Below are 54,045 nucleotides of genomic sequence, written 5' to 3' on the forward strand. Positions count from 1 at the left end.
ATCACCTCGCGGGACTTCATCGACATACCGGTCAGCTACAAGGATGGCGGGCGCGCGGTGCTGTCGCTGGCCAAGGGCGAGTCCGGCAAGGCGATATTCGAGGAAGCCTTCGCGACGTGGGGCGCGCAGTAGGCCGACCGGTCACTGCGGACAACGAATTTTCCTGGCGGCGGCTTGCCTTGGCCGCGACTCTGCGCCATGTTCCGTGCTGTTCCGAGGGGTGCTCCGCAAGGAGCTGAGATGGTCTCTCCGCCTGCAAGGGTGGTCCGGCCGAACCCTTCGAACCTGATCCGGGTCATACCGGCGAAGGGACTGGAACCTGCTTCCCCTGAGCCCGAATTCCCCGGATCTCCCTGTGTCGCACGAGAGGAGATCCATGATGCGTAAGACCTTTCACCACCCGCCCCCGGCGCCGCCGGGCTGATCCGATGACGCGCCTCCTGCGGGCGGTTGTCGTTGCCGCGCTGATCCTGGGGATCTGGCAGGCATTGGTGACGGCATTCGCCGTGCCCGGCTACATCCTGCCGCCGCCGACCCGGATCGCGGCACAGCTCATGGCCCAGCCCGAGTTTCTCGCTCGCAACGCGGCGGTGACGGCGATCGAAATCGTGATCGGCCTCATCGTCGGCGCCGGGCTGGGCGTCGCCACCGCCCTTGCCGCCAGCCTTTTTCCGGCTGCCGGACGAGTGCTGCTGCCGGTCATGGTGGCGAGCCAGGCCCTGCCCGTCTTCGCCATCGCGCCGCTGCTCGTCATCTGGCTCGGCTTCGGCCTCGCCTCGAAGATCGTCATGGCGACGCTGATCATCTTCTTTCCCGTCGCCTCGGCCTTCCTCGACGGCTTGCGCCGCACCGATCCGGGCCTGCTCGATCTCGCCGCCATCAGCGGCGCCAGCCGTTTCGACACGCTGCGGCTGATCCGCCTACCCTCCGCCCTGCCCGGTCTCGCCTCCGGCCTGCGCGTCGCCGCCGCCGTCGCCCCGATCGGCGCCGTGGTCGGCGAGTGGGTCGGCGCCTCCGCCGGCCTGGGATTCGTCATGCTGCAGGCCAATGCCCGCATGCAGACCGACATGCTGTTCGCCGCTCTCTTCCTCCTCGGCCTGATGGCGCTCCTCATGCGCGCCCTCGTCGATGCGCTCGCCAGGCGCATGGTGCCGTGGATCGCGGAAACCGAAACCTGATCACACCAACGGAGCCAACAAGACAATGCGTTCCCTGCTTTTTGCCCTCACCCTGCTCGCCGGCCTCGCGCCGCTCGGCGCCTCCGCGGCCGACAAGCTCACCGTGCTGCTCGACTGGTTCGTCAACCCCGACCACGCCCCGCTGATCGTCGCCGCGGAGAAGGGCTACTTCGCCGACCAGGGCCTCGACGTCGAGTTGGTGCCGCCGGCCGACCCCAGCGCGCCGCCGCGCCTCGTCGCCAGCGGCCAGGCCGATATCGCCGTGTCCTATCAGCCCAACCTGCACATGCAGGTGAAGGAGGGCCTGCCGCTCACCCGCATCGGCACGCTGGTCGAGACGCCGCTCAATTCGCTGGTCGTGCTCGAAGACGGACCGATCGCCGATATCGCCGCCCTGAAGGGCAAGACCATCGGCTTCTCGGTCGGCGGCTTCGAGGATGCCCTGCTCGGCGCGATGCTGGAGACGGCGGGACTGACGCTCGACGACGTCAAGCTCGTCAACGTCAACTTCTCGCTGTCGCCGTCCCTGTTCGCCGGCCAGGTCGACGCCGTCATCGGGGCCTTCCGCAATTTCGAGCTGAACCAGATGGACATCGAGGAGCGTCCCGGGCGTGCCTTCTATCCGGAGGAGAATGGCGTCCCGGTCTATGACGAGCTGGTCTTCATCGCCCGCAACGACGCCCTGGACGACGACCGCCTGTCGCGTTTCGTCACGGCGGTCGAACAGGCGACGATCTGGCTGACCAACCACCCCGAGGAAGGCTGGGACCTGTTCGCGGCGAAGTATCCGGAACTGAACGACGAGCTCAACGAGCGCGCCTGGTTCGATACCCTGCCCCGCTTCGCCAAGCGCCCCGCCGCCCTCGATACCGGCCGCTACGCACGCTTCGCCGCATTCATGAAGGACCGCGGCCTGATCGACGAGATCGTTCCGGTCGAGACCTACGCGGTGGAGCTGAACTGAGGCACGGGCCGCAGCCCCCCCCCGAGATGCCCGGGTCATGCCCGGGCATGACGTGCATAACGTCTTCGCCTCTGCGTCATTGCCGGGCGTGACCCGGCAATCTCGGACGTATGGCACGGCCCTTCCGCCCCCTGGCCGCCGACCCGACACATCAGCTTGTCCCGCGGCAGCCTTCAAATCCGCCGCACCCGATGTAGAGTAACGTCTCCCTGGTCGCCCCACCTCAAGGAGAACGCCGTGATCGACCTCTACACTTGGTCCACGCCGAACGGCCGTAAGGTTTCGATCGCTCTGGAAGAGCTCGGTCTGCCCTACAAGGTCCACGAGATCGACATCACCAAGGACCAGCAGTTCGCTCCCGAGTTCCTGAAGATCAGCCCCAACAACAAGATTCCGGCGATCGTCGACAACGACAACAACGGCCTGTCGCTGATGGAATCCGGTGCGATCCTGCTCTATCTCGCCGGGAAGACCGGCAGGCTCATCCCCTCCGGCGATGCCAACTACTGGCACACGGTCGAGTGGCTGATGTGGCAGATGGGCGGATTCGGCCCGATGCTCGGCCAGGCCCACCATTTCCTGCACTTCAACCCGGGCAAGGCCGAATACGCCGAGGAACGCTACGCCAAGGAGGCGTCCCGGCTCTATGGCGTCCTCGACACGCAGCTTCAGGGCAAGGACTTCATCGTCGGCGAGTACTCCATAGCCGATATCGCCACCTGGCCCTGGGCCTCGCGATTCGCGTGGCAGGGCGTCGACATCAACGCCTTTCCGAACGTCCGGGCCTGGTACCTGCGCATCGCCGAACGGCCCGCCGTGCAGAAGGGCTACGATACCCCTGTCCGCGGCCAGCCGATCCCGATGCCGTGAGCGCCCTTTACCATCGCGCCATCCGCGCGCCTGTGTCGCAAGCACGTCGCCGAGAACCACGCTAGATTGCCACCGTCATGAAGTTTCAAGGCGTCATTCGCAGCCTGATTCTGGAACGCCGGCCCTTCGCGGTGCTGGCGATCCTCGCTGCGTTGCTGCCCTATATCCTCTCCGGTACCGGACTTCACGGCGCCCCCGCCGGCTTTCGGCTGACCGACGGCACGCTCGTCATCTGCACCGCCGACGGTTTCGTCCGCGTCGCCGACGATGCGGGTGGCGACCGTCACGACGTCAACGACTGCTGCAAGTCCGGCTGCATTCACGCTGTCTCGAAGACCGCCATCGGCCCGGCCGGCATATCCCAACCGGCCCGGTTCGTCGCGGTGCGGACCATCGCCTGGCCGCCACTCGGCGACGGAGCCGATGCGTCCGCGACCGACGTCGCACCGAGTATCCGCGCGCCTCCTGCACGCCCCGCTTGACCGGAATGCCGGGCCCCGCGCCCGGCTTGATCAAGTCGAAATCCGTGGTGGACCGCTTTCCGCCGCACCGTGCCAGGAGACTATCATGCGTATCATCGCAGCAACCTGCCTTGCCCTTTCCCTGCTCGCCGCCCCCGCTATCGCGGGCGACTACACCTCAGGCTCGCTCACCATCGAGAATCCGTGGACCCGGGCCATGCCCCCCGGCGCCAAGGTCGGCGGCGGCTTCATGGTGATCACCAATTCCGGAGACACCGCCGATACCCTGGTGTCCCTGAAGACGCCGCGCGCCGATCGCGGCGAGATTCACGAGATGACCATGACCGAAGGCGTCATGAAGATGCGCGAGCTGGAAGGCGGTCTCGAGATCCCGGCGGGCGGCTCGGTCGAGCTGAAGCCCGGCAGCTACCACGTCATGTTCATGGGCGTGACCGACGGCTTCAAGGAAGGCGAGACGATCGAAGGCACGCTCGTCTTCGAGAGCGCCGGCGAGGTGCCGATCGCATTCACGGTCGGACCGGTCGGGGGCAAGATGGCCCCGATGAAGCACAACTGACCCACACCAACAAACCGCGAAAAGGACGGAAAAGCCGATGCGCGCAATTCGCTGGATCGCCTGGATCCTGGTCGTACTGGTCGCCGGCACCACCGTGGCGGTGCTGGTCAGCGACGATATCCGCGACGCCGTGCTCGGCAAACCGGGCCAGGGAACGGGCATCGCCGAGATCGGCGGCCCGTTCCAGCTCGTCGACCATACCGGCAAGCCGGTGACCGAGAAGGACTTCCTGGGCAAGCCGTCCGCCTTCTTCTTCGGCTTCACCCATTGCCCGGACGTCTGCCCCACGACGCTCTACGAGATGTCGACCTGGCTGGGCGAACTCGGCCCCGACGCCGACAAGCTCAACGTCGCCTTCGTCACCGTCGATCCGGAGCGCGACACGCCGGAGCTGATGAACAACTACCTCTCGGCCTTCGGCGACCGCATAGTCGGCCTGAGCGGCACGCCCGAGCAGGTCTCCCAGATCGTCAAGGAATACAAGGTCTATCGACGCAAGGTCGAACAGGAAGACGGCGAGTACGTCATGGACCACTCGGCGAGCGTCTACCTGATGGACGCCGACGGCAAGTTCGTCGGCACCATCGCCTACGGCGAGGCCGACGATATCGCGCTGGGCAAGCTGAAACGGCTGGTTGCGGGCGGATGAGGCGCTGCCCGCGCTAGCCAAAGTGTCACCGGGCTAGTCAAAGAAATGCGGCGGCGTATCGCGCAACAAACGCCGCAACTCAGCCCCGTGCCCCGGGCCGATCAGTGGGCCGGGCGCCGGGCGACTGCCGTTTCCGGCAGCGCCCGCGCGGTGTCGATCGCTAGAAGGCCAGAACCTTCGCCTGCTTGACGTGGGGCAGCTTCTCGACGGCCGCCAGCACGTCCGGCTGCAGCGGCTCGTCGATCTCGACGAGAGCGATCGCGTCGCCGCCGCGATTCTGGCGTCCGAGATTGAAGGTCGCGATGTTGACCCCGGAATTGCCCAGCACCATTCCGAGCGCGCCGATGAAGCCGGGCGTGTCCTCGTTGGTGATGTAGAGCATGTGCGGGGCGAGCTCCGCCTCCATGTTGATGCCCTTGATCTGGATGAGACGCGGCCGTCCGTCGGAGAACACCGTACCGGCGACCGACCGTTCCTGACGCTCGGTCTGCACGGTGAGGCGCACGTAGTTCTCGTAGGCGCCCTGCTGCTCCCGGCGCACTTCCTCGATCTGGATGCCGCGCTCGCGCGCGACCGCCGGCGCCGACACCATGTTGACGTCCTCCAGCAGCGGCCGCAGCACGCCTGCGATCGCCGCCGAGCTCAGGGCCTTCGTGTTCATCTCGGCGACCTCGCCGGCATATTCGAGACGCAGGCCCTTGATGCCCGTCTCGGTGAGCTGGCCCGCGAACGAGCCGAGCTGCTCGGCAAGCGACACGAACGGCTTCAGCCGCGGCGCTTCCTCGGCGCTGATCGAGGGCATGTTGAGCGCGTTGGTGACGGCACCGGTCAGCAGATAGTCGGCCATCTGCTCGGCGACCTGCAGGGCGACGTTCTCCTGCGCCTCTGTCGTGGCGGCGCCCAGATGCGGCGTGCAGATGACGTTCGGCGCGCCGAACAGGACGTTCTCCTTGGCCGGCTCCACAGCGAACACGTCGAAGGCGGCACCGGCGACATGGCCGGACTCGAGGGACTCGCGCAGCGCCTCCTCGTCGACGAGCCCGCCGCGGGCGCAATTGACGATGCGTACGCCCTTCTTGGTCTTGGCCAGCGCCTCACGCGACAGGATGTTGCGGGTCTTATCGGTCAGCGGCACATGCAGGGTGATGAAGTCGGCCCGGCGCAGGAGCTCGTCGAGATCGACCTTCTCGACGCCGAGATCCGTCGCCCGCTCTTCCGACAGGAACGGATCGTAGGCGATGACCTTCATCCGCAGTCCCTGCGCCCGGTCCGCGGCGATCGAACCGATGTTGCCGCAGCCGATGACGCCGAGCACCTTCGCCGTCACCTCGACGCCCATGAAGCGGTTCTTCTCCCACTTGCCGGCCTGCGTCGAGACGTCGGCCGACGGGATCTGGCGGGCCAGCGACAGCATCAGCGCGATCGCGTGTTCGGCCGTGGTGATCGAATTGCCGAACGGCGTGTTCATCACGATGACGCCGCGCTTGGTGGCGGCGGGCACGTCGATGTTGTCGACGCCGATGCCGGCGCGCCCGATCACCTTCAGCTTGTCCGCGCCGGCGATGACCTTTTCGGTCACCTTCGACGCCGAGCGCACGGCCAGCCCGTCATAATCGCCGATCCGCGCGGCGAAGGCTTCCTTGTCGGCGCCGAGATCGGGCTCGTAGTCGACCTCGATGCCGCGGTCCTTGAAGATCTGAACCGCCGCGGTCGACAGCTTGTCGGAAATGAGTACGCGAGGTGCCATGGTGTCTGGTCCTTGTCTCTGAGCCGGCTCCACGTCACGCCGGGCCCGGGCCGGGCATCGCGCGGAGGGAAATTCGGGAGGAGATTGCCGGGCCGGGCCCGGCAATGATGTGGTCCGTCGCGCGCGGCAATCAGGCCGCGCGGGCGAGCTCGGCCTTGGCGCACGCGTAGGCCCAGTCGAGCCAGGGCGTCAGCGCCTGGACGTCGGAGGCCTCGATCGTCGCGCCGCACCAGATCCGCAGACCTGGAGGCGCATCGCGGTAGTAGGCGATGTCGTAGGCGACGCCTTCCTTGTCGAGCATCGCGGCCACCGACTTGGCGAAGGCGGCCTGATCCTCGACCGGCCTGGCGGCGATGTCGGGATCGGTGAACGACAGGCATACCGAGGTGTTCGACCGGGTCTCCGGCGCCGTTGCCAGGAAGTCGATCCACGGCGTCGTCTCGACCCAGTCCGCGATCGCCGCCGTGTTCGCGTCGGCGCGCGCGACGAGGCCGTCGAGACCGCCGGCGGAGCGTGCCCATTCGAGCGCGTCGATATAATCCTCGACGCAGAGCATCGACGGCGTGTTGATGGTCTCGCCCTTGAAGATGCCCTCGTTGAGCTTGCCGGACTTGGTCATCCGGAAGATCTTCGGCAGCGGCCAGGACGGGGTGTACGTCTCCAGGCGCTCGACCGCGCGCGGGCTGAGGATCAGCATGCCGTGCGCCGCCTCTCCGCCAAGCACCTTCTGCCAGGAGTAGGTGACGACGTCGAGCTTGTCCCAGTCGAGCCGCTGGGCGAACACCGCCGACGTCGCGTCGCAGATGGTCAGGCCCTCGCGGTCGGCGGGGATCCAGTCGGCGTTCGGCACACGCACGCCGGAGGTCGTGCCGTTCCAGGTGAACACCACGTCGCGGGAGAAATCGACGGCCGACAAATCCGGCAGCTCGCCGTAGCCAGCCTTGGTGATCTTCGCGTCGTTGAGCTTGAGCTGCTTGACGACATCGGTCACCCAGCCCTCGCCGAAGCTTTCCCAGGCGAGCATCTCGACGCCGCGGGCGCCGAGCATCGACCACAGCGCCATCTCGACGGCGCCGGTATCCGACGCCGGCACGATGCCGATCCGATGGTCTGCGGGAATACCGAGGATTTCGCGGGTCAGGTCGATGGCGCGGGCGAGCCGCTCCTTACCCGGTTTGGACCGGTGCGAACGGCCGACGAGCGCGTCGGAAAGCGCTTCCAGCGACCAGTTCGGCCGCTTGGCGCAAGGTCCAGAGGAAAAATTGGGATTTTCCGGCCGAGTGGCCGGTTTCGTAGTCGTGGTCATGTGCCTCTACCCTTCCAGATAGGTGCCCCTCGTTGGGGAGGGGTGTCCCGCGGATGGGGGTAGTCCCGATCGCGCCCGCTGTCAAATGAATTGAAAGCGACAGCCGGTTGCCGGCCTGCGACACAAAGCGCGACGGGTATTGAGAGGCGCAACGAAAAGCGGCGGGCCTCGGCCCGCCGCAGTGTTGGAAATCCCAGCAGGACCGCCGCTTGGCGATCCCGGCTTTGGGTCGATCAGTCGATCAGGAACCGCGCGCCGATGCGGAATTCGTGGGCGGCGATATCGGTGACCTCGATGTGGTTGCCCCACTGGTCGTTGGTATCCACGTCGCCCAGCGACACGTAGCGATAGTTCATGTCGACCAGCCAGTTCTCGGTCACCGCGTAGCTGGCGCCACCCGTGAGAGACCAGGCGAAGTTCCAGGAGTTGGCATCCGAGCCGAGCGACTGCAGGCCCGCCGGATTGAGCGGCGGATTGGTGTGACGGTAGTCCTTCAGGCGAACATTCGCCGTACCGATGCCGCCGCCGACGTAAGGCGTCAGCCCCCCCCAGGTGCCCAGGTCGACATAGACGTTCGCCAGTATAGTCCAGGCGGAGATCCGGCCGGTCGCGTTCGAATAGGCCGATCCGCACGCAACGAACGGACAGGGCACGCTGCCGGTGAAGTCCGCCGGCGCCTCGTAGTCGACCGTGATGTCGGAGCGGAACCACGGATTGAACTGGTAGCCAACACCGCCGCCGATCAGGAAGGCGTTGTCGATCGATTCGTCGACATCCTGAAAGACGAAGTTGCCGGGAATCAGGGTGTAGGTGGCGTCCGGCGAGCTGTAGACCTTGTAGCCGATGTCGCCGCGCAGATACCACGTAGAGCCGATCTCGACTGGCAGGATCGGCTCCAGGAAGGCGTCCGAGTAGTCCGCGGCGTGTGCGCCGCCCGCGCTCAGGGCCACCGTGACCCCTGCTGCCGCGATGAATTTCTTGAGGCTGCCCATGGCCTGACTCCGTAAATCTTAGCGCGACCCGAAGACGCCGGCGACCGCGCGGTTACGTTCGAGATGTACTATGCCGGCAAAATCGTTAAGACGGGCTTAACCACGTTCCTTAACTACGTTTGTTAAGGCGCTGAATTCTTACCGAACTCTTAATTTTACCCGCACCGACGCCGCGACGACTTCCCACCCGTCGCGGCGCGCCGCGACGGCCGTGTGTCCCGGCAAAAAGAGGAAGAGCGGCGGACCACCGGTCCGCCGCCCTTGATGACTGCTTGAGATCAGCCTGACGGTAGTCCGCCCTTGCAGGGCGCCCTACTGAAAGGCGTAGCGCACGCCCAGATGGACGTCATGCGACGTCAGGCTGTCGAAGATCATCGGATTGTTGACGGTGTTGAGGCCGTTGTAGCCGACGATATCGCCCGTTTCGCCGTCCCCCAGATCGACGTAGCGATAGCCGAGATCCACGGTGACGTTCTGCGTCACTTCCCAGCCGGCACCCGCGTGAAGCGCCCAGGCGAAGTTCCACTTGGACGCGGACGGGGCATAGGCGACGGCGCCGTTGGGCGTGTTGATGTCCTGGAAGTTGCTGATGGTGTTGCGCGATGCGCCGATACCCCCGCCCACATAGGGCGTGATCCCCCACCAGGTGCCGAGATCGACATAGGCGTTCGCCATCAGCAGCCATTCGTACTTGGTGGCGCTGTAGTCGTTGCTGCCGTCCCAGATATTGTCGCCGTTGAAATCATACCGGTCGAGCGCCGTGAAGCTGGCCTTGCCGCGATACTCGCCCGTGAGGTCGGCGCGGAACCATTCGTTGAACTCGTAGCCGACGCCGAGGCCGTAGATCGGCGCGGCATCGAATCCGCCCGAATCGAGGAATTCGACCGTGCCCGGCGTGAACAGCACGTTGTCGAGTTTGCCGAGCTGCTGGTTGCTCATGCCGATATAGCCGCGCAGATACCATCCGCCGACCGGCACCGGTTCGACATAGGGCACGATCGGCACGTCGGCGGCACGCGCGAACCCCGTCATCGCCATAGCGGCGATCGAGGCCGCGAGAATGGTTCTCAGACTTCCGTTCATAACCTGTACTTCCCCATCGCTGCGACCGGCAGCCAAACGCGCCGCGCCAGTGAATCGACTCCACAGTGACTATGGGGAACATTGGTTAAGGGCAGTTTAACCAAGCTTTTTAACTACGTTTTTTAACCAGCGGCGCTCCCGGGCGCCGGTTTTGTTTCGTATCCCTGATTTCGGCTTCACCTCGTCTGGCAATCGCGCTAGAGCGGAGCACGGACCCGGGAGCCTGACGATGACCACGACGGATCGCCTCGACAGCCAGCGCCACCTGTTCGACATCCCGCGCGACGTGGTGTGGATGAACTGCGCCTACATGTCGCCGCTTATGAACGCGGCCGTAGCCGCCGGCGAGGAAGGCATTCGCCGCAAGGCACATCCCTGGTCGATGACACCGCCCGACTTCTTTTCCGAGTCCGAGGATGCCCGCACCCTGTTCGGTCGCCTCGTCAACGCGCCCGCCGAGGCCGTCGCGATCGTGCCGTCCGCCTCCTACGGGATCGCGGTTGCCGCGGCCAATACGCTCGTGTCGTCCGGCCAGAGCATCGTACTGCTCGAAGACCAGTTCCCCTCCAACGTCTACGCCTGGCGGCGCAAGGCGTCGGAAAACGGCGCCCGGGTGCGCACCGTCACCCGGGCCGAGGCGAGCGGCGCTAACGGCGCGACGGACTGGACGTCCGCGCTCGTCGCCGCGATCGACGACGACACCGCGGTCGTCGCCGCGCCCAACTGCCTGTGGACCGACGGGTCGCTGATCGACCTCGAGACGGTCGGCGAGGCGGCCCGGCGCCACGGCGCGGCTCTGGTGCTCGATCTCACCCAGTCCGCCGGCGTGATGCCGTTCGACGTATCCGCCGTACAGCCGGATTTCGCCGTCGCCGCCACCTACAAGTGGCTGCTCGGTCCCTATTCGCTCGGCTTTCTCTACGCCGCTCCGCATCGTCAGTCCGGACGGCCGCTGGAGGAAGGCTGGATCACCCGCGCCGGCGCCCGGGATTTCGCCCGCCTCGTCGACTACCAGGACGACTACGAACCCGGCGCCCGGCGCTACGACATGGGCGAGCGCTCGAATTTCCATCTGATGCCGATGGCGACCGCCGCGCTCTCGCGAATTCTGGACTGGGGCGTGGACCGCATCGCCCGGACCCTCGGCGAACGCAACCGCGATATCGTCGAGCGCGCCGCCGGGCTCGGGTTCTCCGCCCCGCCGGAGGACTTTCGCGCCGCGCATTTCCTCGGGCTGCGCCACGTCGGCGGAATCCCGGCGACGCTGCTGGACACGCTGAAGGACAGGAATGTCTATGTGAGCGTGCGCGGCGATTCGATCCGCGTTACGCCGCATCTCTACAACGACGACGAGGACGTCGAGCGGTTCTTCGCCGCGCTGGAGGCCGCGCTCGTCTGAGGCGCTACGCCGTTCCTTCCAGGACGGAGACGATATCGGCGACGACCGACTCCACCAGCCGGGAGTCCTCGCCTTCCGCCATCACGCGGATCACCGGCTCGGTACCCGAGGGACGGATCACCAGGCGGCCGGCGCCCGCGAGACGGCTCTCGCCCTCCTCGATCGCCTGCTTCACTTCCTTGCGCTCCAGCGGCTTGCCGTTCTTGTAGCGCACGTTGCGCAACAGCTGCGGCAGCGGCTCGAAGCGGTGGCAGACCTCGCTGACCGGCTTGTCGGACCGGGCCACCACGGCCAGGAGCTGAAGCGCCGAGACGAGACCGTCGCCGGTGGTGGCGTAGTCGGACAGGATGATGTGGCCGGACTGCTCGCCGCCGACATTGTAGCCGCCGTCGCGCATCGCCTCGATCACGTGCCGGTCGCCGACGGGCGTGCGTACGACCTCGAGCCCGACATTCGACAGATACCGCTCCAGCCCGTAGTTAGACATGACGGTGGCGACGATACCCGGCCGCGAAAGCCGGCCGTCCTCGTGCCAGGACTGGGCGACGACGGCCATCAGCTGGTCGCCGTCGACGATGCGGCCCTGTTCGTCGGCGATGATCACGCGGTCGGCGTCGCCGTCGAGAGCGATACCGATGTCGGCCCGCACCTCGTGCACCTTGCGGCACAGCGCGTCGGGCGCCGTGGAGCCGCACTCCTTGTTGATGTTGAAGCCGTTCGGCTCGTCGCCGATGGAAACGACCTCGGCGCCGAGCTCCCAGAGCGCATCGGGGGCGACCCGGTAGGCGGCGCCGTTGGCGCAATCGAGCGCGACGCGAAGCCCGTCGAGCCGAAGCTCGCGCGGCAGCGTGCGTTTGGCGAATTCGATGTAGCGGGCATGCACGCCCTCGATCCGCTTCGCCCGCCCGAGCGCCACGGAGTCGGCGAGATATTCCGTCAGATCCGACTCGATCAGCGTTTCGATCTGTTCTTCCGCGCTATTGGTCAGCTTGTAGCCTTCCGGATCGAACAGCTTGATGCCGTTGTCCTGGTAGGCGTTGTGCGAGGCGGAGATCATCACGCCGAGATCGCAGCGCAGCGACCGCGTCAGCATCGCGACCGCCGGCGTCGGCATCGGTCCGAGCAGGAACACGTCCATGCCCACGGACGTGAACCCGGCGACCATCGCCGACTCGATCATGTAGCCCGACAGGCGCGTATCCTTGCCGATCACCACGCGATGGCGGTGCGTGCCGCGCCGGAACGCAATGCCGGCGGCCATGCCGACCTTCAACGCGATTTCGGGCGTGATCGGAAAGCTGTTGGCCAGCCCGCGAATGCCGTCGGTTCCGAAATATTTGCGCGACATCGGTCGCATCCCCGTTTGTTAGCCGTTGCTGTCCGCCGAGACAGAGGGCCTCTTGTCGAGCCATAGTATGCCGTCAAGCTAGCCCGAAAGCGTTCAAAAATCATAAGCGAGTGTTGCAGAGCCCATAAGGACGAACGGCCGGTTTGTCGACGCTTGGTAAACGCGTGATGCCGGAAAACCGGGGAAACCGGGAACCGGGGAGACCACGCTCCCGCGCGGAATGCGTTGAAATCGCGCCAAACGAGGGGACTTCGCATGATGGCCGGGAGCAAGATCTCCGAATTCAACGCCGAGGACCTCCTGGCCCTCTATCGCCGTAAGGCGCTGTCCCCTGTCGCGGTCGTCGCCGATGTGCTCGATCGGATCGACCGGTTCGAGCCGGACATCAACGCCTTCGTGCTCGTCGACGCCGACCGTGTCCTGGCGGATGCGCGCGCGTCCGAGGCGCGCTGGGCCAAAGGCGAGCCGAAAGGACTGCTCGACGGCGTTCCGGTCACGATCAAGGATCTGATCGACGTCGAAGGCCTGCCGACGCGCAAGGGCTCGCCGACGACGCCGCGAACGCCCGCGGCCCGCGACGCGCCGGCGGTTGCGCGGATGCGCGAGCAGGGCGCGGTTTTCGTCGGCAAGACGACGATGCCGGAATTCGGCTGGATCGGCGCCTGCCATTCGCCGCTGACCGGCGTCACCCGCAATCCCTGGGACCTGTCGCGCACGCCCGGCGGCTCATCGGGCGGGGCCGCCGCGGCGGCGCTGCTCAATCTCGGCGTCCTGCATCTGGGCACCGACGGCGCCGGTTCGGTCCGGATTCCCGCCGCTTTCACCGGCGTCTTCGGCCTCAAGCCGAGCTACGGTCGGGTGCCGGCCTATCCGGCCTCGGCCTTCACGGTATTGGCCCATCTGGGACCGATGACACGCACCGTCACCGACGCCGCCCTGATGCTGAGTGTGATCGGCGCGCCCGACGCGCGCGACACCACCGCATGGAACACACCGCCCCCCGACTACCGGATCGGCCTTGCCGACGGCGTCGCGAACCTGCGCATCGCCTGGAGCCCGCGGCTCGGCTATGTCCGGGACCTGGATGCCGATGTCGAGGCGGCAGCGGCAAAGGCCGCCAGCAGATTCGCCGAACTCGGCGCCGTCGTCGAGGACGCCGACCCCGGATTCGCCGATCCGACCGACCTGCTCCGCACGATCTGGTACGCGGTCTCCGCGACCATCGTCGATGGGGTGCCTGCCGCCGAACGCGCCGAGATGGACCCCGGCTTCCTGCGGATCGCCGAGGCCGGACGACACTATTCGCTCGCGGACTATCTCTCCGCGCAGGGCCGCCGGGTCGAACTGGCGCAGACCATGATCGACTTCCACGACCGCTACGACCTGCTGCTTACGCCGCAGATGCCGGTGCCCGCGATCGAGTCCGGCGTCGTGACGCCGCCGGACGGACGCTTCGGCGGGGAATGGCTGGCTTGGTCGCCCTACACCTATCCGTTCAACCTGACCCAGCAGCCCGCCGCCTCGGTGCCCTGCGGCTTTTCGGACAGCGGCCTGCCCGTGGCCCTGCAGATCGTGGGACCGCCGCGCCGCGACGATCTCGTGCTGCGGGCCGCCCGCGCCTACGAAAGCCTCGCTCCCTTCGCGACGCTCTCCGCGCCGCGCGGCCAGAAACGATAACGGCGGCCTCCGGAGAGGCCGCCGCCTGAGTTCGATGAATGTCCGCTGGGCCTTTCGGGGGCCTCAGGCCTGCGGCTGCGGCTCCATGCCGCCCGCGTCCGGCTCCTCGCCGCCGCGCTGCGACTTGCCCGCCTTCGGCACCGCCGACGACTTCGGCTTGGACGTCGTATCGATATCGACGTCGCGGATCGGCGGCTTGCCGTCGAGCAGGTTGCGGATCTCGTCGCCCGACAGCGTCTCGTACTCGAGCAGACCGTTGGCGATCGCGTGCAGATCGTCGAGGTTCTCGGTGAGCACCTTCTTGGCGGTCTCGTAGCCGTTGTTGACGAAGTTCTTGATCTCCTCGTCGACCAGCTTCTGGGTCTCGTCGGACACGTGCTGCTGCCGCGCGACCGAGTGGCCGAGGAACACCTCTTCCTCGTTCTCGCCGTACATCAGCGGACCCAGCTTGTCGGACATGCCGAACTGCGTCGCCATCGCCCGCGACAGCTTGGTCGCCATGCGGATGTCGGCGGAGGCGCCCGACGTCACCTTCTCGTGGCCGAAGATCAGCTCCTCGGCAACGCGTCCGCCCATCGCCACGGCAAGGTCGGCGTAGCACTTCGCCCGCGTCAGCGAGATCTGGTCGCGTTCGGGCAGGCGCATGACCATGCCGAGTGCCCGGCCGCGCGGAATGATCGTCGCCTTGTGGATCGGATCGGACGCCGGCATGTGCAGCGCCACCAGCGCGTGGCCGGCCTCGTGATAGGCGGTGAGCCGCTTTTCCTCGTCGCTCATCACGAGGGTGCGGCGCTCGGCGCCCATCATGACCTTGTCCTTGGCGTCCTCGAACTCGGCCGCCGTCACCAGCCGCTTGGAGCGGCGGGCGGCCAGCAGGGCCGCCTCGTTGACCAGGTTGGCGAGGTCGGCGCCGGAGAAGCCCGGCGTGCCACGCGCGACGATCTTGAGATCGACGTCCGGCGCGGTCGGCACCTTGCGCACGTGGACCTTGAGGATCTTCTCGCGGCCAGTGACGTCCGGGTTCGGCACGACGACCTGACGGTCGAAACGGCCGGGACGCAGCAGCGCGGGATCGAGCACGTCGGGACGGTTGGTCGCGGCGATCAGGATGATGCCCTCGTTCGCCTCGAAGCCGTCCATCTCGACGAGCAGCTGGTTCAGCGTCTGCTCGCGCTCGTCATTGCCACCGCCCAGGCCCGCGCCGCGATGGCGGCCGACGGCGTCGATTTCGTCGATGAAGATGATGCACGGCGCGTTCTTTTTCGCCTGCTCGAACATGTCGCGCACACGAGACGCGCCGACACCGACGAACATCTCGACGAAGTCGGAACCGGAAATCGTGAAGAACGGCACGTTGGCCTCGCCGGCGACCGACCGGGCGAGCAGCGTCTTGCCGGTGCCGGGAGGGCCGACCAGCAGCACGCCGCGCGGAATCCGGCCGCCGAGGCGCTGGAACTTCTGCGGATCGCGCAGGAACTCGACGATCTCCTCGAGGTCTTCCTTGGCCTCGTCGACCCCGGCGACGTCCTCGAAGGTGACGCGGCCATGGGCCTCGGTGAGGAGCTTGGCCTTGGACTTACCAAAGCCCATCGCCTTGCCGCCCGCCCCCTGCATCTGCCGCATGAAGAAGATCCACACGGCGATCAGCAGCAGCATCGGGAACCAGGACACCAGCACGCCGAGCAGCGAGGGCACGTCCTCGGACTGCGGCTTGGCGCTGATCGAGACGCCCTTGTCCTCGAGCTTGGTGACGAAGTTGGGATCGTCCGGCAGGTAGGTCTGGAAAGTGCGACCGTCGTTCAGCGTGCCGGTCACCTGCTGGCCCGAGATCGTCACCGCGCGCACGCGGCCTTCGGACACCTCCGAGAGAAGCTGCGAATAGCTCATCTCGTTTGTGGTCCCGCGCTGCGCCGGGCTCTGGAACAGGTTGAAGAGGGCGATAAGCAGAAGTCCGATTATCACCCACAGAGCGAAATTGCGAAAATTGGCGTTCATCTGTGTCCTGACTGACCCGTGAGCCCCGGCGTCGCAGCCGATATTCGGCAGACATATTGCGGCTTGAAGCGTTCTCAATCGTTAATTTAGGCACGTTGCCGCAAGATGCCAATGATCTGCGTCATGCAATCGCGTTTTGGCGTAAACGACCCGTAGGGTCCGCCGCACCGCGTACCCGCGTCACTTCGTCCCGATCTCGTTTGTCCCGCCCCCGTTCGGGCCGGTCCCGTCACCGGACCGCGCGGCGAAGCGCCCGGCGCCGAGGAAGGCGAAGGAAAACCCGTCCGGCGAATAGGGACCGGGCTCCGCTTCCACCAGCGGGGCGGCCACGAGCCGGTCGCCGGCGAACACGCCCGGCGCGACGCGGGCCGCCGCCGGCGGAATGTCCCTGAGCCCGGAAATCTCGCGAATCCGCGAAAGTCCCGCGCTGCCGAGCGCACGAACCGTAAGCGCGTGTCGTTCCGCACTCTTCCCGATATCGAGACGGAAGCGACGGTCCCAGACCACCGGTCCCGGCCCGTCGACCCGTTCGACCGGCAGGCCGGCCCGCCCCGTCTCGCGAAACACGGTCGCCGCCTCGCCGGAGATCACGACACGGCAGCCGGAAAGCGTCACCGCGCCGCTGCCGGCGCTCGCCGCTCCGAGCCGCGCGTACAGGCGCTCGAGCCGGTCGAGCCGGGGCGCATAGTCGGCGCCGCCGACCCCCATAAGCAGCCGCGCCAGCACGCGCAGGCCGATGTCCTCGGGCGCGGCGAGCAGCGTTCCCCGGTCAAGCCGGCAGAACCCGGCCGGGTCCGCGGTCACCGCCGCGCGATGCAGACCGGCCGCCGTCTGCTCCAGCGCCGCGCGGGCGCGGCGCATCCGTTTGGCCGTCTCAGCGAGCCGCCGCGCGGTCATGCCTTCCCGCGCCAGCGCCGGCATGAGGTCGCGCAGCCGCGCCCGGGCAAAGCGCGCATCGGCGTTGGAGGGATCCTCGATCCAGTCCTGACGGTGCGCCCCCAGCGTCGCCACCAGCCGCGCCTTCGGTACGTCGAGGAGCGGCCGGCCGATTGCCGGTCCAGACATAGTCACTCCGGGCCACTCGGCCGTCTCGGGCATCGCCGAAAGCCCGTCGACGCCCGACCCGCGCGCAAGCCGCAGCAGTAGCGTCTCGGCCTGGTCGTCGAGGTGATGGGCCGTCAGGAGGTGCGACAGACCATGTTCGGCACAGGCCTCCACCAGCAGCCGGTAGCGCGCCTCGCGCGCCGCCGCCTGGATGCCGGCGGACGGTTTGCTCCCCTTCCAGACGAGGGTGCGGTGTTCGAGGCCGGCGTCCCGCGCCCACTGCGCGACCTGCCGGGCCTCCTCGGCCGCTTCCGGACGCAAGCCGTGATCGACGGTGAGGACGACCACCGGCAGGTCGGGACGGCCCCGTGTCCGCCAATCGGCCACGAGCCGCATCAGCGCGAGCGAATCGGCGCCGCCTGAGACCGCGAGGCCGAGCCCTGCGGCGGCCGCGAAGGGCGCCAGCAGCCGATCGGCCTCGGCCGCGGTCAGTGCAATCGTATCGCGGTCAGCAGCCACTTTTCCGTGCTTCGCTGCGGGCGCGCTCCTGCACGGCCTGCGGCGCCTTGGGATAGCGGCGCGGGATCTCTGCGAACGTCGCGCAGGCCGCGTCGGCCTGGCCGAGCTCCTTCAGCGACATGCCGAGCTTGTAAAGGCTCTCCGGCGCCTTTGCCCCTTCGGGATAGTCGGAATAGCCCTTCAGGAAGGCGTCGGCGGAGTCGCGATACATGCCGCGCGCGAACAGCGACTCGCCGAGCCAGTACTGCGCGTTGCCAGCCAGCGGGTCGTTCGGAAACTGCTGCAGGAACTGCCGGAAGCTCGCCTCGGCGGTATCGAACTCTCCGCGCAGGATGTAGCCGTAGGAAAGGTCGTACATATCCTTGGGATCGCCCGAGGGGGCGGCGGCGAGCTGCGGATTGGCATCCATCGACGAACCGGGAATCGGCTGCTGGCCAAACCCGGGCTGGGTGCCGCCCGACCCCAGGCCGCCCTGCGTGCCGCCGAGCGCGGACGACAGGTCGAGCGGCCGGCCGGGAATCTGGCCGAGCGTCTGCGTCGGGGCCCCGGTGCCGGGCGTGCTCCCGCCCTGCTGCATGTGCTGCTGCCCCGGGGCCTGGCCGAGCGGCTGCGTCGGCTGCTGGATCGGGGGGGGCTGCTGCAGGGTCGTGGCGGGCCGGTTCGCGGTGCCGCCCTGGCCGAGCTGCTGGAACCGGTATTCGTTGTCCTCCGACATCCGCCGCAGCTGATCCTGCAGCTGGCGGATCTGGAAGCTCTGCTGCTCGACCAGCCCGTTGAGCTGGCGGACCTGATCCTCAAGCGTGCTCAGGCGCAGCGCTATCTCGGAATCCTGGCCACCGTCGCGTTTGCCGAAGAGTTGCGCCGAGGCAACGCCGGGCACCAAGGCGAGACTGGCGGCGACGAGTGCGAGCCGCGAGAGGCGGAGAATGGAAACAGACGTCATGATAGCGGGCCGATCCGGGGTCATGTCCAAGCCACGAGGGACGCGCTCATACCATAGGTCGGACTGGGACCAAAGTTAGGCGCGGCCGACGGAATACGGTCCGCCGCCTGCCAGCGACGGACCGCGAACCCCGTATCCGGACCTGTGTCGCCCGGCCGTCAGCTGCCGGGCGCGTTGTTGACCACCGTCACGGCACGCCGGTTCTGCGACCAGCAGGACTCGTTGTCGCAGACCGCGACCGGACGTTCCTTGCCGTAGGAAACCGTGCGCACGCGCGAGGGATCGATACCCTGCGAGACGACGTAGTCGCGCGTGTTCTGCGCGCGCCGGGCGCTGAGCGCCAGGTTGTACTCGCGGGTACCGCGCTCGTCGGCATGGCCTTCGATGGTCACGGCGTACTTGGGATAGAGACGCAGCCACTGGACCTGCTTGTTCAGCGTATCGCGGGCCTGCGGCGTCAAGGTGGTCTGGTCGACGGGGAAGAACACCCGGTCGCCGACATTGACCACGAAGTCCTGAGCGCTGCCCGGCGTCACGTTGCCGGAAAGCTGCTGCCCCTTGTTCTGGGCGCAGGCGGCGAGCGTCAGCGCGGCGACCAGAACGACCGCGAGACGCATCCCGCGGCCAAAATTCACGAAACTCGACATTCCGGCAGACTCCTTCGGTGGACCGGATACACGCACGGTTTACCTAAACGGTTTTCATTAACCGCCCGTTCCGAAACGTGGTTAACGCCCCCGCGTTCCCACGCGCACCTTCGTTAACCCGGCACGCGAACCAGATGGACAAAGTTAATTCAGTAGCGGCGACCAGGCCGGGTCGGACCCGAAGGCCGGCGTGGGGACGCGCTGCTCGTTGTAGCCGGTGAGATCCACCGTCCAGAGCTGCGGCCCGCCGCCGACTCCCGGCACGTCGCGGAAGAACATCAGCACCCGCCCGTTCGGCGCCCAGGTCGGCCCCTCGTTGTGATAGCCCTCGGTGAGGATGCGCTCGCCGGAACCGTCCGGACGCATGACACCGATCGAGAAGCGGCCACCCGAGCGCTTGGTGAAGGCGATCAGGTCGCCGCGCGGCGACCATACCGGCGTCGCGTAGGCGCCGTTGCCGAAGCTGATGCGCTGTTGATTGGTGCCGTCGGCGTTCATCACGTAGAGCTGCTGCGACCCGCCGCGATCGGATTCGAACACGATCTGGCGGCCGTCCGGCGCGAACGACGGGCTGGTGTCGATCGACGGCGTATTGGTGAGCCTCGTGGTGCGGCGGCTGCCCAGGTCCATGACATAGATATTGGCGTTGCCGCCCTGCTCGAGGCTCAGCACCACGCGCTGGCCGTCCGGCGAGAAGCGCGGCGCGAACGTCATCGCCGGGAAGTCGCCGACCACCTCGCGCTGTCCGGTCTCGATGTTGAGCAGGTAGACCCGCGGCGTCTGGCCGATGGGCTGCGACACGTAGGTGATCTCCTGGCGCGACGGGCTGAAGCGCGGGTTGCGGATGATTTCCTGCGGATCGTTGGTCAGGTAGCGCACGTTGGCGCCGTCCTGGTCCATCAGCCCCAGCCGCCGGACGCGCGCGTCCTTCGGCCCGGTCTCGTCGACGAAGACGATGCGGGTGTCGAAATAGCCCTTCTCGCCGGTCAGCCGCTCATAGATCGCATCGGCGATGATATGGGCGATCCGCCGCCAGTTGTCGGGGTTCGCGAAATACTGCTGGCCGGTGATCTGCTGGCCCGCGAACACGTCCCAAAGCCGGAACTCCGCCTTGAGCCGCCCGTCGGGCTGCTTCGTCACCCGCCCGGTCACCAGCGCCTGCACGTTGATCACGCGCCAGCTGCCGAAATTCGGGACGGCGTCGAAACCGCCGGCCGTCTCGATGAAGGCGGCCGGATCGACCGGCTTGAACAGGCCGGAGCGCTGCAGATCGGCCGCGATCACCTGGGAGATCTGCTGGCCGAACTGCGGATCGCCGCCGGCGCCGAAATCGGTGACGGCGATCGGCATAGGCTGGATGTTGGCCTGGGTGATGTCGATTTCGATCAGGGCCCGTGCCGGCGCGGTCGCGAGAAGCGCGGCGACGAGGCTGACGGCAGCGGTGAGGAATAGTCTCATCGTTTCACTCGGCAGGTCTGTGTTCTGAAACTTCGGGCAGATCGGGGCATGGGCCTTTGGCCTAGCCGCCGAGCAGCTCGCGTGGGTCGAAGGACATGTGGATTTGCTGCCAGGAACTGTATTTCTCCGGCGGCAGGAAATACGGCTGGCAACGATTGACGGCGCGGATGGCCGCTTCCGCGGCCACGGTGAAGACCGGATCGGACGAGCCATTGAGCAACGTCGGCGGCCCCGCCAGGGTTCCGTCCAGATTGAGATCCATGCCGATCCGCACGACCATCTGACCGGCGTCGATGACGCCGACCGGCGGATTCCAGCAGCGTGCGATCTGGGCGCGCAACGCGTCGATCTCGCTGACCGACAGCGTCGACGCGGTGCCCGACGCCGTGCCGAGCGAGGGATTGACCGATCCGGTGTCGCTCACCGTTCCACCACCGGAGTCCGGCACCTTGTTCAGAAGCGCGGCGATCTTGTCGGCGTCGAACTTGGCTTCCGGCTTCTTCGGCTTCGCCGGCGCGGCGGGCTTCGGCTTGGCGGCGACCTTCGGCTTCGTGCGCGGCACCGGCGCGTTGGCCAGCGGCTCGGGCGCGGGCTCGGGCGCGGCTTCCATGACCGGCGCGGGCTCCGGCGTCGGCAGGGGCGCCGGCTCGGGATCGTCCGGCGTCAGCGTGGCCGTCCGCAGCGGGGCCGGCTCGGGCTCCGGATCCGAGGCGGGCGCCTTCGACGGCTCCGGTTTCGGCTCCGGCTTGGCCTTCGGCTGCTCGACCGGTTCGGCCTTCTCCACCGGCTTCGGCGGCGTCGGCTCCAGTTCCTTGTCGCCGTCGCGCGTACCGGCGGTGATCTGCGTGAACTCGGTGATGGAGATGATGTCCACCGGAAGCGGCGGCTGCGGCGTCGACTCGTAGGGACCGGCATTCGGCAGCGCGATCATGCCCCAGGCGAGGATCGCGGCGTGTCCGACGGTCGAGACTGACAGGGCGACGCGCATGGCCAGTCCTCAGCGCTCGCTCTGTTCCATTTCGGTGACCAGGGCGATGCGGCGGAAACCGGCGGCATTGAGCCGGCCCATCACCCGCATCACGGTTCCGTAGTCGACGGTGCGGTCTCCACGCACGAAGACGCGTTCCTCGACGCCCTGCTCGGCGACGGCGGTAAGCTTGGGAACGAGTTCCTCGATGGTAATCTCGGTGTCCTGCAGAAACACGCGACCCTCGTTGTCGACGCTGATGGTCAGCGGCTCCTCCTGCCCTTCCAGCGGCTTGGCCTGGGATTCGGGAAGGTCGATCGGTACTCCGACGGTCAGAAGCGGCGCGGTCACCATGAACACGATGAGCAGCACGAGCATGACGTCCACGAACGGCGTGACGTTGATCTCGCTCATCGGGCGGTAGCGTTGGCCCCGCCGACGACGCCCGCCGTTGTTTCCCGCAAAACTGGCGCCCATAGGTCTAGCTTCTCTCTTCCAATTGCCGCGAAAGTATGGCGCTGAACTCGTCCGCGAAGCCTTCCAGCCGCACGATGATCTTGGAGACGTCGCTCGACAGTTTGTTGTAGGCGATGACCGCCGGAATCGCCGCGAGCAGGCCCAGGGCGGTGGCGAACAGGGCCTCGGCGATGCCTGGCGCGACGACGGCGAGATTGGTCGATTCCGAGGCCGCGATCGCCTGGAAGCTCGTCATGATGCCCCACACCGTGCCGAACAGGCCGATGAAGGGCGCCGCCGAGCCGACGGTCGCCAGGAACAGGAGCCGGCTCTCCAGCCGGGCGCTCTCGCGGGCGATGGTCACGTCCATCACCTTCTCCACCCGCGACTGCACGCCCATCATCGACATGGCGCCGGTCTCGTGGCTGCGTTTCCATTCGCGCATGGCGGCCACGAACAGGGCCGCCATCGTCGCGTTGGACCGCGCGGCGAGACTGCGGTGCAGTTCCTCCAGCGAATGGCCGGACCAGAAGACCTTCTCGAACCGGTCCATCTGGGTGCGCGTGCGCCGGTAGGCCACGGTCTTCTCGAAGATGATCGCCCACGTCCAGATCGACGCGGCGATCAGGCCGAGCACGACCAGCTTCACGACGATGTGAGCCTGCACGAACAGTGAGAAGAGCGACACCTCGCCGGGCGACGACAGCGTCGTGACATCGAGCATCAGAACAACCTCGCTGGAGAAAGCACGCCCGCTCCGTGCCCTCCAGTGCGGACACCCGAAACGGTATGGAAGCTCGCCCGCGCCCCGACAGATCCCCTTGCGAAGGATTCGCGGCGTTCCGCCGACGGTCGGCGCATGGTGCGATGCAGCATCTGGTCGCGGCCGATTATGTCAAATCGAGGGCGCCGGACCGACCCGACACCTGCGCCAAGAAAACCTTCCCTTTGGTTAACGCTTGGTTACACGTCGGCGCGGCGGTCTTAAAAGGCGCGCGCGCGGTGCCCTCAGACCTCGTCCTCGACGGCCTCGCCGAGGATGCGCCGCAACGCGGTGGGAATGCGCCGCGCCCGCCCCGAACGCGCCACCAGCGCGACTTGAACATCAGCCGTGACCAGCACCTCGTCGCCGCGCAGCACCCGCTGGGCAAGCACCATCGAGGCGCCGCGCATCTCCTTGGTTCGGGTCTCCACCGTCAGGATGTCGTCGATACCGGCCGGCCGCTCGTAGGAAATCGTCATGCGGCGCACCGCGAAGGCGACCGGATCGTCGCCCTCGAACAAATCGGCGTGATCGGCGCCGGAAAGCCGCATGAAATCGGAGCGTCCGCGCTCCATGAACCGCAGGTAGCTGGCGTGATAGACGACGCCGGAGAAGTCGGTGTCCTCGAAATAGACGCGGATCGGCAGGACGTGCCGACCGTCGACGATCCGGCCGGCGAGATCTGGCCAGGCGGTCGGCAAAGCGGCTTCAGTCATTGTCGTCGCCCGTGAACAGGCCCATCTGCGGCGCGAACTCGCTGGGAGCGGCAAGCCCCAGGTGCTTGAAGGCGTGCGGCGTCAGGATGCGCCCGCGCGGGGTGCGCTGGATGAAGCCCTGCTGGATCAGGAACGGCTCGATGATCTCCTCGATGGCGTCGCGCGGCTCCGACAGCGCCGCGGCGATGGTCTCGATCCCGACCGGCCCGCCGCCGAACTTGAGCGCGATGGTGGAGAGATAGCGCCGGTCCATGGCATCGAGGCCGCGCGCGTCGACCTCGAGTTCGGCGAGCGCCTTGTCGGCGATCGCCCGGTCGATCCGGCCGCCGCCCTCCACCAGCGCGAAATCGCGCACCCGCCGCAGCAGCCGGCCCGCGACACGGGGTGTGCCGCGCGCGCGTCGGGCGATTTCGCTGGCGCCGTCGTCCGAGATCGCGACGCCCATCACCCGCGCCCCGCGCCGCACGATCTGCTCCAGCTCCGCGTCGGTGTAGAAGTTGAGCCGCACCGGAATGCCGAAGCGGTCGCGCAGGGGCGTCGTCAAAAGCCCGGTCCGCGTCGTCGCCCCGACCAGCGTGAATTTGGCGAGGTCGATTCGCACCGAGCGCGCCGCCGGCCCCTCGCCGATGATCAGGTCGAGCTGGAAATCCTCCATCGCCGGATAGAGCACCTCCTCGACCGCCGGATTGAGCCGGTGGATCTCGTCGATGAACAGGACGTCGCGCTCCTCCAAATTAGTCAGCAGCGCGGCAAGGTCGCCGGCCTTGGCGATCACCGGGCCGGAGGTGGCGCGGAAATTGACGCCGAGCTCGCGGGAAACGATCTGGGCGAGCGTCGTCTTGCCCAGCCCCGGCGGGCCGGCGAACAGCACGTGGTCGAGCGCCTCGCCGCGCGCGCGCGCCGCCTCGATGAACACGCGCAGGTTCTGCCGCGCCTGCTGCTGGCCGACGAACTCCTCCAGCCGCAACGGCCTGAGCGACGCGTTGGCGTCCTCGTCCTCCGGCGTTTCCTCGGCGGCGACAAGGCGGTCGGTCAACGTGCAAGCTCCTTAAGGCCCATCCGGATCAGCGTTTCGGCCGTGGCGTCCTCGCCGGCTTCCTTGAGCGCGGCGGCGACGGCCGCGCCGGCCTGCGCCTGAGCGTAGCCGAGATTGACGAGCGCCGACACCGCGTCGCGCGTCGGCGAGGCCGCGCGCCCTCCCGCGAGTTCGCCGGACACCCTGGCGAGCTCCATGTCGCCGCCGACCAGCGGCGACTTGTCGCGCAGCTCGGAGACGATGCGGCCGGCGACCTTCGGCCCGACGCCCGGCGCACGGGCGACCATCGCCTTGTCCTGCATGGCGATCGCGTTGCCCAGGTCCGCCGTCGACAGCGTGCCGAGGATCGCCAGCGCCACCCGCGAGCCGACACCCTGCACGCTCTGCAGCAGCCGGAACCACTCCTTCTCGGCCTCGCCGGAAAACCCGTAGAGCCGGATCGCGTCCTCGCGCACCACCGTCTCGATGAACACGACCACCGGCTCGCCCGGCCGGCCGAGCGCGGACAGCGTGCGCGCCGAACAGGTCACATGGTAGCCGACCCCGCCGACATCGACGATCACCCAGTCGTCGCCGTAGGAATCGACGATGCCTTTGAGCTTGCCGATCATGGATATTTGCCGCTCATGGATGCGTGTCCGGTGTGACCAGTTTCAGCGCGGGGAAATACACCCGGTAGCGCTCGGAGTCCCGGGTCAGCAGCGCGTACCCCTGCACTTCCGCGTGCGCGCCGATATAGAAGTCCGGCAGCGGCGAACGCTTGGCGCCGCCCGACCGCCGATAGGAGAGAAACGCCCGGCCCGCGTTGAACGCGGCATCCCACGGCAGGTCCTCGCGGCGAAAACGGTCGCGCGGCATGGCCTGGTCGAGCTGTCGCTGGGTGGCGAACATCGCTCCGAGTTCGGCATAGATGATCGGATTGACGACGAGCTCGCCGTCTCCGGCGGCCTCGATCAGCCGGGTTCGCGACCACGCAAGCCAGGTCGGGTCGGACCCGAACACGTCGATAAGAACGTTGGTGTCTATGAGTGTATCGGTCATTCGCCGCGGATCAGATCCATGAACGCGTCGGTCGTCATGCCGAGATCGACGATGCCCGTGACGCTGTCGAGATAGTCGGCGAACGCGTCCGGCTCGTGTCCGCCGGCGGTCGCCTTGCGGACGATCAGCTCGCCGTCCCGCTCGGCGAAATCCACCTCGCTTCCCGGCCGGATATCCGTCCGCTTCCGGAAATGCTGGGGGATCGTAACCTGGCCCTTGGATGTCACGCGCATCGGTAATACCTCTGCGGTATTACCTACCCGACAGACGTGAACAAGTCAAGAACATCTCACTCCGCCGCAGCCAGCACGCGCGAGGCGCGGTGGTGGGCGTGGGTGATGGCGATGGCCAGCGCGTCGGCGGCGTCGTCCGAATCGACCTTCGCCTTCGGCAGCAGCACCGAGACCATCATGCGTATCTGCTTCTTGTCGCCATGGCCGGCGCCGACCACGGTCTTCTTGACGAGATTCGGCGCGTATTCGGCGACCTTCAGACCACGGGACGCCGGCACCAGCAGCGCGATCCCGCGCGCCTGACCGAGCTTCAGGGTGGCGGTCGGGTTTTGATTGACGAAAGTGTGCTCGACGGCGGCCTCGTGCGGCGCCTGGGTGTCGAGCACGCCGCAAAGCCCCACGTGCAGCTCCACAAGCCGCTCGGCGAGGCTCAGCTTGTCGGTGGAGGTGACGGTGCCCGCACCGACGAACGACAGCGACGTGCCGGCCATATCGATCACGCCCCAGCCGGTGCGCCTGAGGCCCGGGTCGATGCCCAGTATCCGAATCGCCTGCCGTCTCATGGGATTGGTGTAGCCGCTGGAAGGCGCCGTGCCTAGCAACCAGCGCCCCCGGCACTGGCCCCCCGGATCACCGGGGGCGACTTGCCCCGAACGGTTCGAACCCGCTACCAATCTCCCAAATCGACCAACCGGCCTTCTGCAACGCCCATGACCTTCGATCAATCGCTTATCGCCGTGCTCGTCGCGGCGCTGGTCGCCGGGCTCGTGCGCGGCTTCTCCGGCTTCGGTGCCGCGCTGATCTTCATGCCGGTCGCCTCCGCCGCGATCGATCCGAGGCTCGCCGCGGCCAGCTTCCTGATCTTCGACGCGGTTCTGACACTGCCGCTGCTGTGGGGCGCGGTCCGGTCCTGCCAGTGGAACACGGTGCTGCCCGTCGGCGTCAGCGCCATGGCGACGGTCCCCTTCGGCGCGGCGATCCTCGCCAATGCGGATCCGGTCACCTTGCGCTGGGGGCTGTCGATGCTGGTGCTGCTCCTGCTGGCGCTGCTCGCCTCGGGACTGCGCTATGCCCGCGCACCGAGCCGGCTCGCCTCCGTCGGCATCGGCGGGGTCGCGGGCGTGCTCAACGGCATCGGCCAGGTCTCCGGCCCGCCGGTCATCGCCTTCTGGATCGCGGGGCCCTTTCCGCCGCCGATCATCCGCGCCAACCTGATAGCGTTCTTCTCCATCGCCAGCATGTCGAGCTTCGTCGCCTACGCCTGGAACGGCTTCTTCACGATGGAGACGCTGACGGTAATCGCGGTCTTCGCGCCGGTCTACGCGCTGGCGCTGTTTCTCGGCGCCCGCCTGTTCGGCAAGGCGCCGGAGCGCTACTACCGCCGCATCGCCTACGCGGTGATCGCGCTGGCCGCGATCACCAGCCTCCCGGCCCTCGACGGGCTGCTGCGCTAGGCTGCCCGCCCGGGTTCGCCGTCGATATCAGGAGGGTTCCGGGTGTCCGGGCCGCGACGATCCGATCGTCCCGGCAAGGGAGGTCGCTCAGGCCGCCGTCAGGCGTTCCAGCACCTCGTCGGAGATCTCGAAGTTCGAATAGACGTTCTGCACGTCGTCGTCGTCCTCGAGCGCGGCGATCAGCTTCATCAGCGATTCCGCCTTGCCCTCGTCGACCTGCGTCGCCGTCTGCGGCTTCCACACCGGGTTCACCGAGTCCGCCTCGCCGAGGCTGGCTTCAAGCGCCGAGGACACCTCGCCGAGATCCTCGAAGGCACAGAGGATGATGTGGCCGTTGGTGTCGCTCTGCACGTCCTGCGCGCCGGACTCGATCGCCGCTTCCAGCACCGTGTCCGCGTCGCCGGCCTCGGGCTTGTAGACGATCTCGCCGACCCGATCGAACATGAACGACACGGAGCCGGTTTCTCCGAGCGCCCCGCCGGCCTTGGTGAAGATCGAACGCACGGCGCCGGCGGTGCGGTTGCGGTTGTCGGTCAGCGCCTCGACGATGACGGCGACGCCGCCCGGCCCGTAGCCCTCGTAGCGGATTTCCTCGTAGGTATCCGCGTCGCCGCCTGCCGCCTTCTTGATCGCGCGCTCGATATTGTCCTTCGGCATCGACTGCGACTTGGCGTTCTGCACGGCCAGCCGCAGGCGGGGATTCATCGTCGGGTCGGGCAGGCCCATCTTGGCCGCGACCGTGATTTCCTTGGCGAGTTTGGAAAAGAGCTTCGACCGGACCGCGTCCTGGCGGCCCTTGCGATGCATGATGTTCTTAAACTGGGAGTGTCCTGCCATGGCATGCCTCGATTGCGTTAGAACCGCGGCCGCAACAGTCGGGGGGAAACGCCGTTTTCGCCACGCCCGATTCACCACGCCCGACCAAGCCGGCGGCCGCGCAGTTCGCCCGCTTATAGGGCGGGTCCGGTCGAAAATCCACTGGCCCGCGAGAAGCCGGTCTACCAGTCCGGCAGAGTCTCCGACAGATGGCCGCCGAGCCGCACCGGGGCGACCCGCCGGGCCAGGCCGGTCGAATCGTCGGTCTCCACCAGCACGCCCGACAGCGAAGCGTCGCCCAGCGCCGGCTCGAAGCGCCCGGAGGGGATCTTGGTCAGGAAGCGCCTGAGCGGCTCCTCCTTGTCCATGCCGATCACCGAGTCGTAGTCGCCGCACATGCCGACGTCGGTCATGTAGGCGGTGCCCTCCGCCAGCACCATGTGGTCGGCGGTCGGCACATGGGTGTGGGTGCCAACGACAAGGCTCGCCCGCCCGTCCAGGAAATGACCCATCGCCTGCTTCTCGCTCGTCGCCTCGGCATGGAAGTCGACGACGATCGCGTCCGCCCCGCCGCCGAGCGGGCAGGCCTCCAGCTCCCGCGACAGCGCCGCGAAGGGATCCTCGAGCATGTTCATGAAGACGAGGCCCATGGCGTTGATCACGAGCACCCGCGCGCCGTTGCGCGCCTCGTAGAGCCCGGCGCCGCGCCCGGGCGTGCCTGCCGGGAAGTTGATCGGCCGCAGCAGGGTCGGCGTGCGCTCGATGAAGACGAGCGCCTCGCGCTGGTCCCAGACGTGGTTGCCGGTGGTGACGACGTCCGCGCCGGCGTCGATCAGCTCGCCGTGGATCGCCTCGGTGATGCCGAAGCCCCCCGCCGAATTCTCGCCGTTGACGACCACGAAGTCGGCGTCGAGCCGGCTCCTCAGCTCGGGCAGCCGGTCCACGACGATCTCCCGGCCGGAGCGGCCGACCACGTCACCAAGAAAGAGCAGCCGCACGGGCACCTCCAATGCATGTCGTCAGGCCCCGTTCGGTCAGAACGAAGTCCACAGGTTGATCGTATCGGTCGCGCGGCACCAGGCCCACCTCCTGGATGGCGAAGGCAAGCCCGATCGCCGCGATCTTGCGCTCCGCCCGCGCGATCGCCAGCGAGCGGTCGTAGAACCCGCCGCCGTAGCCGACCCGGTAGCCGAACCGGTCGAAGGCGAGCAGCGGCACGAGGAACACCCGCGGATGCGCCTGGGGCGCCGAGGCCAGCGGCTCGCGGATGCCGAAATGGCCCTTGCCCGTCCTGTCGCCGGGCCGCCAGCGGCGGAACACCAGCGGCCGCGCCCGGCCGACGACGACGGGCAGCGCCAGCCGGCAGCCCCGGCGCGCGAGCGCCATGATCAGCGGCTGGGTGTCGAGCTCGTCGCCGAAGGTGGAAAAGCACGAGACCGTGCCGCGCCCGGCCAGCGCGGCAATATCCGCCGCCCGGCCGGCGACGGCCTCGGCCGCCGCCCGACGGTCCGCGCCGGACACGCGCCGGCGCGCGGCGCGCGCCAGCGTCCGCATGCGGGCCTTTTGGGCTGTTCGGTCGGTCATGCGGGGATCCGGGGATGACACGGGACGGGAAACGGTGGGATGGCGAAGCCGCCGCGGCCGGTGGAGAGCAGCGATCCCGGGAACCTACATACGTAGGTGGGCGCCGTATGAAAGAGCCCACGGGCTCAACCAGGGACAGCTCCCAAGGAGATCGATAAGGCCCCGGGGAATTGAGTCTCCTGTCGCACCGGGCAGCCTCGCCATGTCGAATGTAGCTATCGTGGCGGGCGCTCGCCAGTGGAAAGGATGCGGATTTCGCGACGTGCCGCGTCCGCCCCTCATTCGCCCGGCTGTTCCGCCCCCGCCCCGTTCAGCGCGGCGGCGAGACTTTCGATACGGGCGGACGCCTGGTCGAGCATTTCCGCGATCGAGTCCTGCGCCGAGGACACCTTGTCGAGCACCGCGCTGCGGGATTCCTTGAGGCCCTCGACCTCCGATTCGAGCGCTTTCAGCCGGCGGCGCGAATCGGCGAGCTCGTCGCCGAGTTCCATCGCCGCCATCAACATCAGCCGCATGTCGCCGACCTCGCCGAAACTGGCCTTGTAGGCCTCGATGCGACGATCGATGTCCTGCGCGAGTTGGCTCAGGATTTGCTCCTGGCCCTCGTCGCATCCCATCCGGTAGACACGGCCGTTTATCGAGACCGTCACCTGGGGCATGGTACCCGCTCCGCCGTTCTCCCCCAGCCCGGCGATTCGAAAGCCAGCAAATCCACGCTCAGCCGCCCTGCTCGCTGTCGAGCAGGCCGCGAATGGAGCTGATAGCCGAATCCAGTCTCTGCGAGACGCTCTTCGATACCGATTCGAGCTGCGCCGACCGCGCCTGCGCCGTATCGAGCTCCTGGGCCAGCTGCGACCGGTCGTCGCTCAGGGTCCGGATCTCCGACTGCAGGGCGGTTACGCTACGATCCATCGCCTGGCGGCGGCGAACGGCCGCTTCCAATGCGTCGAGTGCGCCGACAAACCGCCTTTGCGCGCGCTCTACAGGACTCGAATCGACATTCATAGACCCGCCTCCCCGACCGTCGGCCACTGGCGCCAATCGCAAACCCGACACGAAAAAGGCCGCCATCGCTGTCGCGTCAGACGAAAGGAAAATATAAAGGCCAACGGATTAGCCGTGAGAGATTAGGCATCGCTGCAAGCTGCGGTCAACCGCCCATCGCCGCATACCGGACCGCCTGTCGGCCGCCCCGCACCGTGCCGGCCGCACGCCTGCGTATACGTCGCAAACCCTTTGATCCGGCCCCTCAATTGACTCGCCCCGGCGAGGTGGTATTGATCGGCCCGCTTCGCGGGGACAGGCGCTGAAGGTCGGGGAATTCGGGTGGTGCCGTGACGACACGGACCGTTCGGTTTTCCCGCCGCCAACGAACCCCGCATCCACGGTGACCATCGGAATTAAATGACAGAGAACGCCGCACAGGTCGATCATCGCGCAATGGCCAACGCCATCCGCGCGCTCGCCATGGATGCCGTTGAGGCAGCCAAATCCGGACATCCCGGCATGCCGATGGGCGCCGCCGACATCGCCACGGTGCTGTTCACGCGGTTCCTGAAATTCGATCCGAAGGCGCCCGACTGGCCCGACCGCGACCGTTTCGTGCTGTCGGCCGGCCACGCCTCCATGCTGCTCTATTCGTCGCTGTATCTGCTCGGCTACGAGGCGATGACCATCGAGGAGATCAAGAATTTCCGCCAGCTCGGCTCGCATACCGCCGGCCATCCCGAATTCGACCTGAAGGCCGGCATCGAGACCACCACCGGTCCGCTCGGCCAGGGCATCGCCACCGCCGTCGGCATGGCGATGGCCGAGCGCCACCTCAACGCCACCTTCGGCGACGAAATGGTCGACCATTTCACCTACGTGCTGGCCAGCGACGGCGACCTGATGGAGGGTGTCAGCCACGAGGCGATCTCGCTCGCCGGCCACCTCAAGCTCGACCGGCTGATCGTCCTCTACGACGACAACCACATTTCCATCGACGGCCCGACCTCGCTGTCGGATTCGACCGATACCGTCGAACGTTTCGACGCCGCCGGCTGGCACACCCAGCGCGTCGACGGCCACGATCCCGACGCGATCGCCGCGGCGATCGAGGCGGCCCGCACGTCCGACCGGCCCTCGATCATCGCCTGCCGCACCATCATCGGCTACGGCGCGCCGAACAAGCAGGGCACGTCCGCGACCCACGGCGCGCCGCTCGGCGCCGACGAGGTGCAGGCCGCCCGGCTCGGGCTCGGCTGGGAGGCGGCACCCTTCGAGATCCCCTCCCCCATCCGCGACGCCTGGCGGATCGCCGGCCTGCGCTCGGGCAAGGCCCGCAGCGCCTGGGAGAAGCGGCTGGCGGCACTCGACCACGATGTCCGCAACGAATTTGAACGGCGCACGCGCGGCGAGCTGCCGGTCGATCTGGCCACGGCGATCCGTTCGCTCAAGGAGACCTTCGCCGCCGACAGGCCGGAGATCGCGACCCGCAAGGCATCCGAACTGGTGCTGGGCGCCGTCAATCCGGCGGTGCCGGAGACGATCGGCGGGTCCGCCGACCTGACGGGCTCGAACAACACCCGCAGTCCGGACCTCAAGGACTTCTCGGCGGAGGACTACGCCGGCCGCTACGTTCACTACGGCGTGCGCGAGCACGGCATGGCCGCGGCCATGAACGGCATGGCGCTGCACGGCGGCGTCATCCCCTATTCCGGCACCTTCCTCGTCTTCTCCGACTATTGCCGCCCGTCGATTCGTCTCGCGGCGCTGATGGGCATCCGCGTCATCCATGTCTTCACGCACGATTCGATCGGCCTGGGCGAGGACGGCCCCACCCATCAGCCGGTCGAGCATCTGGCGAGCCTGCGGGCAATCCCGAACCTAAACGTGTTCCGGCCCGCCGACGCCACCGAGACCGCCGAATGCTGGCAGCTTGCGCTCGAGGCCCGCAGCCGGCCGAGCGTTCTCGCGCTGACCCGCCAGAACGTGCCGGGCCTGCGCACTTCGGTGACCGACGAGAACTGCTGCGCCCGCGGCGCCTACGAGCTGGCGGCCGCCACGGGACAGGCCAAGGTCACCCTGTTCGCATCCGGCTCCGAGGTGTCGCTGGCGCTGGAGGCGCGCGTCATCTTGGAACGCGACGGCATCCCGACCCGTGTGGTATCGGTCCCCAGTTTCGAGTTGTTCGAGGAACAGTCGGCCGATTACCGCCGCACGATCCTCGACGATGCGCCGGTTCGCGTCGCCGTCGAGGCGGCGATCCGACAGGGTTGGGACCGCTTCGTCGGGCGTGACGGCGGCTTCGTCGGCATGAACGGCTTCGGCGCCAGTGCCCCGTACAAGAGCCTGTACGAGCACTTCGGCATAACCGCCGAGGCGGTCGTGGCGGAAGCCCGGCGTATATTGGATAGTCTGGCGCCGGCCGAGGAGGCTTGACCGATCCGGCGGCGCACAACGGGTTAGCTAAGGAGACTACTAGAATGGCTGTCAGGGTAGCGATCAACGGATTTGGCCGCATCGGCCGGCTGGTGCTGCGCGGGATCATCGAATCCGGCCGCACCGACATCGAAGTCGTCGGCATCAACGATCTCGGCCCGATCGAGACCAACGCGCACCTGCTGCGCTACGACAGCGTGCATGGCCGTTTTCCCTCCGAGGTCACGGTATCGGGCGAGTCCATGGATGCCGGCCGCGGCCCGATCAAGGTGACGGCCATCCGCGATCCCAGGGAGCTGCCGTGGAAGGAACTCGGCGTCGATATCGCGCTCGAGTGCACCGGCATCTTCGCCGACCGTGACAAGGCGGCCATGCATCTGGAAGCCGGCGCCAAGCGCGTCCTGGTCTCCGCCCCGGCCACCAACGCCGACATCACCGTCGTCTACGGCGTCAACAACGACCAGCTGACCGCCGAGCACACGGTCGTCTCCAACGCCTCGTGCACGACGAACTGCCTGGCCCCGGTCGCCAAGGTGATCAACGACGCCGTCGGCATCGAGAAGGGCTTCATGACCACCGTGCACGCCTATACGGGCGACCAGCCGGTTCTCGACACGCTGCACAAGGACCTCTACCGGGCCCGCGCCGCGGCGATGTCGATGATCCCGACCACGACCGGCGCCGCCCGCGCCGTCGGCCTGGTGCTGCCGGAGCTGAACGGCAAGCTCGACGGCGTCTCGGTGCGCGTGCCGACCCCGAACGTCTCGATGATCGACCTGAAGGTCGTCGCCAAGCGCGACACCTCGGTCGAGGAGATCAACGAGGCGATGAAGGCGGCGGCGAATTCCAACGCCATGAAGGGCATCCTCGCGGTCACCGCCGAGCCGCTGGTTTCCATGGACCTCAACCACGACCCGGCCTCGTCGACCTTCGCGCTCGACCAGACCAAGGTCATGGAGGGCAACTTCGTCCGCGTGCTTTCGTGGTACGATAACGAGTGGGGCTTCTCCAACCGCATGGCCGACACCGCGGTGGCAATGGGCAAGCTTATCTGAACGGGAGACCGGAATGGCCTCGTTCCGCACGATCGACGATCTCGATCTGAATGGTCGGCGCGCTGTCCTGCGCGCCGATCTCAACGTTCCCGCCAAGGACGGCGTGGTGACCGACGCGACCCGCATCGAGCGCGCCGCCGACACCATCAAGGCCCTGCTCGGCAAGGGCGCCGCCGTGATGGTGCTCTCCCACTTCGGCCGCCCGAAGGGCAAGGTCGTCCCGGAAATGTCGCTGAAACCGGTCTTGCCCGCGCTTGAGAAAGCGATCGGCCGGCCGGTCACCTTCGTCGCCACCGACTGGACCGACGGCAAGGCCCTGGACGCCGCCAAACAGGCGGCACCGCACAGCGTGCTGCTGTTCGAGAACACCCGCTTTCACCCCGGCGACGAAGGCAACGATCCGGCGTTCGCCAGGCAGCTCGCCAGCCTCGGCGACGTCTTCGTCAACGACGCCTTTTCCGCCGCCCATCGCGCCCACGCCTCGACCACCGGCATCGCCGACCATCTGCCCGCGGCCGCCGGCCTGACCATGGCCGCCGAGATCGAGGCGCTGGAGAAGGCCCTGTCGAAGCCGGAGCGTCCGGTGATGGCGATCGTCGGCGGCGCCAAGGTGTCCACCAAGATCGACCTGCTCTCCAATCTGGTGGCCAAGGTCGACATGCTGGTCATCGGCGGCGGCATGGCCAACACCTTCCTCGCCGCCAAAGGCCACGGGATCGGCAAGTCGCTGTGCGAGCGCGACAAGCTGGACACCGCCCGCGAGATCGAGGCGGCGGCGCGCGAGGCCGGCTGCGAAATCGTCCTGCCGGTCGACGTGATCGCCGCCAAGGCCTTCGAGGCCAGGGCCCCGCACCGAATCTGCGGTCTCGACGACGTCGAGGACGACGAGATGATCCTCGACATCGGCCCGAAGACAGAGACGGCGCTGGAGGGCAGGCTCGAGACGGTGAAGACGGTGGTCTGGAATGGCCCCTTCGGCGCCTTCGAGCTGGAGCCGTTCGACGCCGGCACAAATGCGGTCGCGCGCACCGTCGCCCGCGACACCAAGGCCGGGCACATGCTGTCGGTCGCCGGTGGCGGCGACACGGTGGCCGCCCTCAACAAGGCCGGCGTGACGCGGGACTTTTCCTTCGTGTCGACGGCCGGAGGCGCCTTCCTCGAATGGCTCGAGGGCAAGGCCCTGCCCGGTGTCGAGGCTTTGAGACCCTGATAACGATAGAGAATGTGAGGATCAGACGATGAGTGAACGGCTTGAGGATATCGCCCAGGCCATGGTGGCGGACGGGAAGGGCATTCTCGCCGCCGACGAGAGCACCGGGACGATCAAGAAGCGCTTCGATTCGATCGGCGTGGAATCCACCGAGGACAACCGTCGCGACTATCGCGAGATGCTGTTCCGCGCCGACGACGCGATGAAGAACTGCATTTCCGGCGTCATCCTGTTCGACGAGACGCTGCGCCAGAAGGCAGCCGACGGCACGCCGCTGGTCGACCTGATCAGGGCCGCCGGCGCGGTTCCCGGCATCAAGGTCGACGCCGGCGCCAAGGACATGCCCGGCTTCCCCGGCGAAAAGATCACCGAAGGCCTCGACGGCCTGCGCGACCGGCTCAGGGAATACCATGGCCTCGGCGCCCGCTTCGCCAAGTGGCGCGCGGTGATCGACATCGCCGACGGCATCCCGAGCTGGGGCTGCGTCAAGGCCAACGCCCATGCGCTCGCCCGCTACGCGGCGCTGTGCCAGGAAGCCGGCATCGTCCCGATCGTCGAGCCTGAGGTGCTGATGGACGGCCCCGTCGCCGCCCATGACGCCGACCGCTGCTACCAGGTCACCGAGTGGGCGCTCAACACGGTCTTCGACGAGCTGTTCGAGCAGCGCGTCCTGCTGGAAGGCATGGTGCTGAAGCCCAACATGGTGATTTCCGGCAAGAACGCCTCCCGGCAGGCGAGCGCCGAAGAGGTCGCCGAGAAGACCGTGCGCTGCCTGAAGTCGACCGTCCCGGCCGCCGTTCCGGGCATCGCCTTCCTGTCGGGCGGCCAGTCCGACGAGGAAGCGACCCGGCACCTCTCGCTGATGAACGAGATGGGACCGCTGCCGTGGAAGCTGACCTTCTCCTACGGCCGCGCGCTGCAGGCCGCCGCGCTGAAGGCCTGGGGCGGCAAGACCGAGAACGTCGCCGCCGCCCAGAGCGCGTTCTCGCATCGCGCCCGCATGAACGGCCTTGCCGCCGCCGGCAAGTGGAGCGCGGACCAGGAAAAGCAGGCCGCCTGACGACAGGCGGCTTACCCCGCTTCGCCGGGACCGGACGTGCTGCCGGTCCCGGATTTACGGCTTGTTAACCACTCCTTAGCAGACCCGCGGCAGGATTGTCGGCGTACCGGCTCCGCGTTTTCGCCGTATTCCCGGCGTATGCGCGTTGTTTTGGCTATTGATCGACCGTCGAACGAATTGAACGCTCATGGCACCTGCGCCCGCCCGCCTCGTCCTCGTAACGCCGCCGGATTTCGATCCGGCCGACTTCGCACGGCAGCTCTCCGACGCGCTGCAGACCGCGGAAACCGCCGCCGTCATCCTTGATCTGTCCTCGGACGATCCGGCCCTTTGGCGCCGGTCCGCCGAGATGCTCTGCCCGATCGCCCAGGATAACGGCGCCGCGTTCCTGTTGCACGGCCATCCCGGTCTCGTGCGCGAGGTCGGCGCCGACGGCGTGCACATCACGCACGGCGCCGCCGCCGTCGAATCCGCGATGGGCACGCTCAAGCCCGACCTGATCGTCGGCGCCGGCGACTGCACCACCCGGCATGCCGCCATGCTGCTCGGCGAGGGTCAGCCCGACTACGTCCTTCTCGGCCGCCTCGACCTGGACGGCGACATCCCGGCGACCTTCAATCTGATCGAATGGTGGAGCGAGCTGTTCCAGCTCCCCTGCATTGCCATGTGCGCCGAGGACTGGACGTCCGTCGAGGACGCCGTCTCCGCGGGCGCCGACTTCGTCGCGATGCGCGATCTCGTCTGGAACGAGCCCGCGGGCGTCGCCGACGCGGTCGCCCGGGCCGCCGCGATTGCCGAACGGGTCCGCGAGGAGGCGGCATGAGGCCGATTGCGGTTGCCGCGATCGGAGCCGCCTTGCTTGCCTGGTCGGGCTCAGCCTGGCCGGGGTTCGCGCGCGAGGCCACCACCGATATCGCCTATGGCGCCTACCAGCGCGGCTACTACCTGACGGCCTTCCGTACCGCGCTCGAACGCGGCCAGGACGGCGACGCCGCCGCGCAGACCCTGCTCGGCGAGCTCTACGCCAAGGGCCTCGGCATCCCCAAGAACATGCAGCAGGCGGTGTGGTGGTACAGCCAGGCCGCCGTTGCCGGAAACCGCGAGGCCCAGTTCGCGCTTGCCCTGGCGCTGGCCCGCGGCGAGGGCACGACCAAGGACGAGGAGAAGGCCGCCGGCTGGTTCGATGCCGCCGCCAAGAAGGGCCACGTCGAGGCCCACTACAACCTCGCCCTGATCTATGTCGACGGCAAGGTTCGCCCCCGAAACCTGAAGAAGGCGGCCGAGCTCCTGCGCTTCGCCGCCGAGAACGGCCACACGCCCTCGCAGTACAACCTCGCCCTGCTCTACCTCGAAGGCGCCGGCGTCGCGCAGGATCCCGCCGAGGCGCTGCGCTGGATGCAGAAGGCGGCGGAAGCGGGCATGCCGCTGGCCGAGGTCGAGCTCGCCGTCATGCTGTTCAAGGGCGAGGGCACCGCGACGAACGAGGCCGAGGCGGTCCGGTGGTTCAGTCGCGCCGCCGAGAAGGGCAATCCGGTCGCCCAGAACCGGCTGGCCCGCATCTACGCCAACGGTCAGGGCGTCGAGGCCGACGCGGTCGAAGCGGCGAAATGGCACATTCTCGCCCGTTCCGCCGGCGCCAGCGACGTCTGGCTCGACGGTTTCCTGGGCTCGCTGGACGAGACGCAGCTCGAGGAGGCCGACAAGCGCGTGCGCAAATGGGCGCAGGGCTTCAGTTACGGCACCAACGGTGTCATTTACTGAGCCATCTTTTGCTGATGCATCCGGCGTCAAGGTTTGTTAGAAACCGCGCCATCCATTCCTTCCGGTCCCAAATCCTTGGAACACGGCGCATCGGCGCCCCTCCTCCGATCGGTGCCCGACCGGAGACATTTCGCGAGCGGTTCGACATGAAGATCAACGGAAACCAGATCACGCCGGGCAACGTCCTGGAACACAAGGGCGGCCTTTGGGTCGCCGTGAAGACCCAGGCCGTGAAACCGGGCAAGGGCGGCGCCTTCAACCAGGTGGAGCTCAAGAACCTGATCGACGGCACCAAGCTCAACGAGCGCTTCCGCGCCGACGAGACCGTCGAGCGCGTCCGCCTCGACCAGCAGGACTTCCAGTTCCTCTACGCCCAGGGCGAGCAGCTTGTGTTCATGGATACCGAGTCCTACGAACAGCTCGAGCTGGCCGAGGATTTCGTCGGCGAGCGCGCCGCCTTCCTCCAGGACGGCATGACCGTGACCGTCGAGCTGTACGACGGCAAGCCGATCGGCATCACCCTGCCCCAGCACGTGACGCTGGAGGTCACCGAGGCCGACCCGGTCGTCAAGGGCCAGACCGCCGCCTCCTCCTACAAGCCGGCCAAGCTCGAGAACGGCATGCGCGTGATGGTGCCGCCGTTCGTCACCACCGGCGAGAAGATCATCGTCGACACCAACGAGATCACCTACGTCCGCCGCGCGGACTGACCGGACACCATGGCCAGATCAGCCCTTCTCAACGTGATGGTGCAGGCGGCCACCAAGGCCGCCCGCGCGCTCTCGCGCGACTTCGGCGAGGTGGAGAACCTGCAGGTCTCGATGAAGGGACCGGGCGACTTCGTCTCCGCCGCCGACCTGCGCGCCGAAAAGATCCTGCGCGAGGAGCTGTCGCGGGTGCGGCCGAAATACGGGTTCCTGATGGAGGAATCCGGCGAGATCGAGGGAACCGACAAGGCGCACCGCTGGATCGTCGACCCGCTCGACGGCACCACCAACTTCCTGCACGCGGTGCCGCTGTTCACCATCTCGATCGCGCTTGAGCGCGATGGCGAGATCGTCGCCGGCCTCGTCTTCACCCCGATCATGAACGAGCTGTTCGTCGCCGAGAAAGGCGCCGGCGCGTACCTGAATGACCGTCGCATCCGCGTCGCCCAGCGCCGCGACCTGTCGCAGTCGATCATCACCACCGGCATCCCGCACCAGGGCCGCGGCAATCACCCCGCCTATCTGCGGGAACTGGCCCCGATCATGGCGAAATCCGCCGGGATCCGCCGCACCGGCTCCGCCGCCCTCGATCTGGCCTGGCTCGCCGCCGGCCGTTTCGACGGCTTTTTCGAGCGCGGCCTGAGCCTCTGGGACATCGCCGCCGGCGTGCTCCTCGTCAGCGAAGCCGGTGGCTTCGCGACCGACTATACCGGCCGCAAATCGGCGCTCCACGCCGACAGCCTGGTCGCCGGCAACGTCGATATCCATCGCGCTTTGGTCGATTCCCTGTCCAAGTCCTGACATCTTCGCCGCCGAAAGTGCGCTTCCGCCTTGGACATGTCGCGATCTCGGCGGTAACTTCGCGTCGGGGGAACAGGAAGATTCGCGCGTGATTGATTCTCCTGCGCGCGTCAGAGACCCGGGAGCCGATGGCCCGCAGCAAAGATCCGCAGAAATTGGCAAGTCCGCAGGTCTACCTCTTGCGGATGCTGGTGTTTCTGATCATCGCCGGTTTCATCGGCGCGATCCTGTTTCCGCAGGTCTATACCGCCTTCATGTCGAATCCGGGCCTCAACGGCCTGATCATCGGCGTTCTGGCCATCGGCATCCTGATGGCGATCCGCCAGGTCTTCCGGCTTTTTCGCGAGGTTGCCTGGGTCAACGACTTCCGTCTCGCCGATCCGGGTCTTGAGGTCTCCAAGCCGCCGGTGCTGCTGGCGCCGATGGCCTCCCTGCTGCGCGACAGGGTGGGCCGCATGGCGATTTCGGCGCAGACCATGCGCTCGATCCTCGATTCGATCGCCATGCGTCTCGACGAATCCCGCGAGATGGCCCGCTACATGACCGGCCTGCTGGTCTTTCTCGGCCTGCTCGGCACCTTCTGGGGGCTGCTGCAGACGGTCAGCTCGGTCGCCGGCACCATTCAGTCGCTGAACATCGGCTCCGGCGATACCGGCGTCATCTTCGAGGATCTGAAATCCGGCCTGCAGGCGCCCCTGTCCGGCATGGGAACGGCCTTTTCGTCCTCGTTGTTCGGCCTCGCCGGCTCGCTGATCCTGGGCTTTCTCGACCTGCAGGCGGGCCAGGCCCAGAACCGGTTCTACAACGACCTGGAGGACTGGCTGTCCTCGGTCACCGAGATCGCCGCGACCGAGGAGCGGCCGGCCGAGGTCGCACCGATCGCGACCGCGGCGCCCGGTCCCGCGCCTCTGCCCGCGCCGGCGCCGGCGTTGATGACCGACGACATCCAGAAGTCCATCGACAGGCTCGCCCAGGTGATGAGCGAGGGCGGTCCGAACCGCGCGGCGACCGCCGCCATGGCCGACCTCGCCGAGGGCATCCAGGGGCTCGTGCAGCACATGCGCTCCGAGCAGAAGATGATCCGCGAATGGGTCGAGGCGCAGGCCGACCGCCAGAGCGAGATCCGCGACCTTCTCGCCCGCCTCGCCGACCGCGAGAGAGTGTAGGAGTCCAAGCCATGGCCCTGGTCCACGGCCGGCGCCGGCGCAGCCAGATCGACTACTGGCCGAGTTTCGTCGACGTTCTCACCAACGTCCTGCTCGTCTTCATCTTCCTGTTGTCGGTCTTCGCCCTGACCCAGTTCTTCCTCAGTCAGGAGATTTCCGGCCGCGACACCGTGCTCAACCGGCTGAACTCGCAGATCGCCGAGCTGACCGAGCTCCTGGCGCTGGAGCGGGCCGGCAAGCGCTCGCTGGAAGACCAGCTTTCCCTGCTGCAGTCCTCGCTGACGAACGCCGAGGCGGAACAGTCCCGGCTTCAGGGCATCCTCGACGCCCGCGCCGGCGATGCCGAGGCCGCCGGCGGACGGGTTTCGGAGCTGGCCATCGAACTCGACGAGGAAAAGCGCCTGAGCCAGCGCGCCCTCGCCCAGGTCGAGCTGCTGAATCAGCAGATTTCCGCCCTGCGCCGCCAGATCGCCGCGCTCGAGGATGCGCTGGAGGCCTCCGAGAGCCGGGACCGGGAGAGCCAGACCAAGATCGCCGATCTCGGCCGCCGCCTGAACGTGGCCCTGGCCCAGAAGGTGCAGGAGCTGTCGCGTTATCGCTCCGACTTCTTCGGCCGCCTCCGCGAGATCCTGTCGCAGCGCTCCGACATCCGCGTCGTCGGCGACCGCTTCGTCTTCCAGTCCGAGGTGCTGTTCCCGACCGGCTCCGACCAGATCAACGCCGCCGGCCGGCAGGAACTCGACAAGCTGGCCGCCGCGATCCTCGAGCTCGAAGGGGAGATTCCCGCCGAGATCGCCTGGGTGCTGCGCGTCGACGGGCACACCGACGCCCGCCCGATCAACTCGCCGCGGTTCCAGTCCAACTGGGAACTCGCGTCGGCCCGCGCCATCGCGGTGGTGCGCTACCTGATCGAAAAGGGCGTCGATCCCCAGCACCTCGTCGCCGCCGGCTTCGCCGACAACTATCCGCTTGTCGAGGGCAGTACCGAGGAAGCCTACGCCGCCAACCGCCGCATCGAGCTCAAGCTCACCGAGCGCTGACCTCGCGCGCCGCGCGCCGTTCGGCGAGCGTGCCCTCGTCGGTATCGAACTGCAGCCGGGCGAGCCGCGCGTAGAGGCCACCGGTCTCGATCAGGCTGTGATGCGTGCCCTCCTCGACGATCCGCCCCTCCTCCATGACGAGGATACGATCGGCATTGAGCACGGTCGCCAGCCGGTGCGCGATGACCAGCGTCGTGCGTTCCTGCATCAGGTCGTCGAGCGCCATCTGCACCACCGTCTCGCTTTCCGCGTCGAGCGCCGAGGTCGCCTCGTCGAGCAGCAGGATCGGTGCGGCGCGCAGGATCGCCCGGGCGATCGCGATGCGCTGCCGCTGCCCGCCGGACAGTTTCACGCCGCGCTCGCCGACCATCGTGCGGTAGCCCTCCGGCATGGCGGTGACGAATTCCTCGACATGGGCGGCGACCGCGGCGGCGCGGATCTCGTCGTCGCTGGCGCCGGGCCGGCCATAGGCGATGTTGTCGGCGACGGTGCCGGCGAAGATCACGGTGTCCTGCGGCACCACGGCGATGCGCCGGCGCACCGCGCGCGGATCGGCCCGGTCGATCGCCACGCCGTCGACGCGGATGGTGCCGTCATTCGGGTCGTAGTGGCGCAGCAGCAGGTGGAACAGCGTGCTCTTGCCCGCGCCCGACGGACCGACGATGGCCACCGTCTCGCCCGGCGCCACGGCGAAGCTGACGTCGTGCAGCGCCCGGTCGTCGGCACGGGTCGGGTAGGCGAAGGAGACGTGCGCGAAGGCGACCTCGCCGCGCGGCGGCTCGGGCAGGGCTTCCGGGGCCTCCGGCGCGCGCACGGACGGCTCCCGGTCCCTCAGGTCGGCGAGCCGCTCGGCCGCGCCGGCGGCCGCCTGCACCTCGCCCCATACCTGGCTGAGCTCGCCGAGCGCGCCAGCGGCGAACACCGCGTAGAGGACGAACTGGCCGAGCGTGCCCGGCGTCATGCGTCCGGCCAGCACGTCGTGCGCGCCGTACCAGAGCACGGCGACGACGCTGGCGAAGACCAGGAACAGGGCGACGAAGGTCAGCGTCGCCCGCATCTTGGTGGTGCCGCGGGCCGCGTCGAAGGATTCCTCGACGGCGGCGCGGAAGCGGGCGTCGGCCAGCTCCTCGTTGGTGAAGGCCTGCAGCGTGCGCACCGCGCCGATATTCTCCGAGGCGAAGGCGGTCGCGTCGGCAAGCGTGTCCTGGGCATCGCGCTGGCGCTTGCGCACCGCCCGGCCGAAGCCGACGAGCGGCAGCACGATCACCGGGATCACGATCAGCACCATCATCGAAAGGCGCGGGCTGGTGACGACCATCAGCGTCGCCGCGCCGATGCCGAGCACCAGGTTTCTGAGCGCGATCGAGGCGCTCGCCCCGACGGCGGCCTTGATCTGGGTGGTATCGGCGGTCAGCCGCGAGACGATCTCGCCCGACTGGGCGGTGTCGAAGAAATCGGCCGACAGATCTATCACCCGCCTGAACACGTCGGCGCGCACGTCGGCGACGATCCGCTCGCCCAGCCAGGTGACGAGGTAGTAGCGCGAGGCGCTGGCGGCGGCGAGCACCAGCACCACGATGATCAGCATGCCGAAATACTGGTTCACCAGCGCCGTGTTCTCGGAATCGAAGCCGAAATCGATCATCCGCCGCACCGCCTGCGGCACGGCCAGCGTGGCGCCGGCCGCGGTGACGAGCGCGATCAGCGCCAGCACGACATGGACCCTGTAGCGCACCACATAGGGCGCCAGCATCCTGAGCGGGCCGAGCTTCTGCCGCGGGCGCCGGCCGTTCGCCGATCCATCCCCCGGCTGCGCGGTCTCCGCCCCAGCCTCGTTCGGCGCCTTCCTGCGGGCCATGTCGTTTTGTCCTGCTCAGATCACATCGAGACGCGGAAAATGCCCCAGACGGGCCTCCCCGGGCAACCCGCCCTTATGTCGCGGACGGACGGTCGGCCGGATTGCGCGCCCGTCTCGCCCAACGCGGGGGGCCGAACCGCGACGTCGGCACGCGCTTCCCCGGTCATCCCGCCCCGCCCGCTTGCCTCGCAGGCCCATCCGCGCTATAGGCAGCGCCGAATTCTCATTCCATCCGCGCACGCGATGCGGCGTTTTGAACGGCGCCGGCAAGAAGGTTTGAAAGCCATGAAGAAAGACATCCATCCCGATTATCACACCGTCAAGGTGGTGATGACCGACGGCACCGAGTACGAGACCCGCTCGACCTATGGCGAGGAAGGCGCGGTCATCAATCTCGACATCGACGTCAACACGCACCCGGCCTGGACCGGCGGCAGCCAGCATCTGCTCGATCGCGGCGGCCGCGTCTCCCGCTTCAAGAAGAAGTTCGAAGGCTTCATCTGAGGCGCTTCGGCTTCCGAATAAAAAAGCCCCCGGCCTCGGTCGGGGGCTTTTTGTTTCGGCGAACGTCTGTATCAGCCTTCGCTTCCGCCAAACGCCGAGCGGACGCGATCGAGCTGCGAGAACACCGGGTTTGCCGCGCGCGCATCGTCCGCGCGCAGCTGGCCGCGCAGCTGCCGGTCGAGATGACGCACGCGCGCCTGCAGCCGCAGGCTTCGCGCGATCAGGTCCTGAAGGCCCTCCGGCAGTTCGTCGAACCCGGCCGAACGCTCGCGGTCTTCCGGATGCTCCAGGCGAACCTTGCCCTTCTCCTCCGAGGCCTGCTTGTCCGACATCTCGCCTTCGTTGACGGCGCGCTGGAGCAGCAGCCACGAGGCCATCTGCATCAGCCGGGTGGTCAGTTTCATGCTTTCCGTCGCATAGGCCAGCCCGCCCAGGCGGCTCAGCGTGCGCGACTCCGTGCGGCCGGGACCGTCGAGATAGTCGGCGGTCTCCTCGAGCAGCGCCATGCCCTCGCGAAACAGAGTCATGAAATTTCCGGAGCCGGCCATCCGCTCGGCGAAATTGACCGGATCGAGCCTAGGGTCCGACGCTTCGCGCACGTCTGTCTTGTCGTTTCTCATAACCTGTCCCTGTCGTCTCGTTTTGACCGATCTCGCGTGCAATTCGACACGAATTTGTGTCGAAACGACACGATCCGGCCGCCCATACGGTCAAATTTGCATCTTCGATGCCAGTTGCCGATGGGAGACGGCGTCGCATTGTGTCCCCGAGTCACCGCGATCATCGCGATTGCCGGGGCCCGGCGCAACGGACAAAAGAAAAGAGCCGCTGGGAAAGCGGCTCAGTTGGTTAACAGGGAGGCGTCAAACAGAGTGGACAGGAGCCACTCGAGATCCAGAAGACTGGATGCCTCATAGTTAACCTGTAGGACCTAACGAATGGTTAACCGATATACTTTTCTTCAAGATTTAGAGAAAAAGTTCTCGGCCGCATCGCGTGTCGAACCCTTCTTCTTGATGTCGGCTTCCAACCGCGTGATCTCGTTCTTCAGCAAGGAGATTCTCTCCTCGAGTTCCGCCACCGAAAGCGCCGAAAGGTCCATCCCGATCTCGTGCGCCGCAATCTTTTTCGGCCGGTCATCATCCCCGAACATGGTGCGCCCTTCCTTGCAATCGCTATCCGGCCTTTAACTCTACGGAGCCCGCCATTGTCACGGAAGGCCTGCCCCGGTATTCGAGAAACGACGTTAACGAAAGGGCCCGCGGATGACCGAGTTACCCACAACTTTGCCCACCACGATGACGGCCATCGAGATCAGCCAGCCGGGCGGACCCGAGGTGCTGGTCCCCGCCGAAAGGCCAGTGCCCGCCGCCGGCGAAGGAGAGGTCCTGGTCCGGGTGTCGGCGGCCGGCGTGAACCGGCCCGACGTGCTGCAGCGACTCGGCGGCTATGCGCCGCCGGCAGGCGCCTCCGATATTCCCGGCCTGGAGATCGCCGGCACCGTCGTCGCGGCCGGTCCAGGCACCAGCCGCTTCCAGCCCGGCGACACGGTCTGCGCCCTCGTTGCCGGCGGCGGCTACGCGGAATACTGCACGGTCCACGAGACCAACGCCCTGCCCCTGCCCGCCGGCCTCCCGGTCAGCGAGGCGGCCGCGATTCCCGAGACCTTCTTCACCGTGTGGACCAACGTCTTCGATCGCGGCGCCCTGCAGCCCGGCGAGACGCTGCTCATCCACGGCGGTGCCAGCGGCATCGGCACGACCGCGATCCAGCTCGGCAAGGCGTTCGGCGCGACCGTGTTCGTCACGGCCGGCACCCCGGAGAAATGCAGGGCCTGCGAGGAACTCGGCGCCGATCTCGCCATCGACTACAAGTCCGCCGATTTCGTCGAGGTGGTGAAGAAAGCTACGGACAAACGCGGCGTCGACGTGATCCTCGACATGGTCGGCGGCGACTACGTGCCGCGCAACTACCAGGCCGCCGCCGAGGAAGGCCGCATCGTCCAGATCGCCTTCCTGCACGGCTACAAGGCCGAGATCGACCTCAATCCACTGATGCGCAAGCGGCTGACCCATACCGGCTCGACCCTGCGCCCGCGCCCGGTCGCCTTCAAGGCGCAGATCGCCCGCGCGCTGGAAGAAAAGGTCTGGCCGCTGATCGCCGCCGGCAAGGTGAAACCGGTGATGGATTCCCGCTTCCCGCTGACACGGGCCGGCGAAGCCCACGCCCGCATCGATGCCGACCATACCGGCAAGATCGTGCTGGAAACCGGGCTTTAAGATTTAGGGATCGCCGTGAAAACGGCCAATCCGCATCATTTTGCCTCTCCCCGCCGGGGAGAGGCGACCAGGGCTCACCGGCCACGGAATTCCCGGAGGCCGGCCCTGTTTTCACCGTTTGCGTCGAAACGCGAACGCGCCTATATAACGTCATCCCCGTGACACTTCGAATTCGACCGGGGCGCCCCGCCGGAGGCGGTGGCGCGCAAGGGAGAAGCTTATGTCAAATACTCTTTTGATGCCCAAGGCGACCGCCATCTGGCTGGTCGACAACACCTCGCTCTCTTTCCGCCAGATCGCAGAGTTCTGCGCGCTGCACGAGCTTGAGGTGAACGCCATCGCCGACGGCGAGGCCGCGCAAGGGATTAAGGGCGTCGACCCGGTCCTGACCGGTCAGCTGACCCGCGAGGAGATCGATCGCTGCCAGAAGGATTCCTCGGCCAAGCTCAAGCTCGCCGAGCCGAAGGTGCGGATTCCGGTCACCAAGAAGCGCAAGGGACCGCGCTACACGCCGGTGTCGCGTCGCCAGGACCGTCCGAACGCGATCCTTTGGCTGGTGCGCAACCATCCCGAACTCAAGGACGCGGCGATCATGCGCCTCGTCGGCACCACCAAGGCGACGATCAACTCGATCCGCGAGCGCACCCACTGGAACGCGACGAACCTGCAGCCGATGGACCCGGTGACGCTCGGCCTGTGCTCCCAGATCGACCTCGACATGGAGGTCCAGTCCGCGGCCAAGTACCGTCCGCCGGAGGAAGCCGAGGGCATGCGCCTGCTCACCCCGGAGGAGAGTGTCGGCTTTGGCCACGGAGACGAAGACACCGCGGAATCGGAGGAGAGCGACGAGCTCGACGCCGATGCGGTGTTCGCCAAGCTGCGTTCGATGAAGGGCGAGGAAACGCCCTCCGAGGACTAAAAGAAGTCCGCTTTCGCCTCAATGGCCGACTGACCGAACGGGAGACACCCGTCGGCCACTCGATCCGATGGCAGTGCGGCCCGATGGCGGCACGGCCCGACGACGTAGACGGCCGGATCGATGACCTCGGTCCGCTCCGGCCCTCGATCCGCCCCGGCCCTCAGTCCGCCCTGGCGATACCGCGCTCCTTCAGCGCCGCGGTGATCTCGTCGAGGATCGCCGGATCGTCGATCGTCGCCGGCGTCTTGTAGGCCTCGCCGTCGGCGATCGCCCGCATGGTGCCGCGCAAAATCTTGCCCGAGCGCGTCTTCGGCAGGCGCCCCACGGTGATGGCCAGCTTGAAGGCGGCGACCGGACCGATCTTCTCGCGCACGAGCTGGATCACCTCCCGTTCGATCTCGGCCAGGTCCTTGGTCACGCCGGATTTCAGGACGATGAAGCCGGCCGGCACCTGTCCCTTCATGGAATCGGCGATACCGATGACCGCGCATTCGGCGACGTCGGGATGGCTCGCCAGCACCTCCTCCATGCCGCCGGTCGACAGCCTGTGCCCGGCGACGTTGATGATGTCGTCCGTGCGCGCCATGATGTATACGTAGCCGTCCTCGTCCTTGTAGCCGGCGTCAGCCGTGGCGTAGTGGCCGGGGTGCTCGGCGAGATAGCTGTCCCTGAAGCGCTGGTCGTTGTTCCACAGCGTCGGCAGGCAGCCGGGCGGCAGCGGCAGCTTCACGCAGATCGCCCCCATCTTCCCCGCCGCCACCGGCTGATGCGCCTCGTCGAGGATCCGCACGTCGTAGCCGGGCATCGGCACCGTCGGCGAGCCGTACTTGACCGGCAGCATGCCGAGGCCCACCGGGTCGGCGGCGATTGCCCAGCCGGTTTCCGTCTGCCACCAGTGATCGAGCACCGGCACGTTCAGCATTCTCTCCGCCCACTGGATGGTGTCCGGGTCGGCGCGTTCGCCGGCCAGGAACAGGGTGCGGAAGTGGCTGAGGTCGTACTTGCCGATGAAGCTGCCGTTCGGGTCCTCCTTCTTGATCGCGCGGAAGGCCGTCGGCGCGGTGAACAGGGCGGTGACCTTGTGCTCGGCGATCACCCGCCAGAACGTGCCGGCGTCGGGCGTGCCCACCGGCTTGCCCTCGAACAGGATCGTCGTGCAGCCGCGCAGAAGCGGCGCGTAGACGATGTAGGAATGGCCGACCACCCAGCCAACGTCGGACGCCGCCCAGTAGATCTCGCCGGGCTCGATCCCGTAGACCCCGTCCATGGACCAGTGCAGCGCCACCATGTGGCCGCCGTTGTCGCGCACCACGCCCTTGGGCTGTCCGGTGGTTCCCGACGTGTAGAGGATGTACAGTGGATCGGTGGCGGCGACCGGCACGCAATCGGCCTTCTCGCCCGCCGCCGCGGCCGCCGCGACCGCCTCGGCCCAGTCGACGTCGCGCCCCTCCACGAGCGTGGCCGTCTCCATCGGCCGCTGGTGGACCAGGCAGGTCGACGGCTTGTGGCTGGACAGCGCGATCGCCTCGTCGAGCAGCGGCTTGTACTTCACCACCCGTCCCGGCTCGATGCCGCAGGACGCCGACAGGATCATCTTCGGCTGGCAGTCGTCGATTCGGGTGGCCAGTTCCCGCGCCGCGAAGCCGCCGAACACCACCGAGTGCACCGCGCCGATGCGCGCGCAGGCGAGCATGCCGATCACCGCTTCCGGGATCATCGGCATGTAGAGGATGACCCGGTCGCCCTTCTCGATGCCGTGCTTCACGAGCACCGCGGCGAGCGTCGCCACCGCGTCGGTCAGCTCGGCATAGGTGAAGGTCTGCTTCGTGTCGGTGACCGGGCTGTCATAGATCATCGCCGGCTGGCTGGCGCGGCCGGCGAAGACGTGGCGGTCGAGGCAGTTGTAGGCGGTGTTGCATTCCGCCCCGACGAACCAGCGTCCGTAGACCCCCTGCGCGCCGTCGAACACCTTGTCCCAGGGCTTCGACCAGACCAGGTCACGGGCGGCCCCCGCCCAGAATCCTTCGGGATCCTTCCGCCAGCTCTCGTAGACCTCGTGATATCGGCTCGACATCGGGCGCTCCCTATCCTTTATCTCAAGTGTTTTTACAGACCGTCGCGCGATTGTGTCCTTGTGCCAGCGCAATGCAAGCCCCGGCCGTCGTGCGACTTTCGTCTCGGGCGAACCCGGTCTAAAAGCGCCGGGGCCCTCTCGCGGCGGAACCGGCATTTTCGATGATAACCGATCCTCTCTTCTATCTCGTCGCGGTGCCCGGCGTCCTGCTCACCGGCATGTCCAAGGGCGGCTTCGGCGGCGCGCTCGGCATGCTGGCGGTGCCGCTGATGGCGCTCGTCATATCGCCCGTGCAGGCCGCCGCCATCATGCTGCCGATCCTGATTGCGATGGATGTCGTCGGCCTGATCGCCTGGCGCGGCATCTTCGACGGGCGCGCGATCCGGATCGTCCTTCCCGCCGCGATGGTCGGCATCGCCGTCGGCTGGGCGACGGCGACCTGGGTCACGGAAGCCCACGTAAGGCTGATCGTCGGCGTCGTCGCCATCGTCTTCACGGTCGACTACGCGCTCGGCGGGGCGAAACGCCTGAGCCCCAAGCCGCACAACCGGCTGAAGGGCAGCATCTGGGGCGCGGTGGCGGGCTTCACCTCCTTCGTCAGCCATGCCGGCGGCCCGCCTTTCCAGATGTACATGCTGCCGCTCAGGCTCGACCCGAAGGTCTTCGCCGGCACCGCCATCATCTGTTTCTCCGTCATCAACGCGGCAAAGGTCGTGCCCTATTTCCTGCTCGGCCAGTTCTCGACCGCCAACCTGTCGACCTCCGCCGTCCTGCTGCCGCTGGCCCCGCTGGCCACGCTTCTCGGCGTCTTCCTGGTCAGGCGCTTCCGCACCGACGCGTTCTACCGCGTCATCTATGCCGCCCTGTTCCTGATCGGGCTGAAACTGACTTGGGACGGCGCCGTGGGGATCCTCTGGCCGGCGTGATCGGTCCGCGCCGACGAATTGCCTCCCCCCGGCGTCCGCGCTAGCGTCTTTGCGAAATCGGCGTAAAACCGGTGGGACGACACAACCGCGTTTGGAGAAACAGCGTGGCAACAGCCTACGACAGGGATCTCGACAAGAATCCGGCCAACTACCAGCAGCTGACCCCGCTCGCCTTCCTGGAGCGCGCGGGCAGCGTGTTTCCCGATCACACGGCGATCATCCACGGCAACGCCCGGACGACCTACGCCGACTTCTACGCCCGCGCCCGCCGGCTGGCCTCGGCGCTGGCCAAGCGCGGCATCGGCAAGGGCGACACGGTGTCGGTGATGCTCGCCAACACCCCGCCGATGCTGGAGGCGCACTACGGCGTGCCGATGACCAAGGCCGTGCTCAACACGATGAACACCCGCCTCGACGCCGCCATCGTCGCCTTCACCCTCGACCACGCCGAGACCAAGGTGCTGATCACCGACCGCGAGTTCGCCCCGACGGTGAAGCAGGCGCTGGCGCTGGCCAAGGTGAAGCCGCTGGTGATCGACTACGACGATCCCGAATACCCGCAGGACGGCGAGCGGCTGGGCGAACTGGAATACGAGGAGCTTCTGGCCGAGGGCGATCCCGATTACGCCTGGTCGATGCCCGACGACGAGTGGGACGCGATCTCGCTCAACTACACCTCCGGCACCACCGGCAACCCGAAGGGCGTCGTCTACCACCATCGCGGCGCCTACCTGCTGGCCCAGGGCAACGTGCTCACCGGCTCGATGAAGAAGCACGCGGTCTACCTGTGGACGCTGCCGATGTTCCACTGCAACGGCTGGTGCTTTCCCTGGACCCTGTCGGTCATCGCCGGCACCCATGTGTGCCTGCGCCAGGTGCGCCAGAAGCCGATCTGGGACGCCATCGCCGACCACCACGTGACGCATCTGTGCGGCGCGCCGATCGTCATGGCCACGATCCTGAACGCGGCGCCGGAGGACAAGCGCGCGCTCGACCACACCGTCGAGTTCTTCACCGCCGCCGCCCCGCCGCCCGAGGCCGTGCTCGCGGCGATGGCCGACAACGGCTTCAACGTCACCCATCTCTACGGCCTGACCGAGACCTACGGCCCCGCCGTGGTCAACGACTGGAAGGCGGACTGGGACGCGCTCGAAGGCCCCGCCCGCGCCGCCCGCAAGGCGCGCCAGGGCGTGCGCTACGCAGCGCTCGAGGCGCTGTCGGTGCGCGATCCCGAGACCATGGAGCCCGTGCCCGCCGACGGCGAGACCATCGGCGAAGTCATGTTCCGGGGCAATGTCGTCATGAAGGGCTATCTCAAGAACCCGGACGCCTCGCGGGAGGCCTTCGCCGGCGGCTGGTTCCATTCCGGCGATCTCGGCGTCATGCATCCCGACGGCTACATCCAGCTCAAGGACCGCTCCAAGGACATCATCATCTCCGGCGGCGAGAACATCTCTTCGATCGAGGTCGAGGACGTCATCTACAAGCACGCGGAGGTCCAGGCCGTCGCCGTCGTCGCCAAGCCCGACGACAAGTGGGGCGAGACCCCCTGCGCCTTCATCGAGGCGAAGCCGGGCAGCGACGTCACCGCCGACGACATCATCGCCTGGTGCCGCGAGCACATGGCCCACTTCAAGTGCCCGCGCACCGTGATCTTCGCCGAACTGCCGAAGACCTCCACCGGCAAGATCCAGAAATTCGTGCTGCGCGAGATGGCGAAGGAGGCGTGAGGGCAAAGCCGCCGTGCGTTAAGCGCCGCGCGCAAGTAAATACGACACGAAAGATGCGCACGCGCCCAGCATGAACAGTGCGTCCGCTTCGTCTACTTGTGATTCATCGCTGAAGACGAGGGCATGGCGTACGCCCTCTTCTTCGCACGAGTAGCCGTAGAGGGTGTCAAACGCTCTCTTAAGGCTACCATGCAGGTGATCGCGCCGTTCCAGAACCGCAAGCGCCTTGCCCAGGGTCTTGGTGCCGGGAGCGAGGCGTACCGCTGTCGCTTCTACGGCGTGAATGCTCTCCCGCACGCTACCAGCCCAATCCGATCTTCGTAACGCCACGCCCGCCGCGATAAGCTGCTTGCGCGCGGCTGTAGCATCTTTGGCCTCCGCATCCGCAATGGCACGCTCGAACGCGGCCACCTGCTCTTCTGTGCCGATGGCGGCGATGTATTGGTTGTCAATTATGCGATACGCGGCGCGTGCTGCGACAAACGCACCCGCTAACTCGCTCTTCAGTTCATCGCTACATCCGGGATGCCGGACGAAGAATTCAATCAGATTGAATAGGTTACCTATGTTGGCGCGTTGAATGAAGGTCTTAAGGCGCCTCTCGTTCTCGTAGACTCTAAAATTGAATCCATCTACGGATTTCCTGAAGAATAAAACATGCAGGTCCATCGCGACCCGCTTCCATCTCTTACTGAAAAAAGACGAATCGACCCCAGGACGCGATTCTCTATCTATCTCAAGGCTTATGTAATATTCTAAGTGCCGACGCAATTCGATGGACACTTCGCCCAGCTCAAGCTGCGGCGGAATTGGTTCTAGTCCAGCTCGCTGAGAGAACGGTATGTAGAGTTTGGAATCACCTTCCATACAGCGCTTATATCGCGATTCCCCGCGCGGGAATTAGAACAATATTAGAGCAACAGAATGTTCTCCTAAGCTTCCCACACGATGGCGCAAGACAATAAGGGACGATAACCATGCGCTTTACGGGCAAGTCCGTCCTGGTCACCGGCGCGACGCGCGGTATCGGGGCGGCCTGCGCCCGGGCGTTTCTGGCCGAGGGCGCGCGCGTGGCGATCAACGGGCGCACCGACACTTCGGTCGCCGTGGCGATGGCCCGCTACGAGGGCAACGCCAATGCGATCCCCGCCCCCGGCGACGTCGCCACGGTCGCCGGCTGCGACGCAGCCGTCGCCGCCGCGCTGGGCGCCTTCGGCGGGCTCGACATCCTCGTCAACAATGCCGGGGTGTTCTTCCGGGGCACGATAGAAGACACCGACGAGAAGGCCTGGGACGCGGTGATGAACGCCAACGTGAAGAGCGTCCAGTTCTGCACCCGCGCGGCCCTGCCCGCGCTGCGCGTCGCCCGCGGCACCATCGTCAACATCGCCTCGGAGTCCGGCCTCAACGGCTATCCCGGGACCACCGCCTATTGCGCCTCCAAGGGCGCGGTGGTGAACCTGACGCGGTCCATGGCGATGGAGCTTGCCCCCGACGTCCGGGTCAACGCGCTGTGTCCCGGCGTGGTCGAGACCGACATGGCGCGCGCCGGCTTCGCCATCGACGGCGACGAGGACGCCGGCATGCGCGAGCAGGCCGACGCCTATCC

General features: G+C 67.2%; 55 protein-coding genes, 1 other RNA gene and 1 riboswitch (2 of these 57 only partly in view). Of the genes, 26 read left to right on the forward strand and 30 right to left on the reverse strand.

Annotation, left to right across the window (positions count from 1 at the left end; genetic code table 11):
* The 7 genes from ACSF9G_RS04615 to ACSF9G_RS04645 all read left to right on the forward strand — a co-directional run.
* Positions 1–132: the 3' portion of a hypothetical protein gene (locus tag ACSF9G_RS04615; RefSeq protein WP_436638881.1), read on the forward strand. The gene continues 1,377 nt to the left of window position 1, outside the view; only the last 132 of its 1,509 coding nucleotides appear in the window; its start codon lies beyond the left edge, outside the window; its stop codon occupies positions 130–132.
* Between the two features lie 74 nt (positions 133–206).
* Positions 207–330: riboswitch (TPP riboswitch) on the forward strand.
* A gap of 98 nt (positions 331–428) precedes the next feature.
* Positions 429–1,178, forward strand: a complete 750-nt coding sequence (locus ACSF9G_RS04620) for an ABC transporter permease (RefSeq protein ID WP_436638883.1) — start codon at positions 429–431, stop codon at positions 1,176–1,178.
* 25 nt (positions 1,179–1,203) lie between these two features.
* Entirely contained in the window at positions 1,204–2,142 is a 939-nt protein-coding gene (locus ACSF9G_RS04625) for an ABC transporter substrate-binding protein (protein ID WP_436638885.1), read from the forward strand.
* Positions 2,143–2,379: 237 nt separating this feature from the next.
* Complete coding sequence (locus ACSF9G_RS04630) at positions 2,380–3,012, forward strand: glutathione S-transferase family protein (protein ID WP_436638887.1); 633 nt, start codon at positions 2,380–2,382, stop codon at positions 3,010–3,012.
* A 77-nt stretch (positions 3,013–3,089) separates the two neighbouring features.
* A complete protein-coding gene (locus ACSF9G_RS04635; RefSeq protein ID WP_436638889.1) occupies positions 3,090–3,494 on the forward strand; it encodes a hypothetical protein in 405 nt (134 codons plus the stop codon).
* Between the two features lie 85 nt (positions 3,495–3,579).
* A complete protein-coding gene (locus ACSF9G_RS04640; RefSeq protein WP_436638891.1) occupies positions 3,580–4,050 on the forward strand; it encodes a copper chaperone PCu(A)C in 471 nt (156 codons plus the stop codon).
* Positions 4,051–4,087: 37 nt separating this feature from the next.
* The gene (locus tag ACSF9G_RS04645) at positions 4,088–4,699 is read left to right on the forward strand and encodes an SCO family protein (protein ID WP_436638894.1); all 612 of its coding nucleotides are present in this window, start codon (positions 4,088–4,090) and stop codon (positions 4,697–4,699) included.
* Between the two features lie 160 nt (positions 4,700–4,859).
* Here the strand turns inward: ACSF9G_RS04645 and serA are convergent, their stop codons facing one another.
* The 4 genes from serA to ACSF9G_RS04665 form a co-directional block, all read right to left on the reverse strand.
* The gene (serA, locus tag ACSF9G_RS04650; RefSeq protein WP_436638896.1) at positions 4,860–6,446 is read right to left on the reverse strand and encodes a phosphoglycerate dehydrogenase; all 1,587 of its coding nucleotides are present in this window, start codon (positions 6,444–6,446) and stop codon (positions 4,860–4,862) included.
* A 130-nt stretch (positions 6,447–6,576) separates the two neighbouring features.
* Complete coding sequence (locus ACSF9G_RS04655) at positions 6,577–7,752, reverse strand: phosphoserine transaminase (RefSeq protein ID WP_436638898.1); 1,176 nt, start codon at positions 7,750–7,752, stop codon at positions 6,577–6,579.
* Between the two features lie 233 nt (positions 7,753–7,985).
* A complete protein-coding gene (locus ACSF9G_RS04660) occupies positions 7,986–8,744 on the reverse strand; it encodes an outer membrane protein (protein ID WP_436638900.1) in 759 nt (252 codons plus the stop codon).
* A gap of 312 nt (positions 8,745–9,056) precedes the next feature.
* Positions 9,057–9,827 carry an outer membrane protein gene (locus tag ACSF9G_RS04665; RefSeq protein ID WP_436638902.1) on the reverse strand — a complete coding sequence of 257 codons (771 nt, stop codon included), beginning with the start codon at positions 9,825–9,827 and terminating at the stop codon, positions 9,057–9,059.
* Positions 9,828–10,056: 229 nt separating this feature from the next.
* Between ACSF9G_RS04665 and ACSF9G_RS04670 the strand changes: the two genes are divergently transcribed.
* Positions 10,057–11,226 carry an aminotransferase class V-fold PLP-dependent enzyme gene (locus ACSF9G_RS04670; protein WP_436638904.1) on the forward strand — a complete coding sequence of 390 codons (1,170 nt, stop codon included), beginning with the start codon at positions 10,057–10,059 and terminating at the stop codon, positions 11,224–11,226.
* A 4-nt stretch (positions 11,227–11,230) separates the two neighbouring features.
* Here ACSF9G_RS04670 and glmM read toward each other — a convergent pair whose 3' ends face one another.
* On the reverse strand, positions 11,231–12,574 hold the full coding sequence (gene glmM, locus ACSF9G_RS04675) for a phosphoglucosamine mutase (RefSeq protein ID WP_436638907.1): 1,344 nt from the start codon (positions 12,572–12,574) through the stop codon (positions 11,231–11,233).
* 258 nt (positions 12,575–12,832) lie between these two features.
* On the opposite strand from glmM, the gene ACSF9G_RS04680 reads away from it, so the two are divergent.
* Positions 12,833–14,251, forward strand: a complete 1,419-nt coding sequence (locus ACSF9G_RS04680) for an amidase (RefSeq protein ID WP_436638909.1) — start codon at positions 12,833–12,835, stop codon at positions 14,249–14,251.
* A 63-nt stretch (positions 14,252–14,314) separates the two neighbouring features.
* On the opposite strand, the gene ftsH is transcribed toward ACSF9G_RS04680, so the two are convergent.
* The 14 genes from ftsH to ruvC form a co-directional block, all read right to left on the reverse strand.
* Positions 14,315–16,246 carry an ATP-dependent zinc metalloprotease FtsH gene (ftsH, locus tag ACSF9G_RS04685; protein WP_436638911.1) on the reverse strand — a complete coding sequence of 644 codons (1,932 nt, stop codon included), beginning with the start codon at positions 16,244–16,246 and terminating at the stop codon, positions 14,315–14,317.
* Between the two features lie 180 nt (positions 16,247–16,426).
* Entirely contained in the window at positions 16,427–17,809 is a 1,383-nt protein-coding gene (gene tilS / locus ACSF9G_RS04690; RefSeq protein ID WP_436638913.1) for a tRNA lysidine(34) synthetase TilS, read from the reverse strand.
* Positions 17,799–18,752: a tol-pal system protein YbgF gene (gene ybgF, locus ACSF9G_RS04695; protein WP_436638915.1), complete on the reverse strand. Its 954-nt coding sequence runs from the start codon at positions 18,750–18,752 to the stop codon at positions 17,799–17,801. The genes tilS and ybgF overlap by 11 nt, the downstream gene beginning before the upstream one ends.
* Positions 18,753–18,910: 158 nt before the next feature.
* Positions 18,911–19,399, reverse strand: coding sequence for a peptidoglycan-associated lipoprotein Pal (pal, locus tag ACSF9G_RS04700; RefSeq protein ID WP_436638917.1), 489 nt, complete (start codon positions 19,397–19,399; stop codon positions 18,911–18,913).
* A gap of 144 nt (positions 19,400–19,543) precedes the next feature.
* Positions 19,544–20,857 (reverse strand): Tol-Pal system beta propeller repeat protein TolB, encoded by a 1,314-nt coding sequence (gene tolB / locus ACSF9G_RS04705; RefSeq protein WP_436638919.1) that lies wholly within the window; start codon positions 20,855–20,857, stop codon positions 19,544–19,546.
* 61 nt (positions 20,858–20,918) lie between these two features.
* Positions 20,919–21,845 carry a cell envelope integrity protein TolA gene (tolA, locus tag ACSF9G_RS04710; protein ID WP_436638921.1) on the reverse strand — a complete coding sequence of 309 codons (927 nt, stop codon included), beginning with the start codon at positions 21,843–21,845 and terminating at the stop codon, positions 20,919–20,921.
* 9 nt (positions 21,846–21,854) lie between these two features.
* Complete coding sequence (gene tolR, locus ACSF9G_RS04715) at positions 21,855–22,301, reverse strand: protein TolR (RefSeq protein WP_436638923.1); 447 nt, start codon at positions 22,299–22,301, stop codon at positions 21,855–21,857.
* 4 nt (positions 22,302–22,305) lie between these two features.
* Positions 22,306–23,004 (reverse strand): protein TolQ, encoded by a 699-nt coding sequence (gene tolQ, locus ACSF9G_RS04720; RefSeq protein WP_436638925.1) that lies wholly within the window; start codon positions 23,002–23,004, stop codon positions 22,306–22,308.
* Positions 23,005–23,288: 284 nt separating this feature from the next.
* Positions 23,289–23,759, reverse strand: a complete 471-nt coding sequence (gene ybgC / locus ACSF9G_RS04725) for a tol-pal system-associated acyl-CoA thioesterase (RefSeq protein ID WP_436638927.1) — start codon at positions 23,757–23,759, stop codon at positions 23,289–23,291.
* Complete coding sequence (gene ruvB, locus ACSF9G_RS04730; RefSeq protein WP_436638929.1) at positions 23,752–24,795, reverse strand: Holliday junction branch migration DNA helicase RuvB; 1,044 nt, start codon at positions 24,793–24,795, stop codon at positions 23,752–23,754. Before ruvB ends, ybgC begins: the two co-directional genes overlap by 8 nt.
* Positions 24,792–25,406 carry a Holliday junction branch migration protein RuvA gene (gene ruvA / locus ACSF9G_RS04735; RefSeq protein WP_436638931.1) on the reverse strand — a complete coding sequence of 205 codons (615 nt, stop codon included), beginning with the start codon at positions 25,404–25,406 and terminating at the stop codon, positions 24,792–24,794. Before ruvA ends, ruvB begins: the two co-directional genes overlap by 4 nt.
* A 13-nt stretch (positions 25,407–25,419) precedes the next feature.
* Positions 25,420–25,836, reverse strand: coding sequence for a type II toxin-antitoxin system VapC family toxin (locus tag ACSF9G_RS04740; protein WP_436638933.1), 417 nt, complete (start codon positions 25,834–25,836; stop codon positions 25,420–25,422).
* Positions 25,833–26,069 carry an AbrB/MazE/SpoVT family DNA-binding domain-containing protein gene (locus tag ACSF9G_RS04745; RefSeq protein WP_436638935.1) on the reverse strand — a complete coding sequence of 79 codons (237 nt, stop codon included), beginning with the start codon at positions 26,067–26,069 and terminating at the stop codon, positions 25,833–25,835. Before ACSF9G_RS04745 ends, ACSF9G_RS04740 begins: the two co-directional genes overlap by 4 nt.
* A 56-nt stretch (positions 26,070–26,125) precedes the next feature.
* Positions 26,126–26,632, reverse strand: a complete 507-nt coding sequence (gene ruvC, locus ACSF9G_RS04750; protein WP_436638937.1) for a crossover junction endodeoxyribonuclease RuvC — start codon at positions 26,630–26,632, stop codon at positions 26,126–26,128.
* Positions 26,633–26,779: 147 nt separating this feature from the next.
* On the opposite strand from ruvC, the gene ACSF9G_RS04755 reads away from it, so the two are divergent.
* Positions 26,780–27,523, forward strand: coding sequence for a sulfite exporter TauE/SafE family protein (locus tag ACSF9G_RS04755; RefSeq protein ID WP_436638939.1), 744 nt, complete (start codon positions 26,780–26,782; stop codon positions 27,521–27,523).
* 87 nt (positions 27,524–27,610) lie between these two features.
* Here ACSF9G_RS04755 and ACSF9G_RS04760 read toward each other — a convergent pair whose 3' ends face one another.
* The 6 genes from ACSF9G_RS04760 to ACSF9G_RS04785 form a co-directional block, all read right to left on the reverse strand.
* On the reverse strand, positions 27,611–28,360 hold the full coding sequence (locus ACSF9G_RS04760) for a YebC/PmpR family DNA-binding transcriptional regulator (protein ID WP_436638941.1): 750 nt from the start codon (positions 28,358–28,360) through the stop codon (positions 27,611–27,613).
* Between the two features lie 161 nt (positions 28,361–28,521).
* Complete coding sequence (locus ACSF9G_RS04765) at positions 28,522–29,337, reverse strand: TIGR00282 family metallophosphoesterase (protein WP_436638943.1); 816 nt, start codon at positions 29,335–29,337, stop codon at positions 28,522–28,524.
* On the reverse strand, positions 29,315–29,923 hold the full coding sequence (locus ACSF9G_RS04770; protein WP_436638945.1) for a 5-formyltetrahydrofolate cyclo-ligase: 609 nt from the start codon (positions 29,921–29,923) through the stop codon (positions 29,315–29,317). The genes ACSF9G_RS04765 and ACSF9G_RS04770 overlap by 23 nt, the downstream gene beginning before the upstream one ends.
* A gap of 41 nt (positions 29,924–29,964) precedes the next feature.
* Positions 29,965–30,124, reverse strand: a non-coding RNA gene (ssrS, locus tag ACSF9G_RS04775) — 6S RNA.
* A gap of 77 nt (positions 30,125–30,201) precedes the next feature.
* Positions 30,202–30,582, reverse strand: coding sequence for a cell division protein ZapA (locus ACSF9G_RS04780; RefSeq protein ID WP_436638947.1), 381 nt, complete (start codon positions 30,580–30,582; stop codon positions 30,202–30,204).
* Positions 30,583–30,640: 58 nt separating this feature from the next.
* Complete coding sequence (locus ACSF9G_RS04785) at positions 30,641–30,928, reverse strand: DUF4164 domain-containing protein (protein ID WP_436638948.1); 288 nt, start codon at positions 30,926–30,928, stop codon at positions 30,641–30,643.
* A 399-nt stretch (positions 30,929–31,327) separates the two neighbouring features.
* Here ACSF9G_RS04785 and tkt point away from each other — a divergent pair, with 399 nt between their 5' ends.
* The 10 genes from tkt (at position 31,328) to ACSF9G_RS04835 (ending at position 42,146) form a co-directional block, all read left to right on the forward strand.
* The gene (gene tkt, locus ACSF9G_RS04790) at positions 31,328–33,346 is read left to right on the forward strand and encodes a transketolase (protein ID WP_436638950.1); all 2,019 of its coding nucleotides are present in this window, start codon (positions 31,328–31,330) and stop codon (positions 33,344–33,346) included.
* Between the two features lie 44 nt (positions 33,347–33,390).
* On the forward strand, positions 33,391–34,401 hold the full coding sequence (gap, locus tag ACSF9G_RS04795; protein ID WP_436638952.1) for a type I glyceraldehyde-3-phosphate dehydrogenase: 1,011 nt from the start codon (positions 33,391–33,393) through the stop codon (positions 34,399–34,401).
* 13 nt (positions 34,402–34,414) lie between these two features.
* Positions 34,415–35,611 (forward strand): phosphoglycerate kinase, encoded by a 1,197-nt coding sequence (locus ACSF9G_RS04800; protein ID WP_436638955.1) that lies wholly within the window; start codon positions 34,415–34,417, stop codon positions 35,609–35,611.
* 28 nt (positions 35,612–35,639) lie between these two features.
* Complete coding sequence (locus ACSF9G_RS04805; protein WP_436638957.1) at positions 35,640–36,671, forward strand: class I fructose-bisphosphate aldolase; 1,032 nt, start codon at positions 35,640–35,642, stop codon at positions 36,669–36,671.
* A 187-nt stretch (positions 36,672–36,858) separates the two neighbouring features.
* Positions 36,859–37,494, forward strand: a complete 636-nt coding sequence (locus ACSF9G_RS04810; protein WP_436638959.1) for a thiamine phosphate synthase — start codon at positions 36,859–36,861, stop codon at positions 37,492–37,494.
* A complete protein-coding gene (locus ACSF9G_RS04815; RefSeq protein ID WP_436638961.1) occupies positions 37,491–38,432 on the forward strand; it encodes a tetratricopeptide repeat protein in 942 nt (313 codons plus the stop codon). The genes ACSF9G_RS04810 and ACSF9G_RS04815 overlap by 4 nt, the downstream gene beginning before the upstream one ends.
* A 146-nt stretch (positions 38,433–38,578) precedes the next feature.
* Positions 38,579–39,142, forward strand: coding sequence for an elongation factor P (gene efp, locus ACSF9G_RS04820; protein WP_436638963.1), 564 nt, complete (start codon positions 38,579–38,581; stop codon positions 39,140–39,142).
* 9 nt (positions 39,143–39,151) lie between these two features.
* Positions 39,152–39,940: an inositol monophosphatase family protein gene (locus tag ACSF9G_RS04825; protein ID WP_436638965.1), complete on the forward strand. Its 789-nt coding sequence runs from the start codon at positions 39,152–39,154 to the stop codon at positions 39,938–39,940.
* A gap of 128 nt (positions 39,941–40,068) precedes the next feature.
* A complete protein-coding gene (locus tag ACSF9G_RS04830; RefSeq protein WP_436638967.1) occupies positions 40,069–41,106 on the forward strand; it encodes a flagellar motor protein MotA in 1,038 nt (345 codons plus the stop codon).
* Positions 41,107–41,117: 11 nt separating this feature from the next.
* Positions 41,118–42,146 carry a peptidoglycan -binding protein gene (locus ACSF9G_RS04835; protein WP_436638969.1) on the forward strand — a complete coding sequence of 343 codons (1,029 nt, stop codon included), beginning with the start codon at positions 41,118–41,120 and terminating at the stop codon, positions 42,144–42,146.
* On the opposite strand, the gene ACSF9G_RS04840 is transcribed toward ACSF9G_RS04835, so the two are convergent.
* On the reverse strand, positions 42,133–44,004 hold the full coding sequence (locus ACSF9G_RS04840; RefSeq protein ID WP_436638972.1) for an ABC transporter transmembrane domain-containing protein: 1,872 nt from the start codon (positions 44,002–44,004) through the stop codon (positions 42,133–42,135). The genes ACSF9G_RS04835 and ACSF9G_RS04840 overlap by 14 nt on opposite strands.
* A gap of 285 nt (positions 44,005–44,289) precedes the next feature.
* Between ACSF9G_RS04840 and rpmE the strand changes: the two genes are divergently transcribed.
* Positions 44,290–44,508, forward strand: coding sequence for a 50S ribosomal protein L31 (gene rpmE, locus ACSF9G_RS04845; protein WP_261615542.1), 219 nt, complete (start codon positions 44,290–44,292; stop codon positions 44,506–44,508).
* Between the two features lie 71 nt (positions 44,509–44,579).
* Here rpmE and rcdA read toward each other — a convergent pair whose 3' ends face one another.
* Both rcdA and ACSF9G_RS04855 read right to left on the reverse strand, forming a co-directional pair.
* Positions 44,580–45,128, reverse strand: a complete 549-nt coding sequence (gene rcdA, locus ACSF9G_RS04850; protein WP_436638974.1) for a protease adaptor protein RcdA — start codon at positions 45,126–45,128, stop codon at positions 44,580–44,582.
* Between the two features lie 341 nt (positions 45,129–45,469).
* Positions 45,470–45,661: a DUF1192 domain-containing protein gene (locus ACSF9G_RS04855; RefSeq protein ID WP_436638976.1), complete on the reverse strand. Its 192-nt coding sequence runs from the start codon at positions 45,659–45,661 to the stop codon at positions 45,470–45,472.
* Positions 45,662–45,773: 112 nt separating this feature from the next.
* Between ACSF9G_RS04855 and ACSF9G_RS04860 the strand changes: the two genes are divergently transcribed.
* Complete coding sequence (locus ACSF9G_RS04860; RefSeq protein ID WP_436638978.1) at positions 45,774–46,787, forward strand: NAD(P)H-quinone oxidoreductase; 1,014 nt, start codon at positions 45,774–45,776, stop codon at positions 46,785–46,787.
* 220 nt (positions 46,788–47,007) lie between these two features.
* Entirely contained in the window at positions 47,008–47,706 is a 699-nt protein-coding gene (locus tag ACSF9G_RS04865) for a DUF1013 domain-containing protein (protein ID WP_436638980.1), read from the forward strand.
* A gap of 160 nt (positions 47,707–47,866) precedes the next feature.
* Here ACSF9G_RS04865 and ACSF9G_RS04870 read toward each other — a convergent pair whose 3' ends face one another.
* On the reverse strand, positions 47,867–49,780 hold the full coding sequence (locus ACSF9G_RS04870; protein ID WP_436638982.1) for a propionyl-CoA synthetase: 1,914 nt from the start codon (positions 49,778–49,780) through the stop codon (positions 47,867–47,869).
* A 161-nt stretch (positions 49,781–49,941) separates the two neighbouring features.
* On the opposite strand from ACSF9G_RS04870, the gene ACSF9G_RS04875 reads away from it, so the two are divergent.
* Positions 49,942–50,706, forward strand: coding sequence for a sulfite exporter TauE/SafE family protein (locus tag ACSF9G_RS04875; RefSeq protein WP_436638984.1), 765 nt, complete (start codon positions 49,942–49,944; stop codon positions 50,704–50,706).
* A 104-nt stretch (positions 50,707–50,810) separates the two neighbouring features.
* Positions 50,811–52,436: an acyl-CoA synthetase gene (locus tag ACSF9G_RS04880; RefSeq protein ID WP_436638986.1), complete on the forward strand. Its 1,626-nt coding sequence runs from the start codon at positions 50,811–50,813 to the stop codon at positions 52,434–52,436.
* 18 nt (positions 52,437–52,454) lie between these two features.
* Here the strand turns inward: ACSF9G_RS04880 and ACSF9G_RS04885 are convergent, their stop codons facing one another.
* On the reverse strand, positions 52,455–53,303 hold the full coding sequence (locus ACSF9G_RS04885) for an AbiJ-NTD4 domain-containing protein (RefSeq protein ID WP_436638988.1): 849 nt from the start codon (positions 53,301–53,303) through the stop codon (positions 52,455–52,457).
* Between the two features lie 110 nt (positions 53,304–53,413).
* On the opposite strand from ACSF9G_RS04885, the gene ACSF9G_RS04890 reads away from it, so the two are divergent.
* Positions 53,414–54,045: the 5' portion of an SDR family NAD(P)-dependent oxidoreductase gene (locus ACSF9G_RS04890; RefSeq protein ID WP_436638990.1), read on the forward strand. It continues 127 nt past the right edge of the window; only the first 632 of its 759 coding nucleotides appear in the window; its start codon is at positions 53,414–53,416; its stop codon lies off the right edge, out of view.

The organism is Microbaculum mangrovi, assembly GCF_051390635.1.
Taxonomy (GTDB): Bacteria; Pseudomonadota; Alphaproteobacteria; order Rhizobiales; family Tepidamorphaceae; genus Microbaculum.

What these genes read in the sequence shown, in the direction of transcription:
- ACSF9G_RS04840 (WP_436638972.1), bottom strand. Translation starts at nt 44,004, where the DNA reads ATGGCCCGCAGGAAGGCGCCGAACGAGGCTGGGGCGGAGACCGCGCAG.
- ftsH (WP_436638911.1), bottom strand. Translation starts at nt 16,246, where the DNA reads ATGAACGCCAATTTTCGCAATTTCGCTCTGTGGGTGATAATCGGACTT.
- ACSF9G_RS04770 (WP_436638945.1), bottom strand. Translation starts at nt 29,923, where the DNA reads ATGACCGACCGAACAGCCCAAAAGGCCCGCATGCGGACGCTGGCGCGC.
- ACSF9G_RS04885 (WP_436638988.1), bottom strand. Translation starts at nt 53,303, where the DNA reads ATGGAAGGTGATTCCAAACTCTACATACCGTTCTCTCAGCGAGCTGGA.
- tolQ (WP_436638925.1), bottom strand. Translation starts at nt 23,004, where the DNA reads ATGCTCGATGTCACGACGCTGTCGTCGCCCGGCGAGGTGTCGCTCTTC.
- ACSF9G_RS04875 (WP_436638984.1), top strand. Translation starts at nt 49,942, where the DNA reads ATGATAACCGATCCTCTCTTCTATCTCGTCGCGGTGCCCGGCGTCCTG.
- ACSF9G_RS04780 (WP_436638947.1), bottom strand. Translation starts at nt 30,582, where the DNA reads ATGCCCCAGGTGACGGTCTCGATAAACGGCCGTGTCTACCGGATGGGA.
- ACSF9G_RS04665 (WP_436638902.1), bottom strand. Translation starts at nt 9,827, where the DNA reads ATGAACGGAAGTCTGAGAACCATTCTCGCGGCCTCGATCGCCGCTATG.
- ACSF9G_RS04830 (WP_436638967.1), top strand. Translation starts at nt 40,069, where the DNA reads ATGGCCCGCAGCAAAGATCCGCAGAAATTGGCAAGTCCGCAGGTCTAC.
- tolA (WP_436638921.1), bottom strand. Translation starts at nt 21,845, where the DNA reads ATGCGCGTCGCCCTGTCAGTCTCGACCGTCGGACACGCCGCGATCCTC.
- ACSF9G_RS04825 (WP_436638965.1), top strand. Translation starts at nt 39,152, where the DNA reads ATGGCCAGATCAGCCCTTCTCAACGTGATGGTGCAGGCGGCCACCAAG.
- ACSF9G_RS04860 (WP_436638978.1), top strand. Translation starts at nt 45,774, where the DNA reads ATGACCGAGTTACCCACAACTTTGCCCACCACGATGACGGCCATCGAG.
- ACSF9G_RS04805 (WP_436638957.1), top strand. Translation starts at nt 35,640, where the DNA reads ATGAGTGAACGGCTTGAGGATATCGCCCAGGCCATGGTGGCGGACGGG.
- rpmE (WP_261615542.1), top strand. Translation starts at nt 44,290, where the DNA reads ATGAAGAAAGACATCCATCCCGATTATCACACCGTCAAGGTGGTGATG.
- ACSF9G_RS04870 (WP_436638982.1), bottom strand. Translation starts at nt 49,780, where the DNA reads ATGTCGAGCCGATATCACGAGGTCTACGAGAGCTGGCGGAAGGATCCC.
- gap (WP_436638952.1), top strand. Translation starts at nt 33,391, where the DNA reads ATGGCTGTCAGGGTAGCGATCAACGGATTTGGCCGCATCGGCCGGCTG.
- ACSF9G_RS04680 (WP_436638909.1), top strand. Translation starts at nt 12,833, where the DNA reads ATGGCCGGGAGCAAGATCTCCGAATTCAACGCCGAGGACCTCCTGGCC.
- serA (WP_436638896.1), bottom strand. Translation starts at nt 6,446, where the DNA reads ATGGCACCTCGCGTACTCATTTCCGACAAGCTGTCGACCGCGGCGGTT.
- ACSF9G_RS04635 (WP_436638889.1), top strand. Translation starts at nt 3,090, where the DNA reads ATGAAGTTTCAAGGCGTCATTCGCAGCCTGATTCTGGAACGCCGGCCC.
- ACSF9G_RS04655 (WP_436638898.1), bottom strand. Translation starts at nt 7,752, where the DNA reads ATGACCACGACTACGAAACCGGCCACTCGGCCGGAAAATCCCAATTTT.
- ruvA (WP_436638931.1), bottom strand. Translation starts at nt 25,406, where the DNA reads ATGATCGGCAAGCTCAAAGGCATCGTCGATTCCTACGGCGACGACTGG.
- tkt (WP_436638950.1), top strand. Translation starts at nt 31,328, where the DNA reads ATGACAGAGAACGCCGCACAGGTCGATCATCGCGCAATGGCCAACGCC.
- ACSF9G_RS04810 (WP_436638959.1), top strand. Translation starts at nt 36,859, where the DNA reads ATGGCACCTGCGCCCGCCCGCCTCGTCCTCGTAACGCCGCCGGATTTC.
- efp (WP_436638963.1), top strand. Translation starts at nt 38,579, where the DNA reads ATGAAGATCAACGGAAACCAGATCACGCCGGGCAACGTCCTGGAACAC.
- ACSF9G_RS04755 (WP_436638939.1), top strand. Translation starts at nt 26,780, where the DNA reads ATGACCTTCGATCAATCGCTTATCGCCGTGCTCGTCGCGGCGCTGGTC.
- ruvC (WP_436638937.1), bottom strand. Translation starts at nt 26,632, where the DNA reads ATGAGACGGCAGGCGATTCGGATACTGGGCATCGACCCGGGCCTCAGG.
- ybgF (WP_436638915.1), bottom strand. Translation starts at nt 18,752, where the DNA reads ATGACGTCTGTTTCCATTCTCCGCCTCTCGCGGCTCGCACTCGTCGCC.
- pal (WP_436638917.1), bottom strand. Translation starts at nt 19,399, where the DNA reads ATGTCGAGTTTCGTGAATTTTGGCCGCGGGATGCGTCTCGCGGTCGTT.
- ACSF9G_RS04620 (WP_436638883.1), top strand. Translation starts at nt 429, where the DNA reads ATGACGCGCCTCCTGCGGGCGGTTGTCGTTGCCGCGCTGATCCTGGGG.
- ACSF9G_RS04660 (WP_436638900.1), bottom strand. Translation starts at nt 8,744, where the DNA reads ATGGGCAGCCTCAAGAAATTCATCGCGGCAGCAGGGGTCACGGTGGCC.
- ACSF9G_RS04815 (WP_436638961.1), top strand. Translation starts at nt 37,491, where the DNA reads ATGAGGCCGATTGCGGTTGCCGCGATCGGAGCCGCCTTGCTTGCCTGG.
- ybgC (WP_436638927.1), bottom strand. Translation starts at nt 23,759, where the DNA reads ATGACTGAAGCCGCTTTGCCGACCGCCTGGCCAGATCTCGCCGGCCGG.
- ACSF9G_RS04670 (WP_436638904.1), top strand. Translation starts at nt 10,057, where the DNA reads ATGACCACGACGGATCGCCTCGACAGCCAGCGCCACCTGTTCGACATC.
- ACSF9G_RS04855 (WP_436638976.1), bottom strand. Translation starts at nt 45,661, where the DNA reads ATGTTCGGGGATGATGACCGGCCGAAAAAGATTGCGGCGCACGAGATC.
- ACSF9G_RS04865 (WP_436638980.1), top strand. Translation starts at nt 47,008, where the DNA reads ATGTCAAATACTCTTTTGATGCCCAAGGCGACCGCCATCTGGCTGGTC.
- tolB (WP_436638919.1), bottom strand. Translation starts at nt 20,857, where the DNA reads ATGAGACTATTCCTCACCGCTGCCGTCAGCCTCGTCGCCGCGCTTCTC.
- ACSF9G_RS04760 (WP_436638941.1), bottom strand. Translation starts at nt 28,360, where the DNA reads ATGGCAGGACACTCCCAGTTTAAGAACATCATGCATCGCAAGGGCCGC.
- ACSF9G_RS04800 (WP_436638955.1), top strand. Translation starts at nt 34,415, where the DNA reads ATGGCCTCGTTCCGCACGATCGACGATCTCGATCTGAATGGTCGGCGC.
- ACSF9G_RS04645 (WP_436638894.1), top strand. Translation starts at nt 4,088, where the DNA reads ATGCGCGCAATTCGCTGGATCGCCTGGATCCTGGTCGTACTGGTCGCC.
- ACSF9G_RS04785 (WP_436638948.1), bottom strand. Translation starts at nt 30,928, where the DNA reads ATGAATGTCGATTCGAGTCCTGTAGAGCGCGCGCAAAGGCGGTTTGTC.
- rcdA (WP_436638974.1), bottom strand. Translation starts at nt 45,128, where the DNA reads ATGAGAAACGACAAGACAGACGTGCGCGAAGCGTCGGACCCTAGGCTC.
- ACSF9G_RS04740 (WP_436638933.1), bottom strand. Translation starts at nt 25,836, where the DNA reads ATGACCGATACACTCATAGACACCAACGTTCTTATCGACGTGTTCGGG.
- ACSF9G_RS04640 (WP_436638891.1), top strand. Translation starts at nt 3,580, where the DNA reads ATGCGTATCATCGCAGCAACCTGCCTTGCCCTTTCCCTGCTCGCCGCC.
- ACSF9G_RS04835 (WP_436638969.1), top strand. Translation starts at nt 41,118, where the DNA reads ATGGCCCTGGTCCACGGCCGGCGCCGGCGCAGCCAGATCGACTACTGG.
- glmM (WP_436638907.1), bottom strand. Translation starts at nt 12,574, where the DNA reads ATGTCGCGCAAATATTTCGGAACCGACGGCATTCGCGGGCTGGCCAAC.
- ACSF9G_RS04625 (WP_436638885.1), top strand. Translation starts at nt 1,204, where the DNA reads ATGCGTTCCCTGCTTTTTGCCCTCACCCTGCTCGCCGGCCTCGCGCCG.
- ACSF9G_RS04745 (WP_436638935.1), bottom strand. Translation starts at nt 26,069, where the DNA reads ATGCGCGTGACATCCAAGGGCCAGGTTACGATCCCCCAGCATTTCCGG.
- tolR (WP_436638923.1), bottom strand. Translation starts at nt 22,301, where the DNA reads ATGGGCGCCAGTTTTGCGGGAAACAACGGCGGGCGTCGTCGGCGGGGC.